The sequence below is a fragment of the Bradyrhizobium sp. WSM4873 genome (genome assembly GCF_055811355.1).
Map to the genome: position 1 here is coordinate 1 of NZ_JBVVPS010000037.1, position 55,891 is coordinate 55,891.

Sequence of the window (55,891 nt, forward strand, 5' to 3'; positions counted from 1 at the left end):
CCTTCAAAAACGGCCTCGAATACTTCCACGCCGTTGCAGCAGGATGGAGCCTTAGAGATATGTGCATGCCCTAGGGCTTTCGCCGGGACGACACTGTTGGTGCAACGTGGGCTACCGCTCCTCCCGCACGAACCTGTTCCGCAGCGTGCCGATGCCGGTGATGTCGATCTCCACGACATCGCCGTGCTTGATGTCAGGCGAGGCACCATCCGTTCCCATCCAGATCACGTCGCCGGGCCATAACGTAAAGTATTTGGACAGCTCGACCAGGAACGGCATCACGCCGAAGATCATGTCGTTGGTGCGGAATCGGTTGGTTTCCTTGCCGTTGACCTGGACGATCGTTTCCATCCTGTCAAGGTCGGCTTCGGTCTCGATCCACGGGCCCATCGGCTTGAACGTGTCGGCGTTCTTCGAGCGCCACAGGCTGCGGTCGGCCTTCTGCCAGCTGCGCTCGCTGACGTCGTTGCCGATGGTGTAGCCGAACACGCAATCCATCGCATTCTGTTTGGTCAGGTGCCTGACCTTCTTGCCGATGACGACGACGAGCTCGCCTTCGTAGTGGATCTTGTCCGTCGCGAAGGACGGGATCATGACCTCCTCGTCATGTGCGATCAGCGCATTCTGGGCGCGATAGCCGATCTCTGGTCTGTCCGGCACTGCCGGCACTTCGCCGCGTTTGTCGGCGGCCTCCTTCAGGTGCTTGAGATAGTTCAGGCCGACGCAGTAGAAGGTGCGCGGAATCAGCGGAAGCTCGATTCTAACCTGCGACAGCGGATGCGTGCGCGAGGTCCGCTGCCATTCGCCGAAGGGATCGCCGTCGACCGCAATCACCCGGTCACCCTCGACGATTCCCCAGGACGTCTTGTCCGCGGCGGTGAATTTCAGCCAGCGCATGCCGTGTCTCCGTTGTTATTCTGCGGCATCGCGCGGCTGCACTTTCCAGTCGCCGGCAGCCGGCCGCTTCAGCCCGAGATTTTCCCGCAGCGTCTTGCCGCGATACTCCTTCTGGAACAGTCCGCGCCGCTGCAATTCCGGCACGACATGCTGCACGAAATCAGCATAGGAGCCGGGCACATAGGTCGCGGCGATGACGAACCCGTCGCAGCCGCGCTCGACGAACATTTCTTCGAGCTTGTCCGCGATCTCCTTGGGGCCGCCGACCATGGCATCCTGGACCTGACCGCGGCCGGAGAAGGTGACGAAGTCGCGCGCGCTCGGATTGCTCTTGCCGGAGTTCTTGAGCACGCCGTCGCGGATGCCCAGAATGCCCTGCATGCTCTTTAGCTCTTCAGTCGTCAGCGGCTCGTCGAGATCCTTGGAGGCGAAGTCGTAGTTGAGCGCTTCGGCCAGCAGCGACAGCGCGTCGATCTGCAGCGGCAGCTTGTTGATCAGCGCCATCTTGTCTTCGGCCTCGGCTTGGGTCGCGGCGCAGACTGGTGTCGTCAGGTTGCACAGGAACATCGCCTCCGGATCGCGGCCGGCTTTCGCGGCCTCGCTACGCACGGACGCATAGCCGTCCTTGGCGGCGGCGAGGTTGCGGGCAGCGGTGAAGATCACCTCACCCCATCGTCCTGCAAAGCGCTGGCCGCGGCCGGACGCGCCGGCCTGGATGATCACGGGGTGACCCTGGTCGGAGCGCGGCACCGTGAAGGGACCGCGCGACTTGTAGAACGGGCCCTTGTGATCGAGCCGCTTCACCTTGGCTGGATCGGCGAAGCGGCCGCTCTTTTTGTCCATGATGAGCGCGCCGTCTTCCCAGGTATCCCAGTGGCCGAGCACGATCTCCATGAATTCGTCGGCGCGGTCGTAGCGGGAATCATGTTCGGGATGAGAGTCCCGCCCCATGTTGTGTGCCTCGCCGTCATTGAGCGAGGTGACGACGTTCCAGCCGGCACGACCGCCCGACATCAGGTCGAGCGTTGCGAAGCGGCGGGCGATGTCGAAGGGTTCGAAATAAGTCGTCGAGCCGGTCGCCCCCAACCCGAGCTTCTCCGTCACCATGCCCATCGTCGTCAGCACGATCAGCGGGTCCATCTTCACGCAACGGATGCCGTATTCGACCGTGTGGGCGTGATCGTTGCCGTAGCGGTCCGGCATCGCCAGCCGGTCGTCGAAGAAGGCCATGTGGAACTTGCCGGCTTCGAGGATTTTTGCGATCTCCTGATAATAGTCTGCCGACATCGAATCGTCGCGCGAGTCCGGATGTCGCCACGAGCTCGGTAAATTCGTGCAGTTCTGGGCCTGAAGGAAGCCGACCAGTATCATCTGCCGCGTCATGCTGCTGTTCTCCGAATTGCGTCAGGCCGAAATCCGTCAGGCCAGGTCGAGGACCGTATCGAGCCTGTACTCGCGCGCCAGCGCGCGCAGCTTTTCCCAGGTCGCATCCTCGATCTCGATGCCCTCGCGCAGGCGCTGCTGCTCGCGCACGCCCTCGATCTCACCGGGATAGAATACGCCCTTGCTGCCTTCGGAGGGCGGGGTCGATTTGAGATAGCATGCGAACTCGGCGACCTCGCGCTTGAACTCCTGCAGCGGGCGAAACGCGGCGACGTTGAACACGGCCATGAAGCAGCCGTCGTTGTGCCGGCCCGTGGGCTCGACGCCGAAACCGAGGCCGGTGAGCAGGCCGCACAGGACCTCGACCATGGCGGCGAGGCCGCTGCCCTTGTAGCCCTCGGTTCCGCCGAGCGGCAGCAGCGCGCCGCCCTTGCGGTATTGGGTCGGATCGGTGGTATGTCGTCCTTCGGCATCAATGATCCATCCCCTTGGAATCTCCTCGCCCCGGGCGACAGCGAGCTGGATCTTGCCGGCCGCGACCGCCGAGGTCGCCATGTCCAGATAGAACGGCGCATCGAGGTCGGACGGCACCGCGATCGAGATCGGATTGGTGCCGAGCCGTGCCTCCTTGCCGCCGAACGGCGCCACGTGCTTCGGCGAGCGGCCGGAATCCGCCGTCGCGATCCCGATCATGCCTTCGCGCATTGCCATCAGCGGATAGGCGGCGAGGCGGCCGACATGGCTCTGCCGGAACACGGTGCAGGCCGCGACATTCGCCGTCTTCGCTTTCTCGATCGTCAACGCCATCGCCTTGGCGTTGACGTGGAAGCCGAAACCCCACCGGCCGTCGATCACGGTCGTCGTCGGTGATTCCCGGACGATGCTCCATTTGGCGCCGGGCACGATGTGGCCGGCCTTGATCCTGTCGATATAGGTGGGAACGGCGATGACGCCGTGGGAACCGTGGCCGGCGAGATTGGCGTTGACGCAGCCGTGTGCGACCGCGTCGGCCTCTTCCTCGGAAGCCCCGGCAGCCCGAAGCAGCGCGGCGCTGATGCGCGTGAGGCGGTCGGCCTGGACGATCGGCATGGCGTTTCCTCAGGTCTCGCCCTTGGCGGGCTGTGCTTGTTGGAAGCCATCGTCTCAAAGCACAGTTGCGATATCAATCTCCGGTAAACCAATACAGGGCTGCAAATTCGTAAAGGGAGCGCGTCTTTGGCCGAACCGGCATCCGGTACAGCGGCTTTTGACAGTTTCGCGACAGCTGTTTGCGGCTCGTTCACTTTGATCGACGGTTTGCGGGAACCAATAACCACCATTTAGGCCGTCGCCTTCATAAAGCTACCCGGGAGAAAATGGCAGAAATGCCGGGGAGTTGAGATCGTGCAGACGACCCTCGCGCGCACATTGGCAGCGTTGAGCGACATCAACGAAGCCATCCTTTACGCGAAGTCGCCGGACGAGCTGTACCAGAAGGTCTGCGACGCCGGGTTTTCGAGTGGGGACTTCATGGCCGTCGCCGTGTTCCTGGCGGAGCCGGATGGCCGGCGGCTGCGGTTTGCTGCCGGCTGCGGCGACGACGTTGCGCGGCTGCGTGCGATCAAGATCACCACGGAGGCCGGCACGCCGGAGGGATCGGGTGTCGGCGGCGAGGCCTTTCGCAGCCAGGGGATCTGCATCAGCAACGATTACCTGAACGATCCTCGCTCGCTCGCGTGGCGCGAGGGCGCCGCCGGGGCGGGTGTCGGCGCAGCGGCGGCGCTTCCCCTGATCTGTGGCGGTCGCAGTATCGGCGTGTTGTATGTGACGCGCTCGGGGGCAGGCACGCTCGACGAGGCGATGGTCTCGCTGTTCGAGCGGATGTCGAGCAATATCTCACATGCGCTGGAGAATTTGGCGCGCGAGACGGCGCGCCTGGATGGCGAGCGGGCAGTGCGGCGGCTCAATCGCATGTTCGGCGCCCTCACTGCGACGAATGAAGCAATCCTGCACGCCAGCACTGAGCAGGACCTATACCAGCGAGTCTGCGACGCCGCTGTGTATAGCGGCAAATCATTTGCGACTTTCGTTCTGCTGCGCGAGCCGGATTCCGAATGGCTGACGCCGGTGGCCGCGACCGGACAAAATCTGGATCTGATCAGACAGTCGCGTTACTCGGTTGATCCGGAGAGCCCCTACGGCAAGGGCATCTCCGGTGAGGTGTTCCGGAGCCAGAAAGCGATTGTCGAGGACGACCTCCTCAATCGTACCAAGGGGACGACCTGGGAGCAGACCAACGTCAATGCCGGCGCCGTCGCCTGCGTGGCTGCTCCCCTCATCAAGCGTGGCACCAGCATCGGCGTGCTGTTTTTCTTCGTGAGCAAAGCCTGGGCGAAAGACGAAGGCATCGTCGCACTATTGCTGCGCATGACCGAAACCGTATGCTTTGCGCTCGAGAACTTTGACCGCGATAAGGAAAAGGCCCAGATCGCGCTGGAGGAGGAACGGCTGGCACGCATGTACGCGGCGCTAAGCGCGACCAACGAAGCCATTCTGCGGGCGCGGTCCCGCAGCGAACTGTTTGATCTGGTTTGCGAAGCCACGGTGCAGGGCGCGAAGTTCGCCTCGACCTCGATCGCGTTGCTCGACCGCGACGCGGGACTGCTTCGCATTGTCGCATCCTTTGGACCGAACGCCGCTGAGGTGCGAACCTTCAGATTGCCGGTCAGCGACAAGGTGCCGGAGGGACGTGGGCTGACCGGCACTGCATTCCGGACGCGGCAGCCTTGTATCAGCAACGACATCCTGGCGGACGCACGCCTCGAGCCCTGGCACGCCAGCGCGCGTCGCAACGGCATCGCGTCGTCAACCGCGCTGCCGCTGTTCAATGGTGACAGAGTCGAGGGCGTATTCCTGTTCAACTCGCGCGAGCGCGGCACTTTCACGGACGAGTTTGTCGAGCTCCTGCGCAAGCTCCAGGCCAACGTCGCCTTCGCGCTGGAGAATTTCGATCGGGCCGACGAAAAAGCGCGGGCCGACAAGCAGCGTGATCGCCTGAGTGGCATGTTCGAGGCGCTGAGCGCCACCAATGAAGCTATCATGCGCGCCAAGACGCGCGAGGAGCTGTTCGAAGTCGCGTGCCAGGCCGCCGTGCTCGGCGGGGTGTTCGCCTCCGCGACAATCGCCACTTTGGACGACACACGTGAACTTGTCCGGGTGGTCGCCGTGAAGGGACGCCTGCAGGAACGAATGGTGGGACGCACCTGCCTTGTTTCCGCCGGCCATCCTGAAGGCCAGGGAATCATAGGGATGTCGCTGCGGACCCGCCGGGCCAGTGTCATCAACGATTATCTGAACGATCCGCGATCGGTGTACTGGCATTCCAAGGCGATCGAGGATGGAACCCGGGCTGCTGCCAGCTTCCCGCTGCTGCGGGGCGGCCAGGAGCCGATTGGCATCCTGCTCTTCCTCGCACCGGAAGAGAATACGTTCACACCCGATTTGGTCGAACTGCTCGGACGTCTGGCTGAAAACGTCTCTTTCGCCCTCGACAATTTCGATCGTGCCGAGGAGAAGGCCCGCACCGAGGCGCAGAAGGAACGCCTGACGCGGATGTTTGCGTCGCTGAGCGCCACCAACGAGGCGATCATGCGGGCGAAGTCGCGCGCCGAACTGTTCGACCTCGTCTGCCTTGCCGCTTCGAATGGCGCAAAATTCACCTCGACCACAATCGCGCTCGCGAGCGCCGATAGCGACCAGCTGGAAATCGTCGCCAGCGCCGGACCCGCGGCCGGCACCACGCGCACCGTCCGCCTCTCCATCGACCCCGATTGCCCGGAAGGTCGTGGGATGAGCGGCACGGCGTTCCGCACGCGCCAGCCTTGCATCAGCAACGATTATCTCAATGACGATCGCGTCCGCGCCTTCCATGCCATCGTCCGCGGCGACGGCGCGCGCTCGGGCGCGGCATTCCCGCTGGTCGCCCACGACCAGGCAGTTGGCGTCATGATCTACTTGTCGGCGGAGCCTGCCGCCTTCACCGACGAGTTCGTCGAACTGCTGCGGCGTCTCGCCGAAAACGTTTCCTTCGCGATGGAGAATTTCGATCGCGCCGACGCGAAGAACAAGGCTGACGAACGGATCGAGTATCTCGCCTCCTATGACAGCCTGACCAACCTGCCCAACCGCGAGACCTTCAATGCCGTGTTGCGCGCGGCAATCGATGCAGCGGAGCGCCATGACCATCGTTTCGCGGTGCTGTTCATCGATCTCGACCGGTTCAAGGTCATCAACGATTCGCTCGGCCACGAGGCGGGCGATTTGCTCCTGCTCGAAGTCGCCGATCGATTGCGCAGCGCTCTGCGGGCGAGCGACGTGGTGGCGCGCCTCGGAGGCGACGAGTTCGTGGTGATCCTCGACCAGTGCGGCGAGATCGACGACGTCCAGCGCATCGCGACGGAACTGCTCAGCGTGCTCGCGAAGCCGATGGAGCTGGCCGGCCACGAGTGCCACACCACCGCCTCCATCGGCATCGCGATGTATCCGGCCAATGGTGCCGACGCGCTGACGCTGACCAAGAACGCCGACATGGCGATGTATCTCGCCAAGGAGGACGGCAAGAACGGCTATCGCTTCTTCTCCAAGGAAGTGAACACGCAGTCGATCGAGCGGCTGTCGCTGGAGAGCGCGCTGCGCCGGGCGCTGGAGCGGGATCAGTTTACTTTGAACTACCAGCCCAAGGTGGACATGGTGACTGGCCAGATCACCGGCGTGGAAGCGCTATTGCGCTGGGCGCATCCCGATCTCGGCAATATCTCGCCGGCACAGTTTATCCCGCTCGCGGAGGAAACCGGACTGATCGTGCCGATCGGCCGCTGGGTGATGAAGGAGGCCTGCGCGCAAGCCATGGCCTGGCAGCGACGCGGCCTCTTGCCGGTATCCATGGCGGTGAACCTGTCGCCGCGCCAGTTCGTCGACGAGCATCTCTTGCAGGACGTCGACGAAGCGCTCGCCGCAAGCGGCATGTCGCCGGTGCTGCTCCAGCTCGAAGTCACCGAGAGCATGATGATGCGCAATGTCGGACGTGCGATCAAGGTGCTCGACGCCATCCAGAGCCGCGGCATTCGCTTGGCGATCGACGATTTCGGCACCGGCTATTCGTCGATGTCGCTGATGAAGCATTTCCCGATCGACACCATCAAGATCGACCGCTCCTTCGTGCGCGATTTGCCGCAGGACGCGGAGGATCAGGCGATCGCGCAGGCGATCATCAGCATGGGCAAGGCGCTCGGCATGACCGTGGTGGCGGAAGGCGTCGAGAACGCCGAACAGGAGGCATTCCTGCGCACCCATGGCTGCGACGAGATGCAGGGCTTCCTGATCTCCAAGCCGGTGCCGGCGCGGCAGATGGCCGAGCTGCTGCGGCCGATGGAGCTGCCCGTTGCGCCGCCGCTCCAGCCGGAGCCGGACCATGCCGCGACCGAGGCCGCGGCGCTACGGTTGAAAAGCGCTGTCGCCTGATGGCTGCGGGTGGAGCTCGCGGACGTCCTCGTCCCTGATCTCCGCCTTGCGTGGAAAATCATCCGGCCACGGAAGTGAGGTTTGTTCGGCGAAGAGCGCAATAAGGACATGCGCTCCTTCGGCAAAGCTCGAGCCGTCGTCAACGCCGAGCTCACGACACCAGGCCTGTCGCATCGGCTCGTGCGTGTCGAATACCGCCATCGCCGGACCCCACCACCAGGCCGGCGCCGGCGATCGTTCGTCCTCCGGCACGGCATGCCAGAGGATGAGCTCGTTCATCATGCGCTCGAATTGCAGGCTTGCGGCCTGATGCATTCGTTCCGTGCTCCCTTGGGTCGCGCCTGAAAGCAGGCCGATGCGCGGACTCGATTGTGGCCTTCGCTGTGAAAAGCTGGCTCGCGCTATTGGCTGAGCCGATTGTGCCGCTTGTGTCGGCGGCCATACAAAAACATACGGCGGCCGGGAAAGTTGCCGACGCGCGGCTGTGACAGTCTCTTTAGCCGCTTATGAGCCCGACCCGCAAGGCGCAATACCGGCGCCGCTGGCGTTGAAATAGCGCAGGCGAGGCTGATGACCGGCGGCGGTCTTGTCTTTGTCTAATCAGCGATTGAAGGGCCGGTTGCGGCTGAACAGCAGATAGATCGCGCGGGGGTTGGTGGTCAAATAGCGCCAGAACAGGCGGCGGGGCTCGAGCAAGGTGCGCCAGGCCCATTCCAGCCCGATCTTCTGCATCCATCGCGGCGCGCGGGTGCGGCTGCCCGACAAGAAGTTGAACAGGCCCCCGGATGTCTTGATGACGCCGACATTGGTGAGATGCGGGGTGAATTCCTCGACGAACGCCTGCTCGTTTGGCACGCCCAGCGCAACCCAGAGATAGTCCGGCGCTAGCGCGTTGATCTCGTCGACCTTCGCGCGCAGCGCCTCGCCACGGAGATAACCGTGGCTGTGGCCGACGATCTTGAGGTTTGGATACATCTTTCGGACGTTCTCGACCGCAGCGGCGTTCTCGTCCTCGCTGGCGCCGAACATGTAGAAGGTGCGGCCGACCGCTTCAGCCTTGCGCGCGACGACGTGAAACAGGTCCGTCGTGGCGACGCGCTCGGGCAGCGGAAACCAGGATTGCAGCCTGGATGCCGCCACCAGCGGCTGGCCATCGGCGTTGATGAGGTCGGCGCCGCGGAACAGGCGCTCGGTCTCCGGTTCGGTCGAGCACCGCGCCAGCACCTCGCCATTGGCCGAGGTCAGGTGCAGCGGACGGCCGATGCGATGGCGCGGATCGGTCGCCTCGATCATGAAGTCTGCGGTCGCTTCCAGGTCGAGCGCGGCCATGCGAAGGCCGCCGATGGTGATCCGCGGCACGTCGGCGGTTGCGGCCCGGCCATCGAGATTGATGCGGCGCTCAAGCATATTGTCTGCCTCGTTGGCGAGCTTGGGCCATAGGGGTGAGTTCGTCGAGCACGACGCCGACGAGCTTGCGCTCGGCGCGGCCTAGCGTGCTCAATATCTCTTCCAGGCCGTCGTTGATGTCGAGGCTGGTCGGCAGCACCGCCACCAGCGCGTCGGCATCATCGAGCAGCTTACGGCTGCCGGCCGTGAGTGGTGCCGCGGGGCCGTCGAGGATCACGAGGTCATAGCCGCCGGCGGAGCGCGCCTGCTCGATGGCCTTGCGGATGGCGTCGGTGGCCTTGCTTGCGTCGCGTTCGGCGGCCGGCAATACCGAGATGCTGTTGAGTGTCTTGATCTCGCGCGCGGCCTTGCTGCCGATCGAAAGCCAACCAACCTTGCTCGGCTCGCTCTTGCCGGGACGGTTGACCTTGTTCGAGAGCGAGTGCGCCTGGTGGTCGGCATCGATCATCAGTACGCGAGCGCCGTCGCGCGCGGCCGCGAGCGCGAAATTCAGCGCGGTCACGCTGCGCCCGGTGGTCTCACCGGCACCGACGAGCGCGATGACAGGCATTGTTTTTCCGCCGGCGCGCCGGGCCGCCGTAGCGCGCATGTCGCGCCAGGCGTTGAGCAGCGTCGTCAGTGGAAAGCCGGGGCGCAGCGTTGGCCAGCCCAGCCGGGTGAGGTCGATGCCGCCGCCGGTGGCGAGAATGGCACCGAGCGTATGGATGACGTCGGCCTCCTGGAGGCGCGCGATCAGCGGCTTTTCGATCAGGGGCTTCTCGACCATCGAAGGTTGCAGCGGCGGGGCGGCGAGTTCCGGCAGTGCCTCCGCGACTTCCGGGGCTCGCGAAACTGACTGAGGCCGGGCGGTCTCCGGCGCCCGCGAAGGCTCTGGAGTTCGCGGATCTTGCGGTAACGGAGTGCGATTGGCACGGGCCGGCGCCGGCGCGAACGCACCGGCGAGCAGCAGTTCGGCCGCGACGAACCAGCTCGATGCAGCGATTGCGCCGAAGATGAAGCCGATCATGGCGAACAGGCTCATCGCCGGCGGGAACGAGCGCCGCTGCGGCACCGTCGCCTCGCCGATGATTCGGGCCGCCGAGGTGTTCAGCGTCTCCTGCTCCTCGGTCTCGCGCGAGCGCTTGAGGAAGGATTGATAGACGTCACGGCTGGCATCGGCTTCACGCTCGAGCTCGCGCAAGCGCACGGCGGCCTGGCTGAGCTGGACACTCTGCCGCTTCTGCGCCTCCAGCGCCCGGCTGAGCGAGGCTTCAAAGTCGCGGGCGCGCGTCAAATCGTTCTTGGCGGACTGGGCGAAGCGGTCGATCTCTTCGTTGATGGTGCGCTTGAGATCCTCGACCTGCTTCTCGGTCTGGCGCAGCGCCGGATGACGCGGGCCGAGCTCGCCGGCCTGCTCCGCATATTTCTTGCGCGCGTCGGCATATTGGGCGCGCAGGTTCGCGATGGTCGGCGATTGCAGCGCCTCGGAGTTCGCGCCTGCATCTGCCGTCGTGCGTCGGCTCGCCTCGATCTGGTCGAGGCGCGCCTGCGCGTCCATCGTCGCGGCGCGGGCGGCGGAAAGCCGCTGGTTGCTGGCGGAAAGCTGCTGGTCGCTGATCAGCGCATCTTGCGTGCCGACGAAATTGTTCTGGGCCTTGTAGGTCGCGAGCACGGTCTCGGCGCTGCGCAGCCGCTCGCGCAGCTCCTTCAGGCGACCGGAGAGGTCGTTGGTGGCGCGCCGGGCGGCGGACGCCTGCGAGTTGCGGGATTCCGCGAGGTAGGCGCTGGTCAGCGTGTTGGCGAGCATCGCCGCTTTCGCCGGATCGGTCGACCAGACCTCGATGTCGACGATGAAGCTCTTCTCGGTCTTGCGGATCGTGATGTGCCGGTTCAGCGCCTCGAGAGCGGCGAGCTGCACTTCCTTTTTCTCCGTGGCGGAGGGCGCGTGGGACTGAAGGCCGATCAGCCCGAGCAGCGACGACATCACGCCTTTGCCATCGGCGCCGCCGCCGAATTCGGGATCCTTGTCCAGATCAGCCTGCTGGATCACCTGGAGCAGCACGCTGTTGGACGTGATCAGGCGCGCCTGGCTCTCGACCACCATCGACATGCCGGAGACATCCTGCGCGCGAGGCGTTAGCTCGCGGTCGACGAGCTGAAGCTCGCGCGGGTCGACATAGAGCTGGGCGGTGGCGGTGTAGCGGGGCGTCAGGCTCTTGCCCACGGTGACGGCAAGCGTCGCACCGAGCAGCGCGGCAACGGCAATCGCGATCTTCCGCCGCCAGAGCAGGTTGACCAGCTCCAGCACGTTGAAGCCGGCCTGAGGCCGCTGCTGCGGGGCCTCCGGTCTGGCCCGATCTATCGGCTGGTTATAGTCAAGCATGATCCCCAGCTTTCATTCCAAGTGCCGCGTGCTGAGGGGGTACTCTTCGCTCTACGCCACGCACCTCAGATATAGGTGCCCACTCAACGCAACAGGGAAAATTAACCATACTCATTGAGGGACTATTCACCGAAATGGCAAACAAAGCGTTTAAGCGCATGCCGCTCTTCGACGCGTCGCCGTGACGCGTGCGATGGCGCGGTCCTTGAGAGATTAACGGTTCGTTACCCCGTGCGACGTGGCCGCGAGGCTTCGCTGGTCTTGCGATCGGCCGCGCGCGCACCATGGCCGTCAGCTTTTCCGCAGGATGACGTGATAATCGCCGCGGCGGACGTCGGTCCCGCGCGGGAACACGGCGTTGAGCACGGCGGCGCCGGCGTCGACCAAGGCTGCGAACAGCGGCTTGCGCCGGCGCATCTCTGGATAGCGCGGGCTCTCGACCTCACGGCGGTAGATCATCTCGAGGCCATTGGCGGCGGCGAACACTTCGAGCCTCGGCAGCGACACCAGGGGATGGAAGAAGGTCGGGAACGGCGGCTCGCCCGGCAAGCCGGCGTCCTTGATGCCTCGGATGTGCCGGTAGAACCAGACGTGGAACCAGTGCGGCGAGTATTTGGTGACGACCCCGGACAACGAGCGCGGATTGGGCGCGCCGATCAGGATCATCCCGCCGCGCTTGAGCGCATCGCGGAAATTCAGGAGTGCGGCGTCGACGTTGGGAAGATGTTCGATCACGTTGTAGCAGATCACCAGATCGAAGGTCTCGCGCCCGAAGCGGTAGGTCTGGACGTCGCCGAGGATCGCTTCGTCCGCGTAGCTGTTGTTGCGAACCTGGTCCTCGTCGATGTCGACGACCGTGACCTTGCTGCGGCTCAGCAATTCCGGTGGCAGCACGCTGCACGAGCCGCCTCCGGCTTCGTAGGTGGCGAGCTGGCCCTGCGGCAGTTCGCGGCGCAGTAGGTCGTGAACGGCGAGCAGGCTGTCGCGGGCTTCACCGGGGACGAGATCGTGTAGCGCCTGAGTGTGGGCGATGGCCGCGGGAATCTGAACCGCCGTGGCTGTCGCCAAATCGATCGTGGCTGGCTTGTTCATATTTTTTTCTGACCGCGCTTGTTCGACTTAAATTTACAGGAAAAATCTCGTGTAGCCGTAGAGCAAATCCGATGCCGCGACGCTTCACCCGTCACGGTGCTTACGATCGGGTTAATGGGCATGTGCGTTAACTACGGCATCGTCCGCGCCAGCCGCCATCGGCGCGGTGGACCGCGAATTGCAGTATCACGCGCGCAAGGTTTCGCAGCAGAAGCACCGCGAAAGCGGTTGAACATATGGATGGCCGAACATCGTCGGCGCGGCGCCGTCGCGAGGCTCAAACCGGTCGTTCATTTTGGGACGGATTCGTCCCGCGGCGATGTGCCGTCGCGGGACGGCGCTGATCCCCGGGATCGAAGCAGGGCTTTTTCAATCTATCTCGGACATCTAGAACGTCATGACATTGATTCCGACAGACCTGTCCGCCACGCGTATTTCGGATGCCGTGCGCGATCCCAACCGGGAGATCGCGGCCAGCTCGCGGATTATCGACCTGTCGGTTGGTATCGTCGTCTGCATCCCCTGCTTCCGCCGCCCGCAGCATCTGCGGTTGACGCTGGACTCGCTCGCCAGCCAACGCACCCCGCGCTCGTTCGCCGTCGTCATGGTCGAGAACGATGCGGTCCGGCGCGAAAGCGCGCCGGTGGCCGCGGAATATCTCGCCGACGGCAGGCTTCAGGGTGTCTGCCTGGTCGAGAAACGGCAAGGCAACGTTCAGGCGATCAACGCTGCCTTCGAGACGGCGCTGGCGCTGTTTCCCGCCGCGACCCGGTTCCTGATGATCGACGACGACGAGATCGCTTCGCCCGATTGGCTCGAGCTGATGGTCCGCACCGCGGAGGCGACCGGCGCCGCTCTGGTCGGCGGGCCGGTGCTGCCGGTCTTCGAGGACCGCAGCATGCCCTGGCTTTCGCGCCACCCCGTTTTCTGTCCCGCCTATGATTACAGCGGCGCTGTGCCCCTGATCTACGGCTGCGGCAATTGCCTGATCACGCGTGCGGCGTTCGAGAGGTTCGCCCGTCCCGCCTTCGACCCGCGCTTCAACTTCCTCGGGGGCGGCGACTGCGATTTCTTCGTGCGCTGCCGCAATGCCGGCATGACGTTCCACTGGACGGCGGAGGCTGTCATCACCGAGACGGTGCCGCAAAGCCGCACTCGTTTCGGCTGGATCGCGAAGCGAGGCCTGCGCATCGGTGCCATCAACTATCGTGTGCAGTCCAAGTCCGCGCACGGCGCAGCGGCGCGAGTGTGGGTGTTTGCGCAGATGCTCGGGAGGTTGCCGTTAGCGCTAGTGCGCGCGGCCGCTCTGCTGAAATCGTCGAAAGCCGTCGTCGCGATGCATCCCGTGATGGTCGCGCTCGGCTCGGCGCTCGCCGCGTTCGGTATCGAGCCGAAACCCTATAAGGCCTCGAAGATCGTGTCCTGACGCCGAGGCGGCGGGCTAAATACCAAAACAGGCGAGGGCGACCCTAACGGCGGAGCGCGGCAGCGATTTGAGCGAGCGGCGCCCGACCATTCCCAGATAGGCGAAGGCCTGGCGATATCTGCCGAAGCGGACCGCTTGCATCGCCGAATACGTGATGAGATGAACCTCGGCGGCCCGACGGAGCCCGGCCGCCATGCCCGCGGGCAGGCGCGCCATGATCAGCCCGTCGTCGAATATTCGCGCGATCGCCGGAAAGAAATCCTGCGGCGTCCGCAGCGCCGCGTTCATGGTGTTGGCCGTGTGCAGGCGGTAGTCGAGCAGAAGGTTTGGCGCAAACTCGAATTCGCCGATGGCAGCCAGGCGGCACCAGCAGTGCCAGTCCTCGCAATATCTGAGCGAGACGTCGAAGCCACCGATGGCGCGGAAGGCCTCTGCACGTGCCAGCGCAATGCCGCCATTGACGATGAAGTTGCCGGCCGCGAGCCGCGCCAGAACGTCCCCGGACGGTTTGCGGCGCCCCTTCAGCATATCCCGACGGCCGATCTGCCGTCCCTCGCTGTCGATCGTGTTGTAGTCGCCGTAGACGAGAACAGCTCGGGGCGCGCCACGCGCAGCGGCCAGCAGGGCCGCGACCGCGCCGGGTCGCAGGCGATCGTCGGCATCGAGGAAGAGCAGCCATTGGCCGCTCGCATGGTGGGCGCCGAGATTGCGCGCTGCCGATACGCCAGCGGCGCCGTTGGTCATCAGGCGCAGTCGAGGGTCACGAATGGCGCGGACGATGGCGGTGGTCTCGTCGGTCGAGCCGTCGTCCACGACGATCACTTCGCTGACCTCGGCCTGCGCCAGTGCGCTGGCGAGGGTTTCACCGACATAGGCCGCAACGTTCTTGGCGGGAATGACGACGGACACCGATGTGGTTGAGCCGACCTGCAGCGGGACGCGCGCCGCCGGAACGACGCGCGATGTGGCGGGCAATTCGAGAATTTCTTCCGCGGTGATCAAGATACGACTCGCCTTTAACCGTCTGTTAACTAGGGCGCTCTTGCGAGTTGGCAATGCGATCGATCGCAACCTTGGCCGTCGCGAATGATACTCGCATTGGGAAAAAAGCGTCGCCATGAAGGCTGCCGCAGTGCTGGTTTCGTCAATTAGCGTTAAGCCGCCGGCATTAAGCCTGTGGCAAATTTGGAAGAGTGCGACAGCCGGTCCCATGCGAGAATACGCACCAAGCCGCCGCGGATGGATCCCAGTGCCCGCAAAGACATTCGACTACGATCCCGACGACATGGTCCTCAACCTGTTCTACGAGGACAAGGACGATCGCTGGTTTCCCGGCGATCGGCATCTGCGGCGCATGGCGCGTCGCATGCTGCTCGGCGAGCCGCGCATGAGCGGGCAGCTCCGCGTGTTCCTCAATCTCTGTGCGGGGCTCGATCGGCTCGGTATCCGCTATCGCGTCAACGACTACGGCTACATCGCGCGGCATCCGGGCGAACTCGCCTGCATCATCGGCCGCACCTTCCTGCTCGACAAGTTCGCCTGGAAAAATCCGATCCTGCTCGGCGTCGCCGCCCACAATCATCCGCTCGACGATCCCGACCTGTTCAAGCGCCTGCCGGTCAAGAAGGTCGTGGTGCCCGGTCCATGGTACGCCGAGATGTATCGGCCGCATTGGCCCGACACGGAGGCCTGGCCGATCGGCATCGACACGGATCTATGGGCACCGTCGCCGACGTCGCAAAAGAGCGTCGACGTCCTGATCTACGACAAGGTGCACTGGGACCGCGATCGCTTCGCGGCGGAACTGATCGAACCCGTCCGCGCCCGGCTCACGAGGGAAGGCCGCTCGTTCACCGAGCTGCGTTACGGCAGCTACAAGGAAGAAGACTATCGGGCCGCGCTCGCGCAATCGCGTGCGATGATCTTCCTGTGCCAGAACGAGAGCCAGGGCATCGCCTATCAGCAGGCATTGTCTTGCGGCGTGCCGGTGCTCGCCTGGGATCCCGGCGGGCCGTGGCGAGACCCCGACTACTATCCGCATCGCGTCCAGTTCGCGCCGGTGTCGTCGGTGCCTTACTGGGACGATCGTTGCGGCGCCAAATTCGTCGACATCGCCGGGTTTGAGGCGGGCTGGGATGATTTCTGGGCCGGGTGCGCCGCCGATATGTTCGATCCGCGCGGTTTCGTGCTCGACAATCTCACGCTGGAACAGCGTGCGCTTCAATATTACGAGATCGCGCGGAGCATCGTGCGGCAGCAGGCGGTGCCGCAGAGCTCCGGCGGACTGGTTGACGGATGCTTAACAGGGATCGGCTAAGAGTTGGAGCCTCCCCCGGATTCACCACCAGCCTCGAGCCATGGATCGCAGCGCCACTGACATGACCGACGTCGAGGCCCGATCGTTCGGCGACGTCCTGCGCGATGGGCTTGCGAGGGTCGACGCGGTGCGGGCGGCGCGCTGCCTCGTCGCAGTCGCAGCCCTGCTCCTCGTGCTGGTGACGCTCGATCCGTTTCCTGACCTGCGCAACGAGGATGTCACCACCGTAGTCGGCGGACGAATGGCGCTCACCTATGTCGCCTGGGGCCTGCTGGCTGCGGTCGCTGTATTGTTCGTCGCCGCGACGGATGCGCCCGCGCTGAAGACCCTGGTGACGCCGCTGCATCTCTGCCTGGTCGGCTGGCTGTTGATCAACATCGTCTTCTCCGAGAATCGCGGAGTCTCGATGCAGCGCTTCGTGCTCGCAGCCAGCGTGATGTCGCTCGCGGTGCTGTTGCCGTTGTTGCCGCCGACGCAGCGTAGCTTCAATCTGTGTCTTGGCGGCGCCGCGCTCGTATTGCTCGCACTTTGCTATCTCGGCGTCTTCGTGGCGCCGCAATACTCGATGCACACCGCACTCGACATCACCGAGCCGCAGCTGGCCGGCGATTGGCGCGGCAGCTTCGGCCACAAGAACATCGCTTCGCCCGTGATGACCATCCTGATCTATGTCGGCATCTATCTGTCCGCCATCGGCTCGTTCGTGATGGGCCCGGCCATCGCCGCGCTGGCCGGACTCTTCCTGATCTTCACCGGCGGCAAGACGTCGTCGGTGCTGTGTCTTGCGATCTACGCGCTCGCCTCGCTGGTCTGCGTCACGCCGGGCCTGTGGCTGAAGCGGATGATCTGCTTCGTGCCGCTGATCGTGATGAACCTGTTGACGGTCGGCAGCGTCCTGAGCCCGGCGCTCGGGGCAATGACGCGGCTGCTTCCGCTCGATCCCACCTTCACCGGCCGTTCCGCCATCTGGGAGTTCGCGCTCGCAGCCGTCGCCGAGAAGCCGATCATCGGTCACGGCTACGCCGCGTTCTGGGACGACGTGACCGCGCGGCAGACCGCCCAGGGCGCCGAATGGGCGACGAGCGCGGCGCATAGCCACAACAGCTATCTCGACCTCGCGGTCACCATCGGCCTGCCGGGGCTGTTGCTGGTGATGCTCGTCTTGGTGCTCGCGCCGCTCGGCAATTTCCAGACGGCCCGAACTCACAACCGCAGCGGTGCGTTGGCAAAGCTGTTCCTGACCGTGTGGTTGTTCGGCCTGTACTACGGGGCCACCGAGACCTTCCTGCTCGAACGGCAGAATCCGATCTGGTTCATGTTCGCCGTTGCCGTGGCCGGCCTGCACTTCCTGGCCAGGTTCCAATGCGTGGCGGAAGTGGAACCGGAGCCTGAGGGCTCGTCGCAGCCGCTGCGGCCGCAGTGGCTTCGGCTTAACAATAAGCGGTGAGGTCACTTGTGGCCGCGACAAAACATAATCTATCTGGAAACACCCAGTAATCGTATGTCCCGCGGATGACGATCCTCAGCGTCGAGCAACCAGATGGTCTTGTGTCCAGTACGTCGGGAATCGCGGTCGATTTCCTGCGTGACTGGCAGCGGGCCGCATCCCGCTTGAACGCAGGCCATCGCACTGCATTCCAGCATGGCTACTGGCTCGGCGCCTGGTACGAGGCGTTCCACGATCTCTCGCCGCTGATTGCATTGATCTCAGATGCCACGACGGGCAGGGACATCGCAATCGTGCCGATGATCAGCCATCTCAGGCGCGGCATCCGCATCGTCGAATTCGCCGATCTCGGCGTTTCCGACAACAACGCGCCGATCCTGGCGCTCGATACCGCGTTGGACGCGGCGGCGACGGATGCGATCGGCAAGGCGCTGATCGACGCGTTGCGCGCATTGCCGGACCGCTTCGATTTGCTGCGCCTGAGGAAGATGCCGGCCCAGATCGGCGGCAACCCGAACCCGCTGGTGTCGCTCGGCCGGATCGGATCCTGCTCGCTCAACGGCAACCTCGTGCTGACCGGCGACGACTATGAAGATTACCAGGCCTCGATCAAGCGCATGCAGATGCCACGCTGCTGGCGCGTCTTCAGCCGTCACGCCGGCGCGCGATTCGAGATCGCCACCGATGTCGCGCGTGCGCGCGAGCTGCTGGACGTGATGGATGTCCAGCAGCAGGCGCGCATGCGAAAGCTCGGCTCGCGCTTCGTCCTCAACGACGAAACCCATGCGCAGTTCTATCGCGAGGTCGCGCGTCGGGGCGTCGCGAACGGTTACGCCGTCATCTCGGCGTTGGTCTGCGACGAGGCCGTCGTTGCCACCACGCTCGGCGTCAGGTTCGGTGCGACCTATTTTCTCCTGCGCATCAGCCACGCCGGCGATTCATGGTCGAGCTGCTCGCCGGGGCTGCTCGTGACCGAGCGCACCATGGCGGCGTTGCATGCGCAGGGAGTGCGCCGTTTCGACCTCAGCATCGGCAACCAGGACTACAAGCGCCGCTTCGGCGCCGAGCCCGTGCCGCTGACCGATGTCAGCGTCGCGCTGTCCTGGCGCGGTATGCCCTTCGCGTGGCGGGACCACGCCGCGCAGGGCCTGCGCCGTCACCCCAGGCTTGCCGCCTTTGCGGCGCAGGCGATGGGCAAGGGGACGCGCTGACGGGCGACCCTCGCATCAGCCATGTAGCTTAGCCGTGTAGCTTCCTGGCTGTCTCCGCGATCTGGCGGCCCTGATAGCGCGCGCCAGCGAGCTCGTTGGCGCTGGGCTGGCGGCTGCCGTCGCCGCCGGTGATGGTGGTGGCGCCGTAAGGTGCGCCGCCGGTGACCTCGTCGAGCTTCATCTGGCCGGCAAAGCCGTAGTTCAGGCCGACCACGACCATGCCGAAATGCAAGAGGTTGGTGATGATCGAGAACAGCGTCGTCTCCTGGCCGCCATGCTGGGTCGCGGTCGATGTGAAGGCGCCGCCGACCTTGCCGTGCAGCGCGCCCTTGGCCCAGAGGCCGCCGGCCTGGTCGAGGAAGTTCGCCATCTGCGAGGCCATGCGGCCGAAGCGGGTGCCGGTGCCGACGATGATCGCGTCGTAATTGGCGAGGTCCTCGATCTTGGCGACGGGGGCGGCCTGGTCGAGCTTGTAATAGGAGGCTTTCGCGACCTCGGCCGGCACCAGTTCGGGCACGCGCTTGATGTCCACGGTGGCACCGGCTTCGCGCGCGCCTTCGGCCACGGCATTGGCCATCGCTTCGATGTGGCCATAGGCGGAATAATAAAGGACGAGAACTTTGGTCATGATGGTCTCCGTTGGGTGAGTCGGATGATTAATCTTGTTCAGGTCGTCATGCCCGGGCTTGTCCCGGGCATCCACGTTCTTGGATCGTCGTGGAAGGGCGTGGATGGCCGGGACAAGCCCGGCCATGACGGAGAGAGCCGTTAGGCCGCGTCGACGAGCACGATCTCGGAATCTTCCAGTGCCGTGATCTTCAGCCTGTCCTCGTCGCGGATCGCGGCGCCGTCGCGGGCGTTGACGCGCACGCCGTTGATCTCGACTGACCCCGCCGCGGGCACAAGATAGAGGTGCCGCGACTTGTGCGGCACGTACTCCGCGCTCTCGCCCGCATTTAATGTGGTGGCGAGCACCCGCGCATCGGCGCGGATCGGCAGCGCGTCGGTGTCATCCGCGAAGCCGCTCGCGATGGTGACGAGCTTGCCCGAGCGGTCTCCTTTCGGAAAAGGCTTCGAGCCCCAGGTCGGCTGCCCCCCGCGCGCGGTCGGCTCAATCCAGATCTGGAAGATGCGTGTCCTGGTCGGCTCGAGATTATACTCGGAGTGGCGGATGCCGCTGCCGGCGCTCATCACCTGCACGTCCCCCGCTTCGGTGCGGCCTTCGTTGCCGAGGCTGTCCTGATGGGTGATCGCGCCTTCGCGCACATAGGTGATGATTTCCATGTTGGCGTGGGGATGGGCGGGAAAGCCGGTGTTCGGCGCGATCTCGTCGTCGTTCCACACCCGCAAGGCGCCGTGACCCATGTTGTCGGGGTCATAATGGCTTGCGAAGGAGAAATGATGCTTGGCGTTGAGCCAGCCGTGATCGGCGCCGCCGAGCTTTGCGAAGGGTCTGAGTTCGATCATCTGCGTAATTCCTTGTTTTGGCGGGTGGCGCCTTGATCAGGCGCCAAAACCGCCGTCGACGTTGAGCACCGTGCCGGTGACGAAGGATGCTTCCGGGCTTGCGAGGAAGACGATTCCGGCGGCGACTTCCTCGGGGCGGCCGAAGCGCTGCAACGCGTGCTGCTGGCGCTGGGTCTCGGCGAACTCGCCGCCGTCCTTCGGGTTCATGTCGGTGTCGATTGAGCCGGGCTGCACCACGTTCACGGTGATGCCGCGCGGGCCGAGGTCACGTGCGGCGCCCTTGGTGTAGCCGACTACGGCCGCCTTGGTGGCGACGTAGTCGGCGAGACCCGGGAACGAGGCGCGGTCGGCGAGCATCGAGCCGACGGTGACGATGCGGCCGCCTTCGCCCATCAAATGCGAAGCGGCGCGGATCGCGGCGATCACGCCATGCAGGTTGACGGCATCCTGGCGGGCAAGCGCTTCGGTATCGGCATCGGCGTCGTCGATCGCGGCGCCGCTCGCAACGCCGGCATTGTTGACGAGGATGTCGAGATGGCCGAACTCCTTTGCGACATCGTTGACCAGCTGCGTCACGTCCTTGGCCGAGGCCTGGTCGGCCTTGAAGGCGCGGGCCTTGACGCCCCGGGCCTTCAACTCGGTGACGACCGCTTCCGCCTTTTCGGGGGAGGCGACGTAGCTGATCGCGACATCGGCACCTTCATCGGCGAGTGCGCGGGCAGAGGCCGCGCCGATACCGCGCGAGCCGCCGGTGACGAGGGCAACCTTGCCTGAGAGCTTCTTGGTCATTGGATTTCTCCAGTCCTGAATTTCTGATGACCCTTGGATAAGCCTCCGCCTGTGGTATAGAAATAGAAACTGTCGAAACACATTGTTTCCTTAAGCAGCCCAATTGGATCCGCTTTCATGGCCAAGCTCCCCGATTTCGAGGCGCTCGCAATCTTCGCAAAAGTCGTGGAATTACGGTCGTTTGCGGGGGCCGCGGGCGAGCTCGCGATGTCCAAGGCGACGGTGTCCAAGGCGGTCACGCGCCTCGAAGAGCGGCTCGGCGCCCGGCTGTTCAACCGCACCTCACGCCGGCTCGCGCTGACCGATGCCGGGCATAAGCTCGCCGAGCGTGCGACCCGCCTCCTGTCCGACGGCGAGGCGGCGGAGAACGAGGCGCTGGCGCAGTCGGTCGCGCCGCGGGGCCTGGTGCGGCTCGCCGTGCCCATGTCGTTCGGGATCAAGGCGGTGGCGCCGTTGCTCCCGGAATTCTTCGAGGCTTATCCAGAGGTCTCGGTCGATCTGCACCTGAGCGATGCGACCATCGATTTGATCGGCGAGGGCTTTGACATGGCAGTGCGGATCGCACGGCTGCCGGACTCCTCGCTGATTGCGCGGCGGCTCTTCACGATGCCGCGCTTTACGGTAGCTGCGCCGTCCTATCTGAAGCGCGAGGGACGACCGACGCATCCGATGCATCTGGCCGCGCACAAATGCTTCAGCTATACCTATCTCTCCACGCCGAACGTCTGGCACTACACCAATGCGGCCGGCGAGCAGGCGAGTGTACGCCCAGGCGGCCAACTCCGCGTCAACAACGGCGAAGCGGTGATGCCGGCCCTGATCGCCGGCCTCGGCATCGCAGACCTTCCGGAATTCATCGTCGGTGACGCCATCTCCTCCGGCGAGGTCGAGGTGATTCTGAAGGACTGGAAGCAGGCCGAAGGCGCCGTGCATCTGGTGACGCCACCTGGCGGCCCGCGCCCCGCACGCGTCGAGGCGCTCGGCGATTTTCTCGCAGCGAAGCTGCCGGGTACGTGCAAGCGGCGGGTGCGCGGAAAGGCAAAGCCGTCGTAGCAAAGTCATCGTAGAACGAGCGGCTTCAGCGATCTCTGGATTGCTTCGCTTCGCTTGCAATGACGGGTTTGGACTAAGACACCTTCTCACCATTGCGCACGACAATTCGCAAGCTCGGTTTCAACGTCTCCTCCAGTTGCGACTTCAATTCATGGACACGCGGATCGTGCGAGCGCCTCGCGCAAACCGCGTATTGGTGCACGGATCGCGCCAAGGCGCGCCGCGCTTCCGGGGTTCGCGTCACGTCCGGCTTCGAAAGCCGCAAGACGATGGCGGCGAGATTCACCAGCATCTCGTCCAGCGCCACGTCAATGGTCTGAAGTCTATTCATCGCTCCACTCCCTGGGAGGCAACGGTAGAGTCCAGGGGGCGTTCCTGACCGGGCGGAACATGGATAATGCTTCGTTAATCCCGCCGCGCGTCTTGTTCTTGCGGACGGTCACGCTAGGCTGGCGGCGAAATAAGAAAACAGGGGGGAATCTGCCATGGATCGACGCGATGTCCTGCGCGCCGCTGCCGCATTGCCGTTGTTGCCTGTGTTGTCGAGCGTGGCTTTCGCGCAAGCCTATCCCGCGCGCAACGTCACCATGATCGTGCCGTTTCCGGCCGGGGGCCAGGCGGATCTTGCGGCGCGTCCCGTCGCACAGGCGCTGGAGCGAATCCTCGGCAAGGCGGTCATCGTCGACAACCGCGCCGGCGGTGGCGGCGGATCGGTCGGCAATGCCGCGGCGGCACGCGCCGAGCCCGATGGCTATACGCTGCTGATGACGCTGTCCTCGCTCGCGGTGCTGCCCGAGGCCGACCGGCTGTTCGAGCGTCCGGTGGCCTACGAGGTCTCACAGTTCATGCCGATCGCGCGGGTGCTGGCCGATCCCACGCTGCTCGCGGTGCCGGCTTCGGCGCCGTGGAAGACGGCGCAGGATTTCGTCGAGGATGCGAAGAAACGCTCGGGCCAGATCACCTATGGCTCGTCGGGGCCTTACGGCACGCTGCATGTGGCGATGGAGATGTTTGCGAGCAGCGCCGATATCAAGCTGCTGCATGTGCCGTTTCGCGGCGCCGGACCGGCGCTCACCGCGCTGCTCAGCGGCACCGTGCAGGCGATCGCCGCCGCACCGGGGACGCTGAAGCCGCAAGTGGACGACGGCAAGCTGCGCGTGCTCGGCAATTGCGGCGCCAAGCGCATCGCAAGCTTCCCCGATGTGCCGACGTTCCAGGAGCTCGGCTACAAGGACGTCGAGATGTACATCTGGGCCGGGCTGTTTGCGCAGAGCGCGCTGCCGGCGCCGATCGCGACTCGCCTGCGCGAGGCGATGGCGCAGGTCATGACGAGCCCCGACGTGCTCAAGGCCTTCGAAACGTCGGGCAGTCTCGTTGCCTATCAGGACGCGCCGGCGTTTGCCGAGTTCGTGGCGGTCGACAGCGCGCGGCTGATTACGGCGGTCAAGAAGATCGGCAAGGTCGAATAGGTTCCTAGCCCGTTTTCACAATTTTTTGTTGGTCCAGAACCTCTCCGCGTCCCATTGATTGAAGAGAATTCGAGAGACACGCGAAGGAATCGGACATGCGAACAGAGCGGATTGCGCTGGGTGTGGCGCTTGCGATCGGCGGCATCGCCGCGCAAAGCGCTGCATCCGCTGAAGAGTATCGCGGAACCATGGAGCAGCAGATGGCCTGCACGCCGGATGTGTGGCGGCTGTGCAGCGACCAGATCCCCGATGTGAGTCGCATTACCGCCTGCTTGCGGCAGAACACGCCCCAGCTCTCCAGCGGTTGTCGCGCGGTGTTCCAGTCCAACAACCAGATGCCCCCGCAGCAGCAGGTTCCGGGCAACCGTGTGGCGCCGGCGCCGCGATACAACAATGTGCCGCCACCACCTCCGCAGGCGCAGCCGCGGCCTTATGACGATAGCGACGATTAGTGCTGCCCAAGGCATGATCCGGGCGCGCGCACAGCAGTGGGCGCGAAGATGCGGCCGTGCCGCCTCGTTCAGCGCTCGCCCTTGCCGCCCGACTCAGGTCGATCCCGGAGCGCCGTCCGCATGATGGCGCCGAAGAGCAAAGCTGCCACCGGCCAATGGAACCAGATCTTGTGCATGCCGGTGAAAATATTGATCAGAATCAGAAAGGCCGACACCGTGAGGGCCCCCGCAATCGGGCGGGGCAGCTTCGCCAGCCCGTCTGAAACGAAGCCCATCCAATTGGATGACTCGGATCTGTCGCGGCGCGCGGCGTCAGTTTGCGACCCCGCCATTGCGGTCTGAGACGTCGGGCGTTCGCCAGGCGGAAAGCTCCGTGCTTGAGCGGTTTGGCCGCTCATGGTCACACGATAGCTGGTCACGGGCGCAATGTTTTTCATTGGACGCTGGCCGAGGCAGTCGAAGCCAACAGATAATTTGTTGTGCACCTGATCATAGGCGGAGCTGGAGATCACGATGCCGCCGGGCTCGGCAAGTTCCTGCAGACGCGCCGCGATATTGACCCCGTCTCCGTAGAGGTCGGAACCATCCACCATCACATCGCCGAGATTGATGCCGATGCGAAACCGCATCGGGGGAGGTGGGGCCGAATCCTGGTTGGAAATTTCCTGCTGAATCTCGACCGCACACTGCACGGCTTCGACGACGCTAGCGAATTCGGCGATGACAGCATCGCCCCAGGTATTCACGATCCGGCCGTCATGGCGCTCCACCAATCGCGCAATGGCCGTGCGGTAGCGGCGGAGTGTCTCCAGCGTTCCCGCCTCGTCTGCTTCCATGAGACGAGAATAGCCGTGCACATCAGCGCATAGCACGGTGGTCAGCCGCCGTTTGACCTTATCGTCGGGCATGGTCCGCACATTAGCCTCCCTGACCGGCAAATGCATCAGGCATCCCGCAGCTGCCTTACGGCCTGACCTCGCAGACATCGACCCATTCCGCTGCGGTCAGCTCGGCCATCCGGTCCGGCGTGATGCGCACGGCGCTGTGGGTCGAGCCGGCGGCTGGCACCACCACGTCGAACGCTTTCAGCGAGACGTCGCAATAGACCGGCAGCGGCGACTTCAGCCCGAACGGACAGACGCCGCCGACCTCATGGCCGGTGATTTCCGCCACCTCTTCCAGTCCCAGCATCTTCGGCTTGCCGCCGAACGCCGCCTTGACCTTCTTGTTGTCCATGCGCGAGGTGCCGGCCGCGACGATCAGGATGACGCGTTCGCCGATCCGCAAGGACAGCGTCTTGGCGATCATTCCGGGCTCGACGCCGTAGGCCTCGGCGGCCAGCGGCACGGTCGCGGAGCTGATCGGGGATTCGATAACGGTGATGTCGGGGGCTTTTTCGGCGAAGAAATCGCGAACGGATTGAAGGCTCATTCAGGTCGGCTCATTCCAGACTCATGGGCGGGCGGCGATGCCTAAGCAATCCCTGGCAGCTCCGAGAGCGCCCGGACACGATGATCCGGCGCAAAGCCGAGCTCGTCCATCTGGGTGCGGATCGCCTTGAACATCGTCAGCGGTGCCACGAGTTCGTTCTCGACGCAAGCCAGCGCCATCGCTTCGGGCGTGACCCGTTCGATCCAGGCAACGTTCAGTCCGAATGCTTTCGCGCCCGCGACATCCCAGGGATTGGAGGAGACGAACAGCACCTCGTCCGGCGCGGTGCCGAGCGCCTCGCCGATCAGCTCATAGGCCTCCGGGCTCGGCTTGAAGATCTTCTTCGCGTCGACGCTGATCGTGGCATCGAGCAGGGCGTCGAGACCGGAGTTGCGCACGAGCGCATTCAGCATGTCCGGACTGCCGTTGGAGAGGATGGCGAGTTTTCGCGGCTTCAGAGACGTGAGCGCTGCCGTCGCATCCGGATAGAGATCGAGATGCAGATATTTCTCGATCACGCGCTCAAATGCCTCGTTCTCGTAAGCGAGCCCGAGCACGCGCAGTGTATAGGAAAGCGAGTCGCGCGTGATGGCTGCGAAGTCCTGGTAGCGCCGCATCAGCGAGCGCAACCAGGTGTATTCGAGCTGCTTGATCCGCCAGATCTGCGTGATGATCTCACCGTAGCCCGGAAACACATCCTCGGTGATCTCCGCGACCGACTGGATGTCGTAGAGCGTTCCGTAGGCGTCGAAGACAACGGCTTTGAGACTCAATTGACCTGTCCCCCGGGATTGCTGCGGGCGCATGGACTATACAAGGCGCCACGGTATCGATCCAACACGGAAACGCGAACTGGGCCCCTGATTTCTAAAGCCTGATCACGACCTTGCCAAAGTGTGAGCCGGTCCGGAGGTGCGCATATGCTTCGAGAACGTCGTCGAAGTCGTAGACCCGATCGACGATCGGGTGGATCGCATGCTCGGTCATGAAGCGATTCATCGCGACAAAGTGTTCGGCCGATCCGACGGTAACACCGATGATGTCGGCATTCTCCCACTGAAGGCGCGCGAGGTCGGGCTTGGGGCCGAACCCCGTCAAAACCCCGATCTGAACGATCTTGCCACCCGAAGCGACCGATCGCAGCGATCGGTCATAGGTGCCGGGACCGCCGAGTTCGAGGATATGACTGGCCCCGGCGCCATTCGTCGCCTTCATCAGGCCCACATCCCAGTCAGGCGTGTCGCGATAGTTGATGAGGATCGAGCCGCCCAGCGCCTTGGCGCGGGCGAGTTTTTCATCCGAGGAGGATATCACGATCGCACGCGCCCCCAGCGCCGCTGCGAATTGAAGCCCGAACAGCGCGACGCCGCCTGTTCCCTGGACCAGCAGCGTGTCGCCTCTGCGCATCCCGCCGCGTGCGATGAGGCCATGAAAAGCCGTGACGCCGGCACAGGGCAGGGTCGCTGCCTCCACCGCGGACAGATGCGCCGGCACTGAGACCAGCGCGGTCGCCGGCAGCACGACATACTCAGCCAGCATTCCGTCCATCGTGTTGCCGCCGAGGGACGACGGAATATAGCTGGACTTGAACGGCCCCGAGATCCAATCGCGGAAGAACGATGCAGCGACGCGGTCTCCGAGTTGCCATTGCGCGACGTCGGCGCCGACGGCGTCAACGACACCCGCGCCGTCGGAGAGTGGCACGCGGCCGTTGAGCTCGCCTCGGCCTGCACGGTCGAGGATCAGGAGGTCGCGGTAATTCAGACTTGCCGCTTCGACCCGAATGCGGACCTCGCCATTGGCGGGTTCGGGTTTGCTGATTTCGGCGCGCGCAAGGTGGCCAGCACCAGCTTGGCCGTTCAAATGGTAGGCTTTCATCGTTGCTCCCTTCACAAGTGGCATTCACTTGGACGAGCAAATTCTGTAAGGTCTGACAGTGCTGTCAGGGTCAAGAGGCTTCAGATGAAAATCGGCGAACTCTCCCGGCGGACGGGGGTCAGCGTCCGGATGCTGCGCTACTACGAAGGCGAAGGACTGCTCGCGCCGCTGCGGACGAACTCCGGCTATCGCGACTATGGCCTGGCCGAAGAGGAAGCCGTACGGCGGATCAAGATGCTCGGCGCCGCGGGGATGACGCTCGAAACCATCAAGCGGTTGCTCCCGTGCGTGCGGAACAACGATCCGGCTTTCACGCCGTGCAACGAGCTGCGAAAAATACTCGCTCAGCAGGTCGGCCTGATCGATGAACGTATTGAGACGCTCAGCGAAAGCCGGACAATTTTAGCGGGCTATCTGGCAAGCGTGAATTGATCGCACGCAACGCGGCCATCGGATTCACCGCGCCAAAGTCTTGGGCCTTGAGGGTTTGAGTGTGAGGGCTTCGATAGCAGCGTCGAAGCCCTCGATGCGCTGACGAGTACGCGCCTAGATCCCCAGCAGCTTCCGCGCGTTCGCCTTCAACACCTTCGGCCGGATCTCGTCGCGGATCTCGATCTTGGCGAAATCCGACAGCCAGCGGTCGGGCGTGATCACCGGCCAGTCCGAGCCGAACAGCATCTTGTCCTGCAGGATCGAGTTGATGTAGCGCACCAGGATCGGCGGGAAATATTTCGGCGACCAGCCCGAGAGGTCGATGTAGACGTTCGGCTTGTGGGTCGCGACCGACAGCGCTTCTTCCTGCCAGGGGAAGGAGGGATGGGCGAGGATGATCTTGAGGTCGGGGAAATCCGCCGCGACGTCGTCCATGTACATCGGGTTGGAATATTTCAGCCGCATCCCCATGCCGCCGGGCATGCCCGAGCCGACGCCGGTCTGGCCGGTGTGGAACAGCGCGATCGCGCCACCATTGTTGATCTCTTCATAGAGCGGATAGGCCATGCGGTCGTTGGCGTAGAAGCCCTGCATGGTTGGGTGGAATTTGAAGCCGCGCACGCCGTATTCTTCGATCAGCTTGCGCGCCTCGCGCACACCGAGCTTTCCCTTGTGCGGGTCGATCGAGACGAAGGGGATGAGGACGTCGAGATGGTCGGAGGCGATCTCCAGCATCTCCTCATTCTTGTAGCGGCGGAAGCCGGTCTCGCGCTCGGCGTCGACCGGGAAGATCACCGCGGCGATTTTCTTGGATCGGTAGTAGGCCGCGGTCTCCGGCACGGTCGGCGGATGCTTGTGCGGCGACTTGAAATAGTCCGCCATCTGCGCCTGGAAGTCGTCATAGCCGTCGTCGGGATGGGTGCCGCAGGGCTCCTCGGCGTGGGTATGGATGTCGATGGCGACGACGTCGTCGATATTGGGCAGCTTCAGCTTCGGCATGGGTTTCCTCCCGACGGGTTGCCGAATTGATTATATGATATAACGAACTTGGCAAGGCGTTGTGGGACAAGGCGTTGTGGGGCAGGCACCGTCCGAGATGCTGGTTGGGCCGATCCGGCCGCTTCTACTTTGCATGGGGTTGTTTTCCTGAATTTGCGGGGTGGGATCGGGCCAGTTAACATTGACATCCGGTCCTCCCATGCCTTAAGAACCGCCCCGTCCCGGGCGGTCGGTCCGCCAGCGGGAAAATCTCATTTTGCCTCATTCGCGCGTGCCGAAACGGTAGTGCCGAACACGGCCTTTCGAACGTTCAGGATTCTGCCATGAAGGTCCGTAACTCGCTGAAATCGCTGCGCGGTCGCCATCGCGCCAACCGCCTGGTCCGCCGCAAGGGCCGGGTCTATGTGATCAACAAGGTGCAGCGCCGCTTCAAGGCGCGTCAGGGCTGATTTCGCCCTGCCGGACGCCCGCGCGCGCCCCGCAAGACCACGGTCTCACACGAGTTTGACGCCGCCTTTGCTTTGCAAGGGCGGCTTTGCGCGTTTAGACTTCGACCATGGCAGTGAGATTCTCCGTCGCGCGCACCCTGTGTCTGGCCCTTGTGCTGGGAGCCGCCGGACTCGCTCCGGCGCTGGCACAGCAGATTGATCCGCCGACCCCGCCCGGCAAGCAGAAGAAACTTCCGGAAGCGCCGGCCAAGCTGCCCAAGGTCGATCGCACCAAGAATCTCGATTTCCTGTTCGGCGCGCTGAAAGCTGCGCCCGACGAGGCCAGCGCCAAGCATGTCGAGGCGCGGATCTGGGCGATCTGGATCCAGACCCCGAGCGACACCGCGGCGCTTTTGATGGCGCGGGCCAAGACCGCGGTCGACGCAAAGAAGATCGAGGTTGCGATCAAGCTGCTGGATTCAGTCGTCAAGCTCAGGCCCGACTACATCGAAGCCTGGAATCGTCGCGCCACGCTCTACTACATGCAGAACGATTATGGCCGCTCGCTCGCCGACATTCGCGAGGTGTTGATCCGCGAGCCCCGCCATTTCGGCGCGCTCGCAGGCCTCGGCATGATCATGCAGGAGGTCGGCGACGAAAAGCGCGCACTTGAGGCCTACCGCAAGGCGCTCGCCGTCAACCCGCACCTCGAGAAGATCCCCGATCAGGTCAAGGCGCTGACCGAGAAGGTCGAAGGCCGCGATATTTAGCGGACAAGTCGATCATTGCTCGAGCGAATGCGGCGCTAGCCGATTAACCACGATCACACGCGCCGCGTCACGAGGGGTGTGGGTGGCCCCGCCGCAGGCCTACCTTCATCGCGGGAGCACAGCCATGAAGCGTTTGATCTTTGCAGGTACATTGCTGCTCGCGTCGGGCACGGCGAGCCTCGCCGACGGACTGTTCTGGGTGGTCGGCAATCGCGCCACCGGAAAATGCAACATCGTGACCAGCAATCCCGTGATCATCGGCGACGTCTGGTTCGGTGACGGTCCCTACAAATCGAAGGCCGACGCCAAGCTTGCCCGTTCGACCATCCGCGCCTGTCCCGCATCCACGCCTGACGAGGAAAAGGACGAGGACACCACGAACTAGGTCGACAGCGACCTAGTGCAAAACGCTGCCTTCGCGCTCGGCGAGGCCGCGATCGACCGCTGCGGCGTAGGCCTTTGCAAGCTCCGTCTCGAGATGCTCGTTGATCAGCAGCAGCGCGCGCACGGCACCGCGCAGGTCGCCGTGGCAGCTTGCCACGATCTCGTCGATCGCAGTGTCTTTGGATCTCAGGCTCATCGCAATTCTCCGGTTCAAATCAGGATAAATCCTGCCGGTCTTTCCCGCATCCCCGAGGGCTGCGAGCACGATCGGCGCCCACCCGCGTCTAAATGGCGGAACCGACCGTGGCGATTATAAGGAAGCTGCGATGACGAAGGCATGAAGCTGTTTCGAGGCCTGCGTGCTCCCGGGCCAGTATTGATTTCGTTGCGTTTTTCCCGCTTGAATTATGCACATATCCACAGCCCCGGCATTTCAAGTGGAGCGCGGGGGCTCCCCGGGCGAAACTGCCGCCCGCAAGCCACGTAACTGCCCTGTGCCCTGGATCGCCCGGATTCCATCCATGATCGTGATGTCAGTCGTGACCGCGCTGGTTGTGCTGGCGCTGGTCACGCAGGCCGGCGTCCTCGCCGTGCAACGCGCCTTTCCACCGCAGGGCCGGATGATCGAGGTCGATGGCGCCGTGCTTCACCTCGTCGATATCGGCCCGCGCGATTCGGGCCTGCCGATCGTGATGCTGCACGGCGCGAGCTCCAATCTCGAAGCGATGCGGCGGCCGCTCGGCGATCTCCTCGCCAGGAATCATCGCGTGATCCTGATCGACCGTCCCGGTCACGGCTGGAGCACGCGGGCGCGGCGGCAGGATTCGACCCCGGAGGTCCAGGTGCGGATGATCGATGAGGCGCTCGGCAAGCTCGGGATCGATCGCGCGGTCTTCGTGGTGCATTCCTGGAGCGGTGCGCTCGGCGCACGGCTGGCGCTCGATCATCCCGGCCGCGTCGCGGGCCTTGTGATGCTCGCGCCCGTCACCCATCCCTGGCGCGGCGGCGTCGGCCGCTACAACGAGGTCATCGCAACGCCCGTGATCGGCCCGCTGCTCGCCTACACCATAACCCTGCCGCTGGGCTACTTCCTGAGCGAGCCCGGCGCGCGCAACGTCTTCCTGCCGCAAATGATGCCAGACGGTTTCGTGCAGGACTCCGCGACGCCGCTGCTGCTGCGCCCGCGCGAGTTCATCGCCAATGCCTATGATCTGGTGACGCTGAAGGAAGCGGTCGCCGCGCAGGTTGCGCGCTACGGCGAGATATCGGCGCCGGTCACGATCATCGCCGGCGAACCCGACAAGACGGTAAAGACCGACATTCACGCGCGCCCGTTCGCCGCCACCGTGCAGAATGCGAAGCTGATCGTGCTGCCTGATCTCGGCCACATGGTGCAGAACGCGGTGCCCGATCTCGTGAAGGCGGAGATCGAGACGATGATCGGGAAAATCGTATCGGCGCAGGCGGTCGCCGATTAGAGCGTTTTCGAGCGAAGTGGCTGCCGGTTCGCGTGAAGAAAACGCGTCAAAACAAGAACCTGGAGCTTCGGTTCTGATTCAATGAACCGAAGCTCCGGCGACCGCCTCACACGCGCTTACTGCTTGACCTTCCCGTCCTTGTCGAACTGCGACACGTAGGCCCAGAGATTGTTGATCTCGTTCTCGTTCTTGATGCCGGCGAATGCCATCTTGGTGCCGGGGATCTTGGCCTTGGGGTCCTTGATGTATTCCTTGAACTGGGCCTCGTTCCAGGTGATGCCGGAATTCTTGTTGGCGTCGGAATAATTGTAGTCCGGCGCGGTGCCGGACTTGCGGCCGTCGAGGCCGTTGAGCTCGGGGCCGACCTTGTTCTTGGCGCCTTCGCCGATCGCGTGGCAGGCCAGACATTTGTTGAACGACGACTTGCCGGCCGCGGCATCCTGCGCCATCGCGGCAGGTGCGGTGGCAATCGCGGTGAGGATGGTCAATGCGCCAAAAATCAGTTTTGTCATCGGGTGCTCTTCGTCTCTTCCCTGGGGGCTGGTCAGTTGCTTGCCTGATCGGCAATGGTCGGACCTGCCGGTTTTGGCAGGCCTGCTCGGATTGGACAAGCCGCCAAACCATGGCAGGTTTCACGATTTCCTACTTGTCCCAGAGCGAACTCGCGCAAGATCGTCGATCCGACTTTCGGATGGCCTACCCAAACCACCGCGGACATGGTTGATTTGCCGCGACAATTCGATCCTGCGGCCTCAGCCGGAAGGATACGCCATGAAGGATGTGATATGGCCATCATGATGCCCGCGAGCGACCAGGCTGTGCTCGCGCGTCGCGCCGAGATCGTGGCTGCATTGCGCGCAATCGTGCCGGGCGAAGGCGTGATCGATACGCCTGCCGAGATGCGGGCCTATGAATCCGACGGACTGACGGCCTATCGGCAGCCGCCGATGGTCGTGGTGCTGCCCGACACGACCGAGCAGGTTTCGCTCGTCCTGAAATATTGTGCAGGGCAGGGCATCAAAGTGGTGCCGCGCGGCTCCGGCACCTCGTTGTCCGGCGGCGCGCTGCCGCTGGAAGACGGCGTGCTCCTGGGACTCGGCAAGTTCAAGCGCATCCGCGAGATCGATTTCGACAACCGCGCCGTCGTCACCGAACCCGGCGTCACCAACCTCGCGATCAGCCAGGCCGTCGCCCATGCCGGATTCTACTACGCGCCGGATCCGTCCTCGCAGATCGCCTGCTCGATCGGCGGCAATGTCGCGGAGAATTCCGGCGGCGTGCACTGCCTGAAATACGGCATGACCACCAACAACGTGCTCGGCTGCGAGATCGTGCTGATGAGCGGCGAGATCCTGCGCATCGGCGGAAAATCGGCGGAGAACTCAGGCTACGACCTGATGGGCGTCATCACCGGCTCGGAAGGCCTGCTCGGCGTCATCACCGAGATCACGGTGCGCATCCTGCAAAAGCCGGAGACGGCGCGCGCGCTGATGGTCGGATTCGCGCAAGTCGAGGCGGCCGGCGAATGCGTGGCGCGCATCATCGGCGCCGGCATCATTCCCGGCGGCATGGAGATGATGGACAAGCCCGCGATCCACGCCGCGGAGGCCTTCGTCCATGCCGGCTATCCGCTCGATGTCGAGGCGCTCCTCATCATCGAGCTCGACGGTCCCAAGATCGAGGTCGACGAGCTGATCACGCGGGTCGAGGCGATTGCGAACGCTTGCGGCTCGACCACCTGCCAGATCTCGACCTCGGAGGCCGAGCGCAATTTGTTCTGGGCGGGGCGCAAGGCTGCGTTCCCCGCCGTCGGCCGCATCTCGCCGGACTATCTCTGCATGGACGGCACCATCCCGCGCGGTGCGCTGCCGAAGGCGCTGGCGCGCATCCGCGAGCTCTCGGAAAAATACCAGCTCGGTTGCGCCAACGTGTTCCATGCCGGCGACGGCAATCTGCATCCGTTGATCCTCTACGACGCCAACAAGCCCGGCGAGATCGAGCGCGCCGAAGCCTTCGGCGCCGACATCCTGCGCGCCTGCGTCGAGTTCGGTGGCGTGCTCACCGGCGAGCACGGCGTCGGTATCGAGAAGCGCGATCTGATGCCGGAGATGTTCAGCGAGATCGACCTCAACCAGCAGCAGCGCCTGAAATGCGCCTTCGATGCGCAGGGCCTGCTCAATCCCGGAAAGGTGTTTCCGACCCTGCACCGCTGCGCCGAGCTCGGCCGCATGCACGTCCACGCTGGGAAGCTGGCGTTTCCCGACATCCCGCGATTTTAACGTCGCCTCGCTGCAACGCGCCAGATTTGATTTTCGCTGCAAATTTCGCTACCGCCTCAGTCGTGGATACGCTCAAGGTACGAGACGCCAAAGACGTCGAAGAAGTGGTGCGCGCGGCGATTGCCAATGAGCAGCCGCTCGAGATCATCGGCCATGGTTCCAAGCGCGGCATCGGCCATGCGATGGCGACCAATGCTGTGCTCGACGTCTCCGCGCTGAATGCCATCACCGCCTACGAGCCCAACGAACTCATTGTCACGCTCCAGGCCGGCGCGCCGTTGGCCGACGTGCTGTCGCTGATCGATGCCAAGAACCAGCAATTCGCCTTCGAGCCGATGAACACCGCGCCGCTGCTCGGCACGCCGGTATCAGGCACCATCGGCGGCATGATCGCGGCTGGACTGGCCGGTCCGCGCCGGATCAAGGCGGGTGGGGCGCGCGACCATCTGCTCGGGGCGCATGCCGTCTCCGGTTTCGGCGACAGCTTCAAGACCGGCGGCAAGGTGGTGAAGAACGTCACCGGCTACGACCTCTGCAAGCTTCTCGCCGGTTCCTGGGGCACGCTGTCGGTCATGACCGAGGTCACGCTGAAGGTGATGCCGAAGCCGGAGGCCGAGCGGACGCTGTTGCTGCGCGGGCTCGACGGTGCCGCCGCCAACCAGGCGATGACGGCGGCGCTCGGCTCGCCCTTCGACGTCTCCGGGGCCGCGCACCTGCCGACATCGGCGTTCCGGACCAGGATCGAAGGTCTCGGCGATATCGCAGGCCAAAGCGAGGCGCTGACCATGCTGCGGCTCGAAGGCATTACCGCCTCGGCCGCCCACCGTGCCGGCTCGCTGCGCGACTTGCTGGCGCCGTTCGGAACCGCGACTCTCGTCGAGGACACGGTGTCAGCGGCGCTGTGGACCACGATCCGCGACGTCCTGCCGTTCGCAGCCAGTGGCGCGCTGGGGGCCTGGCCGGTCTGGCGGATCGTCTGTCCACCGGCGTCGGGCGCGGCGCTCGGGACGCTGCTGGCGCGCGAGACCGGCGGCGAATTGATCTACGATTGGGGTGGTGGACTGATCTGGGCGGCGTTGCCACCGAAGCCGGACGCGCATGCCACGGCCGTGCGCGAACGTGCGAATGCGGCCGGCGGGCACGCCACGCTGATCCGGGCGGCCGAGGACGTCAGGCGCACGATCGATGTATTCCACCCGCAAGCCCCTGGCCTTGCCGCGTTGAGCGAGCGGGTCCGCGCCAGTTTCGATCCGAAGACCGTTCTCAACCGGGGCCGGCTGACGCGGGGCGCTTGCTGAATGAAGACCGAATTCTCACTCGCGCAGCTCGCCGATCCCGACATCGCGGAAGCCGACAAGATCCTGCGCGCCTGCGTCCATTGCGGCTTCTGCACCGCAACCTGTCCGACCTATGTGCTGCTTGGCGACGAGCTCGATAGCCCGCGCGGCCGCATCTATCTGATCAAGGAGATGCTGGAGAAGGACCAGACGCCGACGGCCGAAGTGGTCAAACATGTCGACCGTTGCCTGTCGTGCCTGGCCTGCATGACGACCTGCCCCTCGGGGGTGAATTACATGCATCTGGTCGATCAGGCCCGGGTCAGGATCGAGCAGCGTTACGAGCGGCCGCTGGCCGAGCGGCTGCTGCGCCGGGTGCTGGCCTTCGTCCTGCCGGACCCGCAGCGTTTCCGCGCCAGCATGTGGCTGGCGCGGCTGGCCCGCCCACTGGCCGCGTTGCTGCCGACGCCCCGGCCATCGGCGACGCCCGGCATGATCCTGCGCCTCAAGGCGATGCTGGCGCTGGCGCCGAGCCGGCTGCCGCCGCGGGGGCCCGCCGCCGGGAGTGTGTTCGCGGCTCTCGGCAAGAAGCGCGGCCGGGTCGCGCTGCTCCAGGGCTGCGCTCAGCAGGTTCTTGCGCCGCGCATCAACCAGGCCGCCATCAGTCTCCTCACGCGCCACGGCATCGAGGTCGTCCTTGTCAGGGACGAGCAGTGCTGCGGCGCGCTGACCCACCACCTCGGCAACGACCAGGACGCATTGGCGCGGGCTCGCGCCAATGTCGCGGCGTGGTGCGCGGAAGCGGCCGGCGAGGGGCTCGACGCGATCCTGGTGACGGCGTCAGGCTGCGGCACCGTGATCAAGGACTACGGCTATCTTTTGCGAGAGGACGCTGCGTTTGCCGCCGATGCGGCGAAGGTCTCTGCGCTCGCCAAGGACATCACTGAATACGTCGCCGGCCTTGGACTCGCGGCCACCGCGCGCCAGGACAACATCGTCGTCGCCTATCACTCTGCGTGTTCGTTGCAGCACGGGCAGAAAATCACGGGCCTTCCGAAAGAATTGCTTTCCAATAATGGATTCGTGGTGAAAGATGTGCCGGAGAGCCATTTGTGTTGCGGTTCGGCGGGGACTTACAACATTCTCCAGCCCGAGCTTGCGGGCCGGTTGCGCGATCGCAAGGTCGCCAACATCGCGAGCGTCAAGCCGGACATGATTGCCGCAGGCAATATCGGCTGCATGGTGCAGATTGCCAGTGGCACGTCAGTTCCGGTCGTACACACGATTGAGCTTCTCGATTGGGCTACGGGCGGGTCGCGGCCGGCGTTGAACGCGCAAGACTGAGCTTTCGAAGACTGAGCTTTCGAGGGCTGAGCTTTCGTCCGGAGGTGGCGGCTGACGACACCCGATCGACCATTGTTCGGCGGCAACAGGAGGACCACGATGGCGAAAGCGAAGAAGAAAAAAAGCAAGAAGGCTAAAAAGGCCAAGAAGGCGGTAGCGGCGAAGAAGACCGCAAAGAAGGCAGCCAAGAAGTCCGCGAAGAAGTCTGCCAAGAAGGCTACAAAGAAATCTGCGAAGAAGGCCGCGCCGAAGAAGGCGGCCAAGAAGGCCGCTAAGCAGGCTGCGCCCAAAAAGGCCGCCAAGAAGACTGCGAAGAAAGCGGCGCCGAAGAAGGCGAAGGCAGCTCCCGCGCCGAAGCCGTCAACGCCGGCAGCTCCGGCTCCTGAGCCCGCCGCCGAGACAAGCTGGGCGATGCCTTCGTCTTCTGCGGACTCGACGCCGGCCGAGGGACAGGGTTAGGCCCAAGGTCGGGCCAAGGGCTGGACCCATCCGACGACCACGATCGACAACAGGAAGGCCGCAGCGGTGATGCTGCGGCCTTTTTGCATCGCGCGACGGCGCGCGGAGGATGGTCTTGTCCGGAGGCAGCCTGATTCGTGGCGCGGGCAGCACGGTACCGCAGGACCCGTACTAACCCGGGCCTCCCAGTGCACTTTGGAATGCAAATAATGTGTTCGAGAAGACACACAGGCTGACAACCTTCCGTGGAATCGTCAGAACGCCCAAAAAGTCGGCAGATGCCCGTGTTTTTTGCTTCACGGTTTGCCTCACCCCATCCAGATTGCCGCAGTTACGAAATTTGCAATCAGGTCGTGCGTTCCGGGGGCTTCCGGGATCCGGCTGGGGTCTTAGAACTGGTGATGGGGATCGAAATGAAAAAAGTGGCTTTGTTGGCAACGGCGCTGGCAATGGTGACGGGCTCGGCTTTCGCGGCAGACATGGCGGTGAAGGCTAAGAAAGCCCCGCCGGTGGTTGCGTTCGATCCCTGGGATATCGCCTTCGGCGGCGCCATCATGAGCGACTACATCTTCCGCGGCGTCACGCAGTCGAACCACAAAGCGTCGGTCGCCGCCTATTTTGAGCCGCGCTACAACGTCAACAAGGACCTCCAGCTCTACGTGGGCGTGTCCGCCGAGAGCATCTCCTTCGCCAATCGCGCCGCTGCTGAAGTCGACATCTACGGCGGTATCCGCCCGACCTTCGGCGCCTTCGCGTTCGACATCGGCGTCTGGGGCTACCTGTATCCGGGCGGCAGCTGCGCCGACAACGTGCTCACCGGCGGCATTCCCGGCGGCAACGTCTGCGGCGTCAGCACGACCACGATCTTCCTCGCCGACGGCAACGTCATGAAGAAGGACGTCAGCTTCGTCGAAGTCTACGGCAAGGTGAACTACACCATCAACGACAGCTTCACGGTCGGCGCGACCGAGTACTACTCGCCGAACTTCCTGAACTCGGGTGCCTGGGGCAACTACGCTTCGTTGACCGCCAAATACACGGCGCCCAGCACGGCCTTCGGTGCTTCCGGCATGGGCATGTACGTATCGGGTGAGTTCGGCCGGCAGTGGTTCGGTACTTCGGACGCCTTCTACGGCACCGGCGTCGGCACCGTTTTCGCCAACGGAATCCCCTACAAGGACTACAACACCTGGAACATCGGCATCGGCTTCACCTACAAGGTGTTCACGCTGGACCTGCGTTACTCCGACACCGACCTGAACAAGGGTGATTGCAACGCCTTCACCAGCGCCTTCAACGCCACCGGCACCACCAACGTCACCGCGATCAATCCGGGCGGCGCTGGCTCCAACTGGTGCGGCGCGGCCGGCATTGCCAAGCTGTCCTTCGACCTGACCGCGATGAGCAACCTGAAGTAAGCTTCTTCCCGAAGCGACTTGATGAGGGCGGCAGGGCAACCTGCCGCCCTTTTGCTTTGGGACTTTGGCGCACAGGCCGGGGGCCCGCATGGTTCGAGACGCCCGCCTCCGGCGGGCTCCTGCTCCTCACCAGGAGGGCTCACAGATTTCACCGCGAGGACAGACCTCATCCTGAGAGCCCGTCAAAGGCGGGCGTCTCGAAGGAGGGCCGCAACGAAGGGCCATTAGCCTCAGGGCTTGGTCGAGCGTTCTCAGCGTGCCGCGCTCGGCTCCTTCTCGACCGGCACACCACCGTCGCCGAGGACGTGGATCGCGCCGTGCTTCACCATCGTCACCTTGCGGGTATGGAAGGCTTCCAGCGTCGAGCGGTGGCCGATCGAGACGAGGGTGGCCTGTGGCAGCTTCTCCGCCAGCAGCCGGTACAGGCGGGCCTCGGACGGCTCGTCCAGCGAGGCCGTGGCCTCGTCCAGGAACAGATAGTCCGGCGCATGCAGCAGCGCGCGGGCGAGCCCCAGGCGCTGCTGCTCGCCGAGCGACAGCATCCGGTTCCAATGACCGTCCTCCTCGAGCCGCTCGGCGAGGTCGGGCAGCCCGACCGCGATCAGCGCATCCCTGACACGTGAGGTTTCGAACGCGCCCGGCGCGGCCGGATAGACCACCGCGTCGCGCAGCACGCCCACCGGGAAATAGGGGCGCTGGGGCAGCATCATCAGCTTCGCTTTTTCCGGGACGAAGATGCTGCCGGTGCCGAACGGCCAGATGCCGGCGATGGCCCGGAACAGCGTCGACTTCCCGGAGCCCGACGGTCCGGTCACCAGCACGCGCTCGGGCGTCTGGACGGAGAAGGCGTCGGCTGCGACCAGCGGCGTGCCGCTCGGCAGGTTCACGCAGAGCTGTTCGAGGGCGATATTGCGATTGCCGCCGGCGGCCTTGAGGGCAATCGCAGGCTCGTGCGGCGGCAGGTGCGCGGCCGCATCAACCGACATCTCGAAGCCGTCGAGGCGCGCGACGATCGAGCGCCATTCCGCCAGCGATCGGTACGCCGTGACGAAGAACGACAATGCGCCCTGTACGCTCGAGAAGGCCGAGGCGGTCTGCATCATGTCGCCAAGCTGGATCTTCTTGGCGAAGAAGGCCGGCGCCACCAGCACGTAGGGAAAGATCACGGCGGCCTGCTGATAGCTCGCGGTGAACGCGGTGAGGCGCTTGGTACGGCTCATGATGGCGTACCAATTGCCGATCACGAAGCCGAAGCGCTCCAGCAGCCGGCCGCGCTCGGCGCCTTCGCCCTTGAGCAGCGCGATCTGCTCGGAATTCTCGCGGACGCGGACGAGGTTGAAGCGGAAGTCGGCCTCGAAGCGCTGCTGCTCGAAATTGAGGTTGACCAGCGGGGCGCCGATCCAGTGCGTCAGCGCTGTACCGAAGATCGCGTAGACCAGCGCGCCCCAGCACAGATAGCCGGGGATCATGAGATCGGCGCCGAACAGGTGCAGCGGCGCGGCGTTGGAGAGGCCCCAGAGGATGATTACGAAGGAGAACAGCGTCACGATCGACGAGAGCAGGCCGAGCCCGATAGTCAGGGTCTGCTCGACGAAATTCTTGACGTCCTCGGTGATGCGCTGGTCCGGGTTGTCCGCCGCATCGCCCTTGAGCTGCATGCGGTAATGGGTGGCGCCTTGCAGCCATTCGCCGAGGTAGTGCCGGGTCAGCCATTGCCGCCAGCGGATCTGGAGCCACTGGTTCAGGTACAGCTTATAGACCGCCAGCGCGATGAAGGCGGAGGCGAGGCCGATGAAGATCCAGATCTCCCTGACGAAACTATCCCAATCACTTGCCTGCAGCGAGCTGTAGAACCGGTTCTGCCATTGATTGACCAGGACGTCGATCGCGACCAGCGCCAGCTCCATCGCGATGACAGCGGCGAGCAGGCCGCGGCCAGCCCATTTGTCCTCGGACCGGAAATACGGGGCGGCGATTCGCCAGACGATCGCGAGCGTGGCGCTGATGTTCTTCACAGAGCTCTGTCTCCTGAGGGGATGTGCACAACTGCCAAGGGCCAAAGACCTGGGACGACGGCGGAAATCGGCGCGCTTAGACTAAAGTCGCAAGTGCTGCAATTTGCGTTGGCTTGTCGCAGCTTGCAACCCTAGCATGGGGCGCATCGGCGCGGGGTGGGGGCCTCCGGGATTTCGCGAGCTTGTGAGCGGACGGGAACCGCTGCATTCGCGAGGAATTCGCGTCCAGCTCGGGGGTTATCGCTTCAGCGTCAAGCAGGATCGGCTGTCCACGCGGGCCGCCTGCAGCACACATGCGTGGGGGAGGAAGATCATGTGGAATCAAGTTTATGACCCGTTGCACAGCCCTGTGCTGTCGACGATCGCGGCGGCGGTCCCTGTCGTCACATTGCTGGTCCTGATCGCGAGCGGCCGCGTCCAGGCTCATATCGCGGCGGTCATCGCCGTGATCGTGGCCAATTTGATCACGATCTTCGTCTTCACCATGCCGGCGAACATGTCGATCCGCGCCTCGGTGCTGGGCATCGTCACCGGGTTCTTCCCGATCGGCTGGATTGTTCTCAACGTCATCTTTCTCTACCAGGTGACGGTGAGCACCGGACGCTTCGAATTGCTCAAGCGCGCGGTCGGCGGCGTCACCGAGGACCGGCGGCTGCAATTGCTGCTGATCGCGTTCTCGTTCGGTGCGTTCTTCGAGGGCGCCTCGGGCTTCGGCACGCCGGTCGCGATCACGGGCGCCGTCCTGATCGGCCTCGGCTTCTCGCCGCTTGCAGCAAGCGGCCTGTCGCTGATCGCCAACACCGCGCCGGTCGCCTATGGGGCGCTGGGCACGCCGATCCAGGGCCTTGCCTCGGTCACCGGGCTTGATCCCTACATCCTCGGCGCGATGGTCGGCCGGCAATTGCCGTTCTTCTCGCTGATCGTGCCGTTCTGGGTGGTGTGGGCGTTCGCGGGCTGGAAGGGCATGAAGGACGTCTGGCCGGCAATCCTGGTCACCGGCGTGTCGTTCGCGGTCCCGCAATTCTTAATCTCGAACTTCATCAATCCCTGGATCGTCGACATCGGGGCCTCGCTGATCTCGATGGGCGCGCTGATCCTGTTCCTGAAGGTCTGGCAGCCCAGGCAGCTCTGGCTGTCCCCGGCGCTGCGCGGGCGCGATGAATCGGCCGCCACCATGGCCGCGGCAAAACCGATGGACAAGACGCCGCTGACGCAGAGCGAGCTGTTCAGCGCGCTGCTGCCGTGGATCATCGTTTGTATCGTGATGCTGATCTGGGGCAATGGTGGATTCAAGACCTGGGCGAACTCGATCTTCACCTGGAGCTATCCCGTTCCCGAGCTGCATCAGATGATCAACAAGATGCCGCCGGTCGCGCCAGGGCCGACGAAAGAGAGCGCCGTGTTCGGCTTCACCTATCTCTCGTTCACCGGCACAGGCATGCTGATTGCCGCGATCATCTCCGGCTTCCTGATGGGCGTCGGGCCCGGCAAGCTCGTGATCCAGTACGGCCGCACCATCCGGCTGTGCGCAATCTCGCTGATCACGATCTCGGCGATGCTCGCGATCGGCACGCTGACGCGGCTCTCTGGCGTCGACGCGACGCTCGGCCTCGCCTTCGCCGCAACCGGCGTGCTCTATCCCTTCTTCGGCACGCTGCTCGGCTGGTTGGGCGTGGCGCTGACGGGATCGGACACCGCCTCCAACGTGCTGTTCGGAAATCTTCAGAAGATCACCTCCGAGCAACTCGGCCTGTCGCCGATCCTGATGGGTGCGGCCAACTCGTCCGGCGGCGTGATGGGCAAGATGATCGACGCGCAGTCCATCGTGGTCGCCTCGACCGCGACCAACTGGTACGGCCATGAGGGCACGATCCTGCGCTTCGTGTTCTGGCACTCGATCGTGCTGGCCTGCCTCGTCGGTGTGCTCGTGACGCTGCAGGCCTATGTCTATCCGTTCACGGCGATGGTGCTGAAGTAGCAGGCCACGCCCGGCTTCAACCCAAATCCCCGCGAGGTCGGCCCTCGCGGGGATTTTTGCGTCGCGCATGGCGAACCTTCTCAACGGCGCCGCCGTCTTATAGAAGGTGCCGCAAGTCAGGTCGGTCGAGAGGTCTCATGGTTTCGTTCAGGCAGACGGTGTGTGCGGCGGTCGCAATGCTCGCGATGTCCACGCTCGCGCGTGCGGAGGACGGTTTTCCGTTCGGCACCGAGATGACGCTGGAGGCGCTGCCGCAGCCGGGCTCGAAACGGATCCCGAACATCGAGATCGGCGACAATGGCGAGGTGGTGCTGGAGCTCTGGTGCAAGGGCGGCAAGGGCCAGTTCTCGGTCGCCGGCAACACCGTGATCTTCGTCCCCGGCCAGATCCAGGACCGCTCCTGTCCGCCGGCAAGGGCCCAGGCCGACGACGATCTCGTTGCAGCGCTGGGCAGCGTCGAGACCTGGAAGCGCCAGGGCGACGTGCTGACGCTCGTAGGCCCCAAGCCGCTGCGCTTCCGCGTCAACGGGAATTAGGTCTCGCTCTCGTGTCCCGGACGCGCTGCAGCGTGCAACGCTGCTGCGCAGAGCCGGGACCCCGGTATCTGTCGTCGATTTCGTGCGCGGCTTCTGGGCCCCGGCTCAGCAGCGCATCACTGACGTGCTGCGCTGCGTCCGGGGCACGAGGGTCTACTTCCACACCGACTTGTCGGCGTCCCAGCGCTGGCCTTTCAGCTCCTTGGCGAGCGCCTCGACCGAACCGTTGTCGTCGGGCTGATCGCCTTCCTCGTCGGCGGTCGCTTCGTCCGAGAGATTGAGCTTGGCACCGCTGCTCTCGTCGGTGGTCGTGGTCACGGGATTCCCGACCCAGAGCATGAGCTTGTCGGTCGTGCCGGGCTTGTCGGGCGAGACGAGGCCCGCGACCTCGATCGTGTCGGTGAGCTCGAGCGCCGGAAAATCCTGGTTCGGCCGCTTGAACACCAGCTTGAGCTTGCCGGTCGCCGGGTTGAAGCTTTGCGAGACCGGCTTTGCCGCCAGCGTCCTGCTCAGCACGCCAGCCACCGCGGCCGCGAGCTTGTCGCGGTTGATCTTGTCGCCGTCGCGCCAGTCGGCGGCGGGAATGCGGATGGTGCGGTCCATCTCCGTCATGCCCGCGGTCCAGCCCGCGGCGGTGACGCCGGGCATCGCCTTGAATTTTGCCAGCAGCGCGCCAGCGCGCTCCGGATCGACCGACATGTTGATGGTCTGCTCGCCCGCGCGTAGCGCGTCGCAGCCGACGGTGAGGCTCGCCAGCGTCACCTCGACGTCCTGGCCCTTCAGGCTCTTCAGGAACTCGGTCGCGGCATCCAGCTTGACCTTGACCGCGATCGCTTCCGGCGAGACGTCGGTGAAATCCTTCGGCTGCGGCGTGATGCCGTCGTCGGAGGTCTGGTTGTCGAGGAATTCCTTCTCGCTGAGATCGGAATTGTCGGGCGAGGTGACCTCGGTCACGGCTTGGCCAATGCTGATCTGGCCGCGGAATTCGAACGTGTCTCCGGCCTGTTTGCGCAGCAGCTTGATGGTGACCGGCGCCTTCGCGCCGAGGCTCTGCGTCGTACCCGTCAGGTTCTGGCCCGCGACCTGGAGATTGACGACGAAGCGGTCCTTGCGGTCGGAATTCTTCGCGACGGGATAACAGACGTCGAGCACGGCTGCGGTGACGGTCTTGCCCTGGCGTGTCTCCTTCAGGATCACGTCGGCATTACCGTCCATCAACCCGTCGATCGAGGTGAAATAGCGCGTCTCGACGCCGCCGGGCGCCGTGGCCTTCGGCGCCAGCTTCATCTGGGCGGATGCGACCTCAGGCGAAACTGCAAGCAGAGCCGCCAGAACGGCCGTGGAGCAAAACACAAGCGCGCGCATCTAGGAAATCCCTGAGGCAATGGGGCATGATCCGGAAAAGTGTGAAGCGGTTTTCCGTTGAGATCAGGCCCAAACAATTCGAATCGGGCGTCACCGTAGTGGGTTTTGGCCGCCGGTTGAATTGGAAAGCACGGGGCATGATCGCCAAAAAAGAAGGCCGCCCGGAGGCGGCCTTCGCAACACTGTGGGCTAGGGATCGGCCTTAGAAGCCGCCCATGCCGCCACCGGCCGGCATGCCGGGCGCGGCGTCCTTCTTCGGCGACTCGGCGACCATGGCCTCGGTGGTCACCAGCAGGCCGGCGATCGAGGCGGCGTCCTGGAGCGCGGTGCGCACCACCTTGGCGGGGTCGATGATGCCCTTCTCGACCATGTCGACATACTCCTCGGTCTGGGCGTCGAAGCCGAAGGTCTCGGACTTGTTCTCCAGGATCTTGCCGACGACGATCGAGCCTTCCACGCCGGCGTTCTCGGAGATCTGGCGAATCGGGGCTTCCAGCGCCTTCAGCACGATGTTGATGCCGGCCTGGACGTCGGCATTGGCGTTGGTCAGACGGCCAACCGCCTTCTTGGCGCGGAGCAGCGCGACCCCGCCGCCGGGGACGATGCCTTCCTGCACCGCGGCGCGGGTGGCGTTGAGCGCGTCCTCGACGCGGTCCTTCTTCTCCTTGACCTCGATCTCGGTGGCGCCGCCGACGCGGATCACCGCGACGCCGCCTGCGAGCTTGGCGAGGCGCTCCTGGAGCTTCTCACGGTCGTAATCCGAGGTGGTCTCCTCGATCTGGGCCTTGATCTGGCCGACGCGGGCCTCGATCTCCGGCTTCTTGCCGGCGCCCTTGACGATCGTGGTGTTCTCCTTGTCGATCACCACCTTGCCCGCGCGTCCAAGCATCTTCACCGTGACGTTCTCGAGCTTCATGCCGAGGTCTTCGGAGATCAGCTGGCCGCCGGTGAGGATCGCGAGGTCCTCGAGCATGGCCTTGCGGCGGTCGCCGAAGCCCGGCGCCTTGACGGCGGCGACCTTCAGGCCGCCACGGAGGCGGTTGACGACCAGGGTGGCCAGTGCCTCGCCCTCGACGTCCTCGGCGATGATGACGAGCGGCTTGCCCGACTGCACCACGGCTTCAAGCACCGGGAGCATGGCCTGCAGGCCGGACAGCTTCTTCTCGTGCAAGAGGATGTAGGCGTCCTCGAGCTCGGCGGTCATCTTCTCGGGGTTGGTGACGAAGTAGGGGCTGAGATAGCCGCGGTCGAACTTCATGCCCTCGACGATGTCCACCTCGGTGTCGAGCGACTTGTTCTCCTCGACGGTGATTACGCCCTCGTTGCCGACCTTCTGCATCGCCTGCGCGATCATCTTGCCGATGGCGGCATCGCCGTTGGCCGAGATGGTGCCGACCTGGGCGACCTCGGAGGAGGCGGCGACCGGCTTGGCGCGCTTCTCGATGTCCTTGACGACGGCCGCGACCGCGATGTCGATGCCGCGCTTGAGGTCCATCGGGTTCATGCCGGCGGCAACCGACTTGGCGCCTTCGCGTACGATGGACTGGGCCAGCACGGTCGCGGTGGTGGTGCCGTCGCCGGCGAGATCGTTGGTCTTGGAGGCGACCTCACGCACCATCTGGGCGCCCATGTTCTCGAACTTGTCCTCGAGCTCGATCTCCTTGGCGACGGTGACGCCGTCCTTGGTGATGCGGGGCGCGCCGAACGACTTCTCGATGAGCACGTTGCGGCCCTTGGGGCCGAGCGTCACCTTGACGGCGTTGGCGAGAATATCGACGCCGCGCAGCATGCGATCGCGCGCGTCTCCGGAAAATTTGACGTCTTTGGCAGCCATGGTCTGCAATTCCTCTTCTTTTTTCGTGATGTGTCTTGCTTATTGGGTCGCCTCATTCCGGGGTCCGCGATCGAACCCGGCGGAATGATGCATGCCCGGATCGAATGACCCGGGCATGCATTCAGCGGCCGTTCAGGCGTCTGGCCTTAGGCCATCACACCCATGATGTCCGACTCCTTCATGATCAGGAGCTCATCGTTGTCGATCTTGACCTCGGTGCCCGACCACTTGCCAAACAGCACACGGTCGCCGACCTTGAGGTCGATCGGGATCAGCTTGCCGGCCTCGTCGCGGCCACCGGGGCCGACGGCGACCACTTCGCCCTGGGACGGCTTTTCCTTGGCTGTGTCCGGAATGATGATGCCGCCCTTGGTCTTTGACTCGGCGTCGATACGTTTGACCACGACACGGTCATGCAGCGGACGAAATTTGGATTTAGTCATGACGTTTCCCTTTGGAGGCTCGCTTCGGAAGGAGAGGAAGTGGGCGGGCGGCGCTTCCGTCCACCCTTCCCGAGGATCGATCGGCGCGCGTTAGCAATCCATCTTTCAGAGTGCTAATGGTGCGTCCGGGAATATGGCTTGGCCGCGATCCTGTCAAGCAAAGGTGGTTAAGCGATTGGTGAGACGGATATAGGATGGTGACATTGGAAACTTGTTCGGGGCGCCGGCGTATTAAAGGACGTCATTGCTCCGGCAGCGGTTTTGCGCTTGGCTGCGGAAGGGGTGCGGCCATGGTTTTGTCCGGGGGAATGCCATGATCAGTTCAGCTCACGCGCGCACGGTCGCCAATCTGGCGGCGGCTTCTTGCCTGGCGCTGCTGCTTGGCGCCTGCGGGGGCGGCATGAGCCTGCCGTCCTTTTCTTCGTCCTCACCGCCCCCCGAGGCCGAGCCCGGCACCGGTCCGGAAATGCCCGCGTCGATCCGCGCCGACGAGATCGTCGGGCGCTGGGGCCTCGCCTCGTTCCAGAACCCGGCCGACCGCGCCCGTACCGAGGCTGCCGCCCGGGCCCAGTGCAAAAATCCTTACGTGATCACCGCCGGCTCCTCCGGCGGCGTGATCATGCATCTGGCGGACCAGGCAACACCGCAGGAGCTGCGGCTGAAGGGTTCGCCCAGCGGCAAGAACTATATCGGGCCGGCGGGTCCGACGCCCGGCGAGCAGGACCGCGAGATCGTCTCCTTCGACGGCCGCGTCCTCATCACCCGCTTCATCGATAAGGACGCCGCCACCCGCTACGGCAACATGGTCTACGTCCGCTGCGCGCCGAGGGCGTAGGCGGTCCGCGCTCCCAATGACGTCCAAAAACAGAAAACGCCGGCTTGCGCCGGCGTTTTTGTTATTCAGGGTGTCGCGTCCGCTCAGTCGAACAGCGCGTCGATGTCGTCCTGCGAGGCGTGGCCGACGTCGCCGGCGAGCTTCGGGCCGTTGAGAAGCTTGTCGTCATCGCTGCGGGTGTCGACCTGCGGCACGACATGAGACTTGATCGCGTCGACGCCGCCCCAGATTTCCATCATGGAATTGATGTGCTGCTCGATGAACTTCATCGTGCTCATGACCTTGCTGATGCGCTGGCCGGTCAGGTCCTGGAAGTTGCAGGCTTCGAAGATCGAGATGACGCGTTCCTGGATATCGTCGGCGAGCCGCTTCTGCTGATCGGCCGATTGCACCTTGGCCATCGCGCTGGCCGCCTGGTCGATCGACTCGGCGGCTTCGAGGATCTGCTGGGTCGCCTGTTCGGTACCGCCGACGACCGCGCCGAGCTCGCCATTGACCTTGGCCATTTCGCCGCCGTCGAAGCTCTTGCCGTGCAGTGTCGCGATCTCGCGCTTGGTACGGTCGATGGCGTCGTGGATGAGGTCGAGCTCGACCTTCAGCTTCTCGCACTGCTCGATCTGCGCCCGGTAAGTATCGAGCATGGTACGGGCTTCGGAGAGCTCGTGGGCGGTTGAGGCGTCGATCGCCGCCATGGCGGCGCTGCCGGACAAGGGCGCGGTGCCCTTTGCCATCTGTGCACGGATCGCACGCAACTCGGCCATGATCTCGCTATGCATCGGCGCAGCCTCCTCAATCATTTCGGGGCTGGGCATCTCGCCGACAATAGCCTCCTCGACACGAAAACGTTTGCGGTGAATAGCCATCAAGAACTCCCCCCACCTCACTCACGCGTCTTTGTAGGCAGAAGCGATTTAACACGAAGTTCACAGCCGGAACTGTCGTGGCGGTTGTGCGCGACGGCCTGCAAACGAGCGATTAACCATGCGTGCACGGCGTTCATCGAAAATAAACGCTGATCGCCAAATTGCGCCGCCGCCGACGACGTGGTGAATCGAAATGGCGTTTCCGTTTACCAAACAAAACGGCTTTTGCTCTTTATTGACCACGTCGCGGGTGCGGATCAGCCATCACCTCGCCACGACGCATGTGATCTAGACGAAACAGTACAGAGTACGTCGATGTTCAAGAAAATGTCTGTCGCGCTGCTTGGCAGCGCTTGCACCTTCATTGCCGGCGCCAACGGCGCCAGCGCCTTCGACAATAGCGTGCCGAACGATCCGCCCGCGGTGCTCTATCAGCCGCAAGTGCCGCCTGCGCCGGTTCGCGTCGCCTCCAATTCGAACATGGGCGGCGGCTTCATCGAGTTCATGTTCGGCGACGGGCCAGGTCGCGGTCCGGCCTACGCTCCGCAGCAGCCGGTGTATCAGCAGCAGCCTGGTTACTACGACCAGCGTCGCCTGCCGCCGATGGGCGAGCCGCAGATGCAGGGCGCAGGTCTCCAGCAGGAGGCGGTCGATCCGCGGCAGCGCCAGTTCGACCCGAGATTCGAGAAACAACTCGTTGACTATAGCGGCAATGAAAGCGCCGGCACGATCGTGGTCGATACGCCGAACAAGTTCCTCTATCTCGTCGAGGGCAACGGTCGGGCAATGCGCTACGGCATCGGCGTCGGCCGTCCCGGCTTCACCTGGTCCGGCGTGAAGTCGATCACGGCCAAGCGCGAATGGCCGGCCTGGACGCCGCCGGCGGAAATGATCGCGCGCCGCCCCGACCTGCCCCGGCACATGGAAGGCGGCCCGGAAAATCCGCTCGGCGCGCGCGCGATGTATCTCGGTTCGACGCTCTACCGTATCCATGGCTCGAACGAGCCCTGGACCATCGGCACCAACGTCTCCTCGGGCTGCATCCGCATGCGCAACGAAGACGTCATCGACCTCTATGGCCGCGTCAACGTCGGCACCAAGGTCGTCGTGATGTAGGCGCATAGTGCTCGGAACCAAAAACGGCCGCCTCATCGGCGGCCGTTCTCGTTTGGAGCAAGAAGGATAAGAAGCGTCAGGCGTAATCGCTGCCGCCATCGTCTCCGCCGCCGAAATCGCTGTCGTCGGCGAGGTCGACATTGTCGTCATTGTCGTTCTGATCGTTGTAATTCTGGTCGTCGTTCGAAGCGTGGTCGGCAAAGCCCTGCCGGGATGCATCGCCACGATCGCGGTTCGAGCCGATATCGTCGAGGCCGGCATCGCGTGCGAGCGAGCCGCCGGACTGATCGTTGCCGCTCCAGGGACTTCCACCAGCGCTGCGGTCGCCCAGGGCATTGGTGTCGCCGAAGGCCTGCTGATGCGATCCGCCCATCATGCCGCGGATGCTGGAGAGCAGCAGCGACCCGCCGACGACGCCGGCCGCGGCTGCCGCCGCCGTGCCGAGGAACGAACCGCCGCCACCGCCGACCGGCGGCGCGCCATAGCCTTGCCCCGGTCCTTGGCCGTAAGCCTGCCCATAGGGCGGCTGGCCGTAACCTGGCTGGGTCTGCTGCATCGCCTGACCGCTGTTCCACACCGGCCGCGAGTCACGCGGCGGCACGTTCGGAACCGAGCCGCGCGACGGACCCCCGCCGAATAGCGTGTCGCGCATGGTGTCCAGGAAACCGCCGGACTGCGCCTGCTCGGGCGCCTGCGCCGCCTCCAGCTCCTGGATGCGGTTGTGAGCACGCTTCAGCGCCTCGTCCTGCAACAGCACGGTCTGCACCAGCGCATAGATCGCGCCGGGGGCCTTGCGCAGGCCGTCGGAGATCGCGGCGATCGCGTCGGGATCGCGCGGTGCATTTTCCAATTTCGAAAGCCGGTCGAAAAGCTCGTCGACGAGTTGGCGTTCCTGCGGCGTCATGGTCAGTCTCCCTCGCGCAAAACAAGCGCGAGGCAGATGTAGGGTTCCATTGTGGCCCCAACAGTGCCGGCTGGATTAAATTTCGGTATGCGACAAGCTGCCTCGCGGGCGGCTTTCTCGCAAACTTTCGTCGGTTTCACCCCAGCGTGACGCCGCTGTCCGTCAGCAGGCGCGCAAAGGCATCGCCGGCGAGATAGGCGTGCTCGCGTTCGCGGACATCCGTCATGGGGTCGAGCCCGGTGAGGATGTCGTCGACGAAGCCGGGATGGCACATGATCAGGCCGCCATCCGGCAGGCCTTCGAGGAATTGCCGCATCAGCGCACCGAAATCGACGGCTAGCGTGAAATCATAGGCGCCGGCGAAACCGGGATTGAAGCTGAGGCCCGCGTTGCCGGCACGGCGGCGGAATTGCGCGCTGAGGATATCGAGCACCATGGCTTTCGGTGAGGCCAGCCGCTGCATCAGCGGCAGGTCGCGGCCGCCCTGGCGCACCCAGGCTTTTGGCGCGGCTTCGGCGACTGCGTCGACAAATCCGTCGCGCACCTGCGGGTAGAGCTGCACATGTTGATGGCCGTCGACGAAGTCAGGCGCGCGCCCGAACGCTTTCGCGAAGGCTGCCAGCTGCGCCTTGACCTCGTTGCGAAAGAACTCGCGGTCGAGCCTTCGCGCAAGACCCGCGCGCAGCAGCTTCGGAAACGGGAGAAACATGTCGCCGTCGAGCGGGCGGAAATGCATTGTGAGCGGCCGGAACGGTGCCGACAATGTCACGTGCAATCCGATCGCGCAGCGCGGGCTCGCTTGCGCTGCCGCCTGGAGCGCCTCGATCTCGCTGCGCTCGACCGCAGGTCCCACCATCATCACCGAGGTGGCGTTGAGACGGCCGCGTTCGATCAGGTCGCGGATGGCGCGATTGACGCCCGGGCTGATGCCGTAATCGTCGGCGCAGAGCCAGATCCGCCGCGGCGGCGCGGCCGCGCTCATTCGGCCGCCGTCCTCTTCGAGGCGTCCAGACTTGAAGCGTCCAGGCTTGAAGCGTCCTGGCTTGAAGCGTCCTGGGCCTTGTCGGTCTCGAAATGCTTTTCACTGTGCTCGGCGACGAAGTAGATCGGCCGCGCCTTCAGCTCGGACAGGATCTTGCCGATATATTCGCCGACGATGCCGATCATGATGAGCTGCACGCCCCCGATCGTCATCAGGCCGATCACGAGTGAGGGATAACCGGGCACCTGCTTGCCGGTGGTCAAGACCTCCCAGAGGATCGACAGACCGAACAGGAACGCTCCGCCGGCGAGGATCACGCCGAGCAGGCTGGCGAAGCGCAGCGGCGCCACCGAGAACGAGGTGACGCCTTCGATCGAAAGACCAAGCAGACGCGCGGCGCTGAAGGTTGTCACGCCATGGGTGCGCGGCGCCGGTTCGTAATCAACGCGGATCTGGCGGAAGCCGATCCAGCTCGCGAGGCCCTTGAAGAAGCGGTTGCGCTCGGGCAGCTGCCTCAGTGCTGCGACCGCGCGCGGCGACAGCAGGCGGAAGTCACCGGCGTCTTCTGGTATCTTCTGGCGCGCGCCCCAATTGATCAGCGCATAGAAGCCGCGTCCGGCGAGCCGCCGCAGGAACGGCTCGTTGTCGCGATGCGCCTTGGCGGTATAGACGACGTCGTAGCCGTCCTCGATCCAGTGCCGCACCAGTCGCTCGACCAGCGACGGCGGATGCTGGCCGTCGCCGTCCATGAACAGCACCGCGCCGAGCCTGGCATGGTCGAGGCCGGCCATCAGCGCGGCCTCCTTGCCGAAATTGCGCGACAGCGACACCACCTGGACGTCGACCGCGTCGGCCGGCAGCGAGCGGGCGATCGACAGCGTCGCGTCCGCGCTGCCGTCGTCGACATAGACGACCCCGCAAGCCAAGCGGTAGCGCTGCCGCAAGGTCTTTGCGAGATCGCAGATGCGCTGGTGCAAGGCGGCGAGGCCCGCCGCTTCGTTGTAGAGCGGGACGACAATCGACAGTCCCTTCGCGGCGGCGCTTGCCGCGGTGGTCGTCATGCCGGAAACGTCAGAGCCCAGCGTCATCGATCAAGGTTCCAGAGGCGATCAGGTTCTCTTGCAAGGTCATCTCGACAGCATATGGTAGCTGCCGTTTGCTGTCGCTACGCTGAACGGAATTGCTCATCAAACTTTGGGCTCACTGCCGCAGGAACGCCTCGAGCCTGGCGAACAGCGGGTTCTCCCGGTCGAACACGTAGTCCAGCGAAACCACCGAGACGGTCTCGGCGCCATGTCCGCGCAGGAAGCTCGCGAGTGCATAGAGCTGGCCCGGCGGGCAGTGCAGCGTGAGCATGCCTGACGAGGTCGGCCCGCCGAACGGGGCCTCGACGCCGAAGCGCTCGTGGGCCTCGGTGAGCATGGCCGCGTCGCACTGGCGGAAGCGGGTGCGGACTTCGCGGTATTTGTTGGCCCGCGCCCGCGCCGCGATGTGATCGAGGATGATTCGCGCGGTCTCCCGCGCCTGCGGCGACCAATCGGCGTCCCTCGAGGCGACCAGATTGGCCTGGCTGCGCAGGATCACACCGTCGTCGAGCACCCGCAATCCGTTGGCGGCGAGGGTCGCGCCGGTCGTGGTGATGTCGACGATCAACTCGGCGCTGCCGGCGGCCGGCGCGCCTTCGGTCGCGCCCGTGCTCTCGACGATGCGGTAATCGGTGATGCCCTGGCTCTGGAAGAAGGCGCGGGTGAGGTTGATGAACTTGGTCGCGACCCGCATCCGCATGTGATGCTGCTCGCGGAAGCCGGTGGTGACGTCGTCGAGGTCGGCCATGGTGCGGACGTCGATCCACGCCTGCGGCACCGCGACGACGACGTCGGCATAGCCGAAGCCGAGGCCTTCGATCAGGGAGACGCGCTTGTCGGCGTCCGCGATGGTCTCGCGCACCAGATCCTCCCCGGTGACGCCGAGATGCGCCGAGCCGCGCGACAGTTGCGAGGCGATCTCGCTCGCCGAGAGATAGGCGACCTCGACATTGTCGAGGCCTGCGAGCGTGCCGCGATAGTCGCGGGCGCCGCCCGCCTTCGACAGCTTCAGCCCGGCGCGGGCGAAGAAGGCCTCGGTATTTTCCTGCAGGCGGCCCTTGGAGGGAACGGCCAGAACGAATGGCGCGCTCATGACTTAAGCTCCCACCTTGCGGCCAATCCGGGTCAGCGCATCCACCCAGACCGAGAAACCGACCGCGGGGATCGGCTCGACCGATCCAAGCTGGGTCATCAGCCCGTCATAGCGGCCGCCGGCAACCAGCGGCTCGGCGCCGTTGCCGCGGTGATGCAGCTCGAATTCGAAGCCGGTATAGTAGTCGAGCCCGCGTCCGAACGAGGTCGAAAAGCGCGTCGCCTTCACATCGATGCCGCGCGCTGCCATGAAGCCGACCCTGCTTTCGAACTGGTCGACCGCAGCACTGAGGTCGAGCTTCGCGTCATTGGTGAGCGCGCGCAGCTCGGCGACGGCGTCATCGGGGTTACCCGATATCGACAGGAAACGCTTGAGCACGGCGATGGCCTCGCGCGGCAGCGCGCCGCCCTTCAGCGTCGACTGCTCGAGGAAGCGGTCGGCAATCTCGGCGGTGGTGCGGCCGCCGACATTGGTGGTGCCGGCGATCGACATCAGATCGGTGACGAAAGCGAGTGCCGCCTTGCGGTCGGAGCCGGCGAGCGCCGCGAGCACGCCCTCATATTCGCTGCGGGTCGCGGTGGTTGCGGCTGCCAGCCGCTCCAGATCCTGCTCCAGGCTGATCTTGCGGTTGAAATCCTTGACCAGGCGGCGGCGCCAGACCGGATAGAGGTCGAGCGCGTCGAGCAGCGCGTTGAACAGCGCCACGTCGCCGGTGCGGATCTCGACGTCGCGGACGCCGAAGGCGGCGGTCGCCTCCAGCGCCAGGGCCAGCATCTCGGCATCGGCCGCGGCGCGGTCCTGACGGCCGAACGATTCGATGCCGGCCTGCAGGAATTCGCTGCTCTGGCCGTTGCGGTAGCGGAACACCGGGCCGAGATAACTGAACCCGGCCGGCTGGCCGGCACGACCAGAGCTGAGGTAATCGCGGGCCACCGGAATGGTCAGGTCCGGGCGCAGGCAGAGCTCCTCGCCGGAGAGGTCCGTGGTCAGGTACAGGCTCTTGCGGATATCCTCGCCGGAGAGATCCAGGAACGGTTCGGCCGGCTGCAGGATGGCGGGCTCGGCCCTGACATAGCCGGCCTGCGCGAACGACAGCAGCAGCGTGTCCGCCCAGGCGGCGGAGCCGGCAGCATGTGAGGTGGCAGTCGGGGTCATCTCGGGGTCCATCGTCCCGGTGGAACCGGGCAGGGCAAGCAGGCGAAGCGAATTGCCGCAGGCCTTAGCATGGCCCGAAAGCGGTTTCGACCTCCAAAGGATCAATCGCTTAACGGCGTCGGAGCGAGGCGCGGTCATCACAGGAGGCGAAGCCCGAATCGGGTCTCGCACCGATTCGGGGTAGTATAATACCAAGTTCATGCAGCTGCCCGACCGGGACAGGTAGGGAGGCCTTACCCTCATTCATTTCGGGCCAGGGACGTCTCCGGGCGCTTCCACGAGGAATGCGTCGCCTGGGGCGGAAAGCTCCGGCCGCCTTCGGACTCACCCCATCCGCGAGCTGCTCGGCCCGTTTGAGAATACTCCACCGGTCGCATACTCAATTTGGGTAGGGGGACGATCCGTTCGCAGAGCCTTCGTTTACAATGCGAGTTGGTTTCCGATTCATGTGCAACGCAACCGATGGTATCCGGTCGCGCGACACACGCTGGCCTATATGCTGTTTTCGATCTGCGACATGTTCCGGCACTAAGACGAATTCGATCCACTCGACCTTCTGATCGTCCATGCCATCTCAATGCTCCGCGACCTGCGGCGCGCCGGCGTCGACGGGCCGGATGATTGCGTGGCGCTAAAGTCGCAGTTTCCAAGAAGAAGGCCAGGTAAGCAGCAGAACATGGATCAAAGCCGTCTAGTCCCTGCTCGCGAGGGAATGCAAAAGAGAGCGGCGGATCGCTTGATGTCGTTCCAGGATCTCAAGCCGTCCTCGGCGCTCGAGCTCAAATCGTATGACATCGATCATTTCGGCGAGACCGAGAAATACGCCGGCGCATCGAGCA

The 55,891-nt window shown here is 64.4% G+C and carries 52 protein-coding genes (1 of these 52 cut by a window edge); 23 read left to right on the plus strand and 29 right to left on the minus strand.

Features of this window, described 5'->3' with window-relative positions; genetic code table 11:
* Positions 1-111: 111 nt before the first annotated feature.
* Genes AC0L21_RS32225 through AC0L21_RS32235 form a run of 3 tightly spaced genes read right to left on the minus strand, consistent with a single transcriptional unit; the run spans position 112 to position 3,369 of the window.
* Positions 112-897: a fumarylacetoacetate hydrolase family protein gene (locus AC0L21_RS32225; protein WP_473265712.1), complete on the minus strand. Its 786-nt coding sequence runs from the start codon at positions 895-897 to the stop codon at positions 112-114.
* A gap of 15 nt (positions 898-912) precedes the next feature.
* Positions 913-2,280 carry an LLM class flavin-dependent oxidoreductase gene (locus AC0L21_RS32230; RefSeq protein ID WP_473265713.1) on the minus strand — a complete coding sequence of 456 codons (1,368 nt, stop codon included), beginning with the start codon at positions 2,278-2,280 and terminating at the stop codon, positions 913-915.
* A 36-nt stretch (positions 2,281-2,316) separates the two neighbouring features.
* Complete coding sequence (locus AC0L21_RS32235; protein ID WP_473265714.1) at positions 2,317-3,369, minus strand: Ldh family oxidoreductase; 1,053 nt, start codon at positions 3,367-3,369, stop codon at positions 2,317-2,319.
* A gap of 294 nt (positions 3,370-3,663) precedes the next feature.
* Here AC0L21_RS32235 and AC0L21_RS32240 point away from each other — a divergent pair, with 294 nt between their 5' ends.
* Entirely contained in the window at positions 3,664-7,779 is a 4,116-nt protein-coding gene (locus AC0L21_RS32240; protein ID WP_473265715.1) for a GAF domain-containing protein, read from the plus strand.
* Here the strand turns inward: AC0L21_RS32240 and AC0L21_RS32245 are convergent.
* From AC0L21_RS32245 to AC0L21_RS32260, 4 genes are all read right to left on the minus strand, one after another.
* On the minus strand, positions 7,753-8,094 hold the full coding sequence (locus AC0L21_RS32245) for a hypothetical protein (protein ID WP_473265716.1): 342 nt from the start codon (positions 8,092-8,094) through the stop codon (positions 7,753-7,755). The genes AC0L21_RS32240 and AC0L21_RS32245 overlap by 27 nt on opposite strands.
* 285 nt (positions 8,095-8,379) lie before the next feature.
* Positions 8,380-9,186: a WecB/TagA/CpsF family glycosyltransferase gene (locus AC0L21_RS32250; protein WP_473265717.1), complete on the minus strand. Its 807-nt coding sequence runs from the start codon at positions 9,184-9,186 to the stop codon at positions 8,380-8,382.
* On the minus strand, positions 9,179-11,548 hold the full coding sequence (locus AC0L21_RS32255) for an exopolysaccharide transport family protein (RefSeq protein ID WP_473265718.1): 2,370 nt from the start codon (positions 11,546-11,548) through the stop codon (positions 9,179-9,181). The genes AC0L21_RS32250 and AC0L21_RS32255 overlap by 8 nt, the downstream gene beginning before the upstream one ends.
* A 291-nt stretch (positions 11,549-11,839) precedes the next feature.
* A complete protein-coding gene (locus AC0L21_RS32260; protein ID WP_473265719.1) occupies positions 11,840-12,640 on the minus strand; it encodes a class I SAM-dependent methyltransferase in 801 nt (266 codons plus the stop codon).
* A 397-nt stretch (positions 12,641-13,037) separates the two neighbouring features.
* Between AC0L21_RS32260 and AC0L21_RS32265 the strand changes: the two genes are divergently transcribed.
* Entirely contained in the window at positions 13,038-14,066 is a 1,029-nt protein-coding gene (locus AC0L21_RS32265) for a glycosyltransferase family 2 protein (RefSeq protein WP_473265720.1), read from the plus strand.
* A gap of 15 nt (positions 14,067-14,081) precedes the next feature.
* Here AC0L21_RS32265 and AC0L21_RS32270 read toward each other — a convergent pair whose 3' ends face one another.
* Positions 14,082-15,068 carry a glycosyltransferase gene (locus AC0L21_RS32270; RefSeq protein ID WP_473265721.1) on the minus strand — a complete coding sequence of 329 codons (987 nt, stop codon included), beginning with the start codon at positions 15,066-15,068 and terminating at the stop codon, positions 14,082-14,084.
* A 247-nt stretch (positions 15,069-15,315) separates the two neighbouring features.
* Here AC0L21_RS32270 and AC0L21_RS32275 point away from each other — a divergent pair, with 247 nt between their 5' ends.
* The 3 genes from AC0L21_RS32275 (at position 15,316) to AC0L21_RS32285 (ending at position 19,041) form a co-directional block, all read left to right on the plus strand.
* A complete protein-coding gene (locus AC0L21_RS32275) occupies positions 15,316-16,383 on the plus strand; it encodes a glycosyltransferase (RefSeq protein WP_473265722.1) in 1,068 nt (355 codons plus the stop codon).
* 40 nt (positions 16,384-16,423) lie between these two features.
* Positions 16,424-17,830, plus strand: a complete 1,407-nt coding sequence (locus tag AC0L21_RS32280; RefSeq protein WP_473265723.1) for an O-antigen ligase family protein — start codon at positions 16,424-16,426, stop codon at positions 17,828-17,830.
* 65 nt (positions 17,831-17,895) lie between these two features.
* Positions 17,896-19,041 (plus strand): GNAT family N-acetyltransferase, encoded by a 1,146-nt coding sequence (locus AC0L21_RS32285; RefSeq protein ID WP_473265724.1) that lies wholly within the window; start codon positions 17,896-17,898, stop codon positions 19,039-19,041.
* Between the two features lie 28 nt (positions 19,042-19,069).
* On the opposite strand, the gene wrbA is transcribed toward AC0L21_RS32285, so the two are convergent.
* The 3 genes from wrbA to AC0L21_RS32300 all read right to left on the minus strand — a co-directional run bounded on the left by wrbA (position 19,070) and on the right by AC0L21_RS32300 (position 21,297).
* Positions 19,070-19,669 carry an NAD(P)H:quinone oxidoreductase gene (wrbA, locus tag AC0L21_RS32290; protein ID WP_473265725.1) on the minus strand — a complete coding sequence of 200 codons (600 nt, stop codon included), beginning with the start codon at positions 19,667-19,669 and terminating at the stop codon, positions 19,070-19,072.
* Between the two features lie 140 nt (positions 19,670-19,809).
* On the minus strand, positions 19,810-20,508 hold the full coding sequence (locus tag AC0L21_RS32295; RefSeq protein WP_473265726.1) for a pirin family protein: 699 nt from the start codon (positions 20,506-20,508) through the stop codon (positions 19,810-19,812).
* 36 nt (positions 20,509-20,544) lie between these two features.
* Positions 20,545-21,297, minus strand: coding sequence for an SDR family NAD(P)-dependent oxidoreductase (locus AC0L21_RS32300; protein WP_473265727.1), 753 nt, complete (start codon positions 21,295-21,297; stop codon positions 20,545-20,547).
* 117 nt (positions 21,298-21,414) lie between these two features.
* On the opposite strand from AC0L21_RS32300, the gene AC0L21_RS32305 reads away from it, so the two are divergent.
* Positions 21,415-22,350, plus strand: a complete 936-nt coding sequence (locus AC0L21_RS32305) for a LysR family transcriptional regulator (protein ID WP_473265728.1) — start codon at positions 21,415-21,417, stop codon at positions 22,348-22,350.
* A 73-nt stretch (positions 22,351-22,423) separates the two neighbouring features.
* Here the strand turns inward: AC0L21_RS32305 and AC0L21_RS32310 are convergent, their stop codons facing one another.
* A complete protein-coding gene (locus AC0L21_RS32310) occupies positions 22,424-22,681 on the minus strand; it encodes a hypothetical protein (RefSeq protein WP_473265729.1) in 258 nt (85 codons plus the stop codon).
* A 154-nt stretch (positions 22,682-22,835) separates the two neighbouring features.
* On the opposite strand from AC0L21_RS32310, the gene AC0L21_RS32315 reads away from it, so the two are divergent.
* Together AC0L21_RS32315 and AC0L21_RS32320 are read left to right on the plus strand one after the other, a co-directional pair.
* Positions 22,836-23,819, plus strand: a complete 984-nt coding sequence (locus tag AC0L21_RS32315; protein WP_473265730.1) for a tripartite tricarboxylate transporter substrate binding protein — start codon at positions 22,836-22,838, stop codon at positions 23,817-23,819.
* Positions 23,820-23,914: 95 nt separating this feature from the next.
* The gene (locus AC0L21_RS32320; RefSeq protein WP_473265731.1) at positions 23,915-24,271 is read left to right on the plus strand and encodes a hypothetical protein; all 357 of its coding nucleotides are present in this window, start codon (positions 23,915-23,917) and stop codon (positions 24,269-24,271) included.
* Positions 24,272-24,339: 68 nt separating this feature from the next.
* Here AC0L21_RS32320 and AC0L21_RS32325 read toward each other — a convergent pair whose 3' ends face one another.
* From AC0L21_RS32325 to AC0L21_RS32340, 4 genes are all read right to left on the minus strand, one after another.
* Positions 24,340-25,179 (minus strand): adenylate/guanylate cyclase domain-containing protein, encoded by an 840-nt coding sequence (locus AC0L21_RS32325; RefSeq protein WP_473265732.1) that lies wholly within the window; start codon positions 25,177-25,179, stop codon positions 24,340-24,342.
* 55 nt (positions 25,180-25,234) lie between these two features.
* Complete coding sequence (locus AC0L21_RS32330) at positions 25,235-25,702, minus strand: YbaK/EbsC family protein (protein WP_473265733.1); 468 nt, start codon at positions 25,700-25,702, stop codon at positions 25,235-25,237.
* A 41-nt stretch (positions 25,703-25,743) separates the two neighbouring features.
* Positions 25,744-26,475, minus strand: coding sequence for a haloacid dehalogenase type II (locus tag AC0L21_RS32335; RefSeq protein ID WP_473265734.1), 732 nt, complete (start codon positions 26,473-26,475; stop codon positions 25,744-25,746).
* A 94-nt stretch (positions 26,476-26,569) separates the two neighbouring features.
* Entirely contained in the window at positions 26,570-27,580 is a 1,011-nt protein-coding gene (locus tag AC0L21_RS32340; RefSeq protein ID WP_473265735.1) for a zinc-dependent alcohol dehydrogenase family protein, read from the minus strand.
* A gap of 84 nt (positions 27,581-27,664) precedes the next feature.
* On the opposite strand from AC0L21_RS32340, the gene AC0L21_RS32345 reads away from it, so the two are divergent.
* Complete coding sequence (locus AC0L21_RS32345) at positions 27,665-28,012, plus strand: MerR family transcriptional regulator (RefSeq protein WP_473265736.1); 348 nt, start codon at positions 27,665-27,667, stop codon at positions 28,010-28,012.
* 114 nt (positions 28,013-28,126) lie between these two features.
* Here AC0L21_RS32345 and AC0L21_RS32350 read toward each other — a convergent pair whose 3' ends face one another.
* Positions 28,127-29,011, minus strand: coding sequence for an amidohydrolase family protein (locus AC0L21_RS32350; protein WP_473265737.1), 885 nt, complete (start codon positions 29,009-29,011; stop codon positions 28,127-28,129).
* A gap of 323 nt (positions 29,012-29,334) precedes the next feature.
* Here AC0L21_RS32350 and ykgO point away from each other — a divergent pair, with 323 nt between their 5' ends.
* The 3 genes from ykgO to AC0L21_RS32365 all read left to right on the plus strand — a co-directional run bounded on the left by ykgO (position 29,335) and on the right by AC0L21_RS32365 (position 30,594).
* Positions 29,335-29,460 carry a type B 50S ribosomal protein L36 gene (ykgO, locus tag AC0L21_RS32355; RefSeq protein WP_006611362.1) on the plus strand — a complete coding sequence of 42 codons (126 nt, stop codon included), beginning with the start codon at positions 29,335-29,337 and terminating at the stop codon, positions 29,458-29,460.
* Between the two features lie 107 nt (positions 29,461-29,567).
* The gene (locus AC0L21_RS32360; RefSeq protein WP_473265738.1) at positions 29,568-30,209 is read left to right on the plus strand and encodes a tetratricopeptide repeat protein; all 642 of its coding nucleotides are present in this window, start codon (positions 29,568-29,570) and stop codon (positions 30,207-30,209) included.
* Positions 30,210-30,333: 124 nt separating this feature from the next.
* Positions 30,334-30,594, plus strand: a complete 261-nt coding sequence (locus AC0L21_RS32365; RefSeq protein WP_473265739.1) for a hypothetical protein — start codon at positions 30,334-30,336, stop codon at positions 30,592-30,594.
* Positions 30,595-30,606: 12 nt separating this feature from the next.
* On the opposite strand, the gene AC0L21_RS32370 is transcribed toward AC0L21_RS32365, so the two are convergent.
* Entirely contained in the window at positions 30,607-30,789 is a 183-nt protein-coding gene (locus AC0L21_RS32370) for a hypothetical protein (RefSeq protein WP_007596968.1), read from the minus strand.
* Between the two features lie 325 nt (positions 30,790-31,114).
* On the opposite strand from AC0L21_RS32370, the gene AC0L21_RS32375 reads away from it, so the two are divergent.
* Positions 31,115-32,071 (plus strand): alpha/beta fold hydrolase, encoded by a 957-nt coding sequence (locus tag AC0L21_RS32375; RefSeq protein ID WP_473265740.1) that lies wholly within the window; start codon positions 31,115-31,117, stop codon positions 32,069-32,071.
* A gap of 116 nt (positions 32,072-32,187) precedes the next feature.
* Here the strand turns inward: AC0L21_RS32375 and cycA are convergent, their stop codons facing one another.
* Positions 32,188-32,583: a cytochrome c-550 CycA gene (cycA, locus tag AC0L21_RS32380; protein WP_473265741.1), complete on the minus strand. Its 396-nt coding sequence runs from the start codon at positions 32,581-32,583 to the stop codon at positions 32,188-32,190.
* 273 nt (positions 32,584-32,856) lie between these two features.
* Between cycA and AC0L21_RS32385 the strand changes: the two genes are divergently transcribed.
* The 5 genes from AC0L21_RS32385 (at position 32,857) to AC0L21_RS32405 (ending at position 38,848) form a co-directional block, all read left to right on the plus strand.
* A complete protein-coding gene (locus AC0L21_RS32385) occupies positions 32,857-34,350 on the plus strand; it encodes an FAD-linked oxidase C-terminal domain-containing protein (RefSeq protein ID WP_473265742.1) in 1,494 nt (497 codons plus the stop codon).
* 62 nt (positions 34,351-34,412) lie between these two features.
* Positions 34,413-35,648, plus strand: coding sequence for an FAD-binding protein (locus AC0L21_RS32390; protein ID WP_473265743.1), 1,236 nt, complete (start codon positions 34,413-34,415; stop codon positions 35,646-35,648).
* Positions 35,649-36,971 carry a glycolate oxidase subunit GlcF gene (glcF, locus tag AC0L21_RS32395; protein WP_473265744.1) on the plus strand — a complete coding sequence of 441 codons (1,323 nt, stop codon included), beginning with the start codon at positions 35,649-35,651 and terminating at the stop codon, positions 36,969-36,971.
* A 99-nt stretch (positions 36,972-37,070) separates the two neighbouring features.
* Positions 37,071-37,430: a histone gene (locus tag AC0L21_RS32400; protein WP_473265745.1), complete on the plus strand. Its 360-nt coding sequence runs from the start codon at positions 37,071-37,073 to the stop codon at positions 37,428-37,430.
* A gap of 413 nt (positions 37,431-37,843) precedes the next feature.
* Positions 37,844-38,848 carry a TorF family putative porin gene (locus tag AC0L21_RS32405; RefSeq protein WP_473265746.1) on the plus strand — a complete coding sequence of 335 codons (1,005 nt, stop codon included), beginning with the start codon at positions 37,844-37,846 and terminating at the stop codon, positions 38,846-38,848.
* A gap of 251 nt (positions 38,849-39,099) precedes the next feature.
* Here the strand turns inward: AC0L21_RS32405 and AC0L21_RS32410 are convergent, their stop codons facing one another.
* Positions 39,100-40,863 (minus strand): ABC transporter ATP-binding protein/permease, encoded by a 1,764-nt coding sequence (locus tag AC0L21_RS32410; protein ID WP_473265747.1) that lies wholly within the window; start codon positions 40,861-40,863, stop codon positions 39,100-39,102.
* Positions 40,864-41,176: 313 nt separating this feature from the next.
* Between AC0L21_RS32410 and AC0L21_RS32415 the strand changes: the two genes are divergently transcribed.
* Together AC0L21_RS32415 and AC0L21_RS32420 are read left to right on the plus strand one after the other, a co-directional pair.
* The gene (locus tag AC0L21_RS32415) at positions 41,177-42,841 is read left to right on the plus strand and encodes an L-lactate permease (protein ID WP_473265748.1); all 1,665 of its coding nucleotides are present in this window, start codon (positions 41,177-41,179) and stop codon (positions 42,839-42,841) included.
* A 137-nt stretch (positions 42,842-42,978) separates the two neighbouring features.
* A complete protein-coding gene (locus tag AC0L21_RS32420; RefSeq protein WP_007614988.1) occupies positions 42,979-43,377 on the plus strand; it encodes an META domain-containing protein in 399 nt (132 codons plus the stop codon).
* Between the two features lie 153 nt (positions 43,378-43,530).
* Here AC0L21_RS32420 and AC0L21_RS32425 read toward each other — a convergent pair whose 3' ends face one another.
* From AC0L21_RS32425 to AC0L21_RS32435, 3 genes are all read right to left on the minus strand, one after another.
* Positions 43,531-44,742: a hypothetical protein gene (locus tag AC0L21_RS32425; protein WP_473265749.1), complete on the minus strand. Its 1,212-nt coding sequence runs from the start codon at positions 44,740-44,742 to the stop codon at positions 43,531-43,533.
* A gap of 202 nt (positions 44,743-44,944) precedes the next feature.
* Positions 44,945-46,576 (minus strand): chaperonin GroEL, encoded by a 1,632-nt coding sequence (groL, locus tag AC0L21_RS32430; protein WP_027520435.1) that lies wholly within the window; start codon positions 46,574-46,576, stop codon positions 44,945-44,947.
* Between the two features lie 146 nt (positions 46,577-46,722).
* Positions 46,723-47,019: a co-chaperone GroES gene (locus tag AC0L21_RS32435; protein ID WP_007596954.1), complete on the minus strand. Its 297-nt coding sequence runs from the start codon at positions 47,017-47,019 to the stop codon at positions 46,723-46,725.
* Positions 47,020-47,332: 313 nt separating this feature from the next.
* Here AC0L21_RS32435 and AC0L21_RS32440 point away from each other — a divergent pair, with 313 nt between their 5' ends.
* Positions 47,333-47,854: a hypothetical protein gene (locus AC0L21_RS32440; protein ID WP_007596953.1), complete on the plus strand. Its 522-nt coding sequence runs from the start codon at positions 47,333-47,335 to the stop codon at positions 47,852-47,854.
* An 83-nt stretch (positions 47,855-47,937) separates the two neighbouring features.
* On the opposite strand, the gene AC0L21_RS32445 is transcribed toward AC0L21_RS32440, so the two are convergent.
* Positions 47,938-48,717 carry a protein phosphatase CheZ gene (locus tag AC0L21_RS32445; RefSeq protein ID WP_007614982.1) on the minus strand — a complete coding sequence of 260 codons (780 nt, stop codon included), beginning with the start codon at positions 48,715-48,717 and terminating at the stop codon, positions 47,938-47,940.
* A gap of 315 nt (positions 48,718-49,032) precedes the next feature.
* Between AC0L21_RS32445 and AC0L21_RS32450 the strand changes: the two genes are divergently transcribed.
* The gene (locus AC0L21_RS32450) at positions 49,033-49,833 is read left to right on the plus strand and encodes a L,D-transpeptidase (protein WP_473265750.1); all 801 of its coding nucleotides are present in this window, start codon (positions 49,033-49,035) and stop codon (positions 49,831-49,833) included.
* A gap of 76 nt (positions 49,834-49,909) precedes the next feature.
* On the opposite strand, the gene AC0L21_RS32455 is transcribed toward AC0L21_RS32450, so the two are convergent.
* The 5 genes from AC0L21_RS32455 to AC0L21_RS32475 form a co-directional block, all read right to left on the minus strand.
* The gene (locus tag AC0L21_RS32455) at positions 49,910-50,737 is read right to left on the minus strand and encodes a DUF2076 domain-containing protein (RefSeq protein ID WP_473265751.1); all 828 of its coding nucleotides are present in this window, start codon (positions 50,735-50,737) and stop codon (positions 49,910-49,912) included.
* Between the two features lie 136 nt (positions 50,738-50,873).
* Complete coding sequence (locus AC0L21_RS32460; protein WP_473265752.1) at positions 50,874-51,719, minus strand: ChbG/HpnK family deacetylase; 846 nt, start codon at positions 51,717-51,719, stop codon at positions 50,874-50,876.
* Positions 51,716-52,807, minus strand: a complete 1,092-nt coding sequence (locus AC0L21_RS32465) for a glycosyltransferase family 2 protein (protein WP_473265753.1) — start codon at positions 52,805-52,807, stop codon at positions 51,716-51,718. The genes AC0L21_RS32460 and AC0L21_RS32465 overlap by 4 nt, the downstream gene beginning before the upstream one ends.
* Before the next feature lie 112 nt (positions 52,808-52,919).
* On the minus strand, positions 52,920-53,897 hold the full coding sequence (gene hisG / locus AC0L21_RS32470) for an ATP phosphoribosyltransferase (RefSeq protein WP_018453440.1): 978 nt from the start codon (positions 53,895-53,897) through the stop codon (positions 52,920-52,922).
* Positions 53,898-53,900: 3 nt separating this feature from the next.
* Entirely contained in the window at positions 53,901-55,052 is a 1,152-nt protein-coding gene (locus tag AC0L21_RS32475) for an ATP phosphoribosyltransferase regulatory subunit (RefSeq protein ID WP_473265754.1), read from the minus strand.
* A gap of 739 nt (positions 55,053-55,791) precedes the next feature.
* On the opposite strand from AC0L21_RS32475, the gene AC0L21_RS32480 reads away from it, so the two are divergent.
* Positions 55,792-55,891 carry the start of a helix-turn-helix domain-containing protein gene (locus tag AC0L21_RS32480; RefSeq protein ID WP_473265755.1) on the plus strand. Its footprint extends 845 nt past the window's final position, so 100 of the gene's 945 nt are visible here — the first part of the coding sequence; its start codon is at positions 55,792-55,794; its stop codon lies off the right edge, out of view.

What these genes read in the sequence shown, in the direction of transcription:
- AC0L21_RS32225 (WP_473265712.1), bottom strand. Translation starts at nt 897, where the DNA reads ATGCGCTGGCTGAAATTCACCGCCGCGGACAAGACGTCCTGGGGAATC.
- AC0L21_RS32230 (WP_473265713.1), bottom strand. Translation starts at nt 2,280, where the DNA reads ATGACGCGGCAGATGATACTGGTCGGCTTCCTTCAGGCCCAGAACTGC.
- AC0L21_RS32235 (WP_473265714.1), bottom strand. Translation starts at nt 3,369, where the DNA reads ATGCCGATCGTCCAGGCCGACCGCCTCACGCGCATCAGCGCCGCGCTG.
- AC0L21_RS32245 (WP_473265716.1), bottom strand. Translation starts at nt 8,094, where the DNA reads ATGCATCAGGCCGCAAGCCTGCAATTCGAGCGCATGATGAACGAGCTC.
- AC0L21_RS32250 (WP_473265717.1), bottom strand. Translation starts at nt 9,186, where the DNA reads ATGCTTGAGCGCCGCATCAATCTCGATGGCCGGGCCGCAACCGCCGAC.
- AC0L21_RS32255 (WP_473265718.1), bottom strand. Translation starts at nt 11,548, where the DNA reads ATGCTTGACTATAACCAGCCGATAGATCGGGCCAGACCGGAGGCCCCG.
- AC0L21_RS32260 (WP_473265719.1), bottom strand. Translation starts at nt 12,640, where the DNA reads ATGAACAAGCCAGCCACGATCGATTTGGCGACAGCCACGGCGGTTCAG.
- AC0L21_RS32265 (WP_473265720.1), top strand. Translation starts at nt 13,038, where the DNA reads ATGACATTGATTCCGACAGACCTGTCCGCCACGCGTATTTCGGATGCC.
- AC0L21_RS32280 (WP_473265723.1), top strand. Translation starts at nt 16,424, where the DNA reads ATGGATCGCAGCGCCACTGACATGACCGACGTCGAGGCCCGATCGTTC.
- AC0L21_RS32285 (WP_473265724.1), top strand. Translation starts at nt 17,896, where the DNA reads ATGACGATCCTCAGCGTCGAGCAACCAGATGGTCTTGTGTCCAGTACG.
- wrbA (WP_473265725.1), bottom strand. Translation starts at nt 19,669, where the DNA reads ATGACCAAAGTTCTCGTCCTTTATTATTCCGCCTATGGCCACATCGAA.
- AC0L21_RS32295 (WP_473265726.1), bottom strand. Translation starts at nt 20,508, where the DNA reads ATGATCGAACTCAGACCCTTCGCAAAGCTCGGCGGCGCCGATCACGGC.
- AC0L21_RS32300 (WP_473265727.1), bottom strand. Translation starts at nt 21,297, where the DNA reads ATGACCAAGAAGCTCTCAGGCAAGGTTGCCCTCGTCACCGGCGGCTCG.
- AC0L21_RS32305 (WP_473265728.1), top strand. Translation starts at nt 21,415, where the DNA reads ATGGCCAAGCTCCCCGATTTCGAGGCGCTCGCAATCTTCGCAAAAGTC.
- AC0L21_RS32310 (WP_473265729.1), bottom strand. Translation starts at nt 22,681, where the DNA reads ATGAATAGACTTCAGACCATTGACGTGGCGCTGGACGAGATGCTGGTG.
- AC0L21_RS32315 (WP_473265730.1), top strand. Translation starts at nt 22,836, where the DNA reads ATGGATCGACGCGATGTCCTGCGCGCCGCTGCCGCATTGCCGTTGTTG.
- AC0L21_RS32320 (WP_473265731.1), top strand. Translation starts at nt 23,915, where the DNA reads ATGCGAACAGAGCGGATTGCGCTGGGTGTGGCGCTTGCGATCGGCGGC.
- AC0L21_RS32325 (WP_473265732.1), bottom strand. Translation starts at nt 25,179, where the DNA reads ATGCCCGACGATAAGGTCAAACGGCGGCTGACCACCGTGCTATGCGCT.
- AC0L21_RS32330 (WP_473265733.1), bottom strand. Translation starts at nt 25,702, where the DNA reads ATGAGCCTTCAATCCGTTCGCGATTTCTTCGCCGAAAAAGCCCCCGAC.
- AC0L21_RS32340 (WP_473265735.1), bottom strand. Translation starts at nt 27,580, where the DNA reads ATGAAAGCCTACCATTTGAACGGCCAAGCTGGTGCTGGCCACCTTGCG.
- AC0L21_RS32345 (WP_473265736.1), top strand. Translation starts at nt 27,665, where the DNA reads ATGAAAATCGGCGAACTCTCCCGGCGGACGGGGGTCAGCGTCCGGATG.
- AC0L21_RS32350 (WP_473265737.1), bottom strand. Translation starts at nt 29,011, where the DNA reads ATGCCGAAGCTGAAGCTGCCCAATATCGACGACGTCGTCGCCATCGAC.
- ykgO (WP_006611362.1), top strand. Translation starts at nt 29,335, where the DNA reads ATGAAGGTCCGTAACTCGCTGAAATCGCTGCGCGGTCGCCATCGCGCC.
- AC0L21_RS32360 (WP_473265738.1), top strand. Translation starts at nt 29,568, where the DNA reads ATGGCAGTGAGATTCTCCGTCGCGCGCACCCTGTGTCTGGCCCTTGTG.
- AC0L21_RS32365 (WP_473265739.1), top strand. Translation starts at nt 30,334, where the DNA reads ATGAAGCGTTTGATCTTTGCAGGTACATTGCTGCTCGCGTCGGGCACG.
- AC0L21_RS32370 (WP_007596968.1), bottom strand. Translation starts at nt 30,789, where the DNA reads ATGAGCCTGAGATCCAAAGACACTGCGATCGACGAGATCGTGGCAAGC.
- AC0L21_RS32375 (WP_473265740.1), top strand. Translation starts at nt 31,115, where the DNA reads ATGATCGTGATGTCAGTCGTGACCGCGCTGGTTGTGCTGGCGCTGGTC.
- cycA (WP_473265741.1), bottom strand. Translation starts at nt 32,583, where the DNA reads ATGACAAAACTGATTTTTGGCGCATTGACCATCCTCACCGCGATTGCC.
- AC0L21_RS32385 (WP_473265742.1), top strand. Translation starts at nt 32,857, where the DNA reads ATGGCCATCATGATGCCCGCGAGCGACCAGGCTGTGCTCGCGCGTCGC.
- glcF (WP_473265744.1), top strand. Translation starts at nt 35,649, where the DNA reads ATGAAGACCGAATTCTCACTCGCGCAGCTCGCCGATCCCGACATCGCG.
- AC0L21_RS32400 (WP_473265745.1), top strand. Translation starts at nt 37,071, where the DNA reads ATGGCGAAAGCGAAGAAGAAAAAAAGCAAGAAGGCTAAAAAGGCCAAG.
- AC0L21_RS32405 (WP_473265746.1), top strand. Translation starts at nt 37,844, where the DNA reads ATGAAAAAAGTGGCTTTGTTGGCAACGGCGCTGGCAATGGTGACGGGC.
- AC0L21_RS32415 (WP_473265748.1), top strand. Translation starts at nt 41,177, where the DNA reads ATGTGGAATCAAGTTTATGACCCGTTGCACAGCCCTGTGCTGTCGACG.
- AC0L21_RS32420 (WP_007614988.1), top strand. Translation starts at nt 42,979, where the DNA reads ATGGTTTCGTTCAGGCAGACGGTGTGTGCGGCGGTCGCAATGCTCGCG.
- AC0L21_RS32425 (WP_473265749.1), bottom strand. Translation starts at nt 44,742, where the DNA reads ATGCGCGCGCTTGTGTTTTGCTCCACGGCCGTTCTGGCGGCTCTGCTT.
- groL (WP_027520435.1), bottom strand. Translation starts at nt 46,576, where the DNA reads ATGGCTGCCAAAGACGTCAAATTTTCCGGAGACGCGCGCGATCGCATG.
- AC0L21_RS32435 (WP_007596954.1), bottom strand. Translation starts at nt 47,019, where the DNA reads ATGACTAAATCCAAATTTCGTCCGCTGCATGACCGTGTCGTGGTCAAA.
- AC0L21_RS32440 (WP_007596953.1), top strand. Translation starts at nt 47,333, where the DNA reads ATGATCAGTTCAGCTCACGCGCGCACGGTCGCCAATCTGGCGGCGGCT.
- AC0L21_RS32445 (WP_007614982.1), bottom strand. Translation starts at nt 48,717, where the DNA reads ATGGCTATTCACCGCAAACGTTTTCGTGTCGAGGAGGCTATTGTCGGC.
- AC0L21_RS32450 (WP_473265750.1), top strand. Translation starts at nt 49,033, where the DNA reads ATGTTCAAGAAAATGTCTGTCGCGCTGCTTGGCAGCGCTTGCACCTTC.
- AC0L21_RS32455 (WP_473265751.1), bottom strand. Translation starts at nt 50,737, where the DNA reads ATGACGCCGCAGGAACGCCAACTCGTCGACGAGCTTTTCGACCGGCTT.
- AC0L21_RS32460 (WP_473265752.1), bottom strand. Translation starts at nt 51,719, where the DNA reads ATGAGCGCGGCCGCGCCGCCGCGGCGGATCTGGCTCTGCGCCGACGAT.
- AC0L21_RS32465 (WP_473265753.1), bottom strand. Translation starts at nt 52,807, where the DNA reads ATGACGCTGGGCTCTGACGTTTCCGGCATGACGACCACCGCGGCAAGC.
- hisG (WP_018453440.1), bottom strand. Translation starts at nt 53,897, where the DNA reads ATGAGCGCGCCATTCGTTCTGGCCGTTCCCTCCAAGGGCCGCCTGCAG.
- AC0L21_RS32475 (WP_473265754.1), bottom strand. Translation starts at nt 55,052, where the DNA reads ATGACCCCGACTGCCACCTCACATGCTGCCGGCTCCGCCGCCTGGGCG.